Source organism: Pseudomonas sp. PS01303, from assembly GCF_029959385.1.
GTDB lineage: Bacteria > Pseudomonadota > Gammaproteobacteria > Pseudomonadales > Pseudomonadaceae > Aquipseudomonas > Aquipseudomonas rustica.
On record NZ_JASCPK010000021.1, the window covers coordinates 1 to 57,671 of the forward strand.

Genomic DNA, 57,671 nt, shown 5'->3' on the forward strand with positions numbered 1-57,671 from the left:
GGCTTGCTCGCGAATGCGTTGTGCCAGTCAATGATTTAGCGCCTGACACGCCGCATTCGCGAGCAAGCCCGCTCCCACAATTGATCTGCGCTCAGCCTTCTTTTTGTGTTGATAGAGATCCCCCCGCGTGCCCGACGCCATTCTGCGCCTCGCTTTGCCTTCGCCCCTGCGCCGCCTGTTCGATTATCGAGCGCCGGCCGGCGTGCTGCGCGAGCAATTGCAGCCGGGCATGCGTTTGCGCGTACCGTTTGGCCGACGCGAGATAATCGGCATTCTGGTCGAAGTCACCGACACCAGCGAAGTGCCGGTGGAGAAACTCAAACCGGCGCTGGCCCTGCTCGACACGACGCCGCCGCTACCGCCAGCGCTGTTCAAGCTGTGCCTGTGGACGTCGCAGTATTATCAGCACAGCCTCGGCGACACCTTGAGCTGGGCGCTGCCGGTGCTGTTGCGTCAGGGCGAACTGGCCGAGGCGCGTCAGGAACGTTTCTGGTCAGCCGCCCCCGGTGCCAGCCTTGATGATCCGCGTATCGCCCGCGCGCCGCGTCAGCGTGAAGCGCTCGCCACATTGGCCCAGCACCCGCACGGCGTCGCCCATCAGTTGCTGAGCAAACTGATGTTGAGCAAGGACAGCCTCGACCTGCTGCTGGCCAAAGGTCTGGTGCAAGTCGAGATCCGCCGTCACGCACCGGGCTTGCGCCATGAACATTGGCTGGCGCAACCGGAGCTGCCGCTGAACAGCGAGCAACGCGCCGCGTATGAGGCGATCCGCGCCGGCTTCGACAGTTATCACGCGTTCCTGCTGGCCGGGGTTACCGGCAGCGGCAAGACTGAAGTTTATTTGCAGTTGATCCGCGAAACCCTCGAAGCCGGCAAGCAGGCACTGGTGCTGATCCCGGAGATCAACCTCGGCCCGCAGACCCTCGCGCGTTTCGAGCAACGTTTCAATGCGCGCATCGCCCTGCTGCACTCGGCGGTCAATGATCGCGAGCGTCTCGAAGCCTGGCTCGCCGCCCGTGATGGCGAGGCCGACATTATTATCGGCACCCGTTCGGCGCTGTTCACGCCGATGAAAAATCCCGGCCTGATCATCATCGACGAGGAGCACGACGGCTCTTATAAACAGCAGGAAGGTTTGCGCTACCACGCCCGCGATCTGGCGCTGGTGCGTGCGCGGCAGGAAAACATCCCGATCGTGCTCGGCTCCGCCACGCCTTCGCTGGAAAGTCTGCACAACGCCTACACCGGACGTTACGGCCTCCTACGCCTGAATGAGCGTGCCGGTGGCGCCAAGCAGCCACGTTTCCTACGCCTGGATGTAAAAAGCCGTCCACTCGACAGCGGGATTTCCGGGCCGATGCAACAAGCCATCGGCCAGACCCTCGCCAACGGCCAACAGGTGCTGGTGTTCCTCAACCGTCGCGGCTTTGCCCCAACATTGCTGTGCCACGATTGCGGCTGGATGTCCGAGTGTTCGCGTTGCGATGCGCGGATGACCGTGCATCAGCGTTATGGCGAGTTGCGCTGCCACCATTGCGGCTACGTCGAGCGCACACCGCGCCAGTGCCCCAAGTGCAACAAGGTCGATTTGCGTCCGGTGGGCGCCGGCACCGAGCGCGCCGAGGAACGGCTGGCGATTCTGTTTCCCGACTATCCGGTGCTGCGCGTTGACCGCGACAGCACCTCGCGCAAGGACGCGATGAATCAGCTGTTCGCGACGATTCAGAAGGGCCAGCCGTGCATTCTGGTCGGCACGCAGATGCTCGCCAAGGGTCACCACTTTCCACGGGTGACGCTGGTGTCGATCCTCGATGCCGACGGCGGGCTGTTCTCCGGCGACTTCCGCGCCAGCGAGCGCATGGCGCAGTTGATTGTGCAGGTGGCCGGGCGCGCCGGGCGAGCGGAAGAGCCGGGCAAGGTGATTATTCAAACGCATCTGGCCGACCATCCTTTATTGGTGCAACTCACCGAGCAGGGTTACTTCGCCTTTGCCGAACAGGCTTTGAGCGAACGGCGTGCGGCCGGGCTGCCGCCGTTTGCGCATTTGGCACTGTTGCGCGCTGAGGCGCACAAGCCGGGGCAGGCGGAAGGGTTTCTCGATGAGGCGTGCAGCGAGGCGGAGCGCTTGCTGGCGGAGCAGAATCTGAGCGGGATTGAATTGCTCGGACCAGTGCCGGCGCCGATGGAGCGACGGGCCGGGCGTTATCGTGCGCAGCTGTTGTTGCAGGCGTCGGCGCGGGCGCCATTGCACCGATTGTTGACCAGTTGGCTGTTGGCGCTGGAGCAGATGCCGAGCGGGCGGGCGGTGCGTTGGTCCTTGGATGTCGATCCCGTCGATTTATATTGATCACATAATCTGTAGGAGCAAGGCTTGCCCGCGATAGCGTCTTGAAGATCGCCTCGCGGGCAAGCCTTGCTCCTACAAGCGATAGCGTCTTGAAGATCGCCTTCGCGGGCAAGCCTTGCTCCTACAAGCGATAGCGTCCTGAAGATCGCCTTCGCGGGCAAGCCATGCTCCTACAGGCGATAGCGGTCGAATTGTCACCACATATCCATAACCTGCCTGCTAAGGTTGGCAAGCCCGTCTTCGCAACGGATAATGCCCAGTTTTTCCACCCGCGCATCGATGCGCCGCCGCGCTTGCGGTCGAAAGAGAAGACCATGAAAGACACCATTCGCCAGCTGATCCAACAAGCCCTCACCCAACTCGTCAACGAAGGTGTGTTGCCTGAAGGCCTGTCGCCGGCGATTCAGGTGGAGAACGCCCGTGACAAGACCCACGGCGATTTCGCCAGCAACATCGCGATGATGCTGGCCAAGCCTGCGGGCATGAAGCCGCGCGATCTGGCGGAAAAAATCATCGCCGCGCTGCCGGCTGACGAGAACGTCACCAAAGCCGAAATCGCTGGCCCGGGCTTCATCAACTTCTTCCAGAACACTCAGGCTTTGGCCTCGCGCCTCGACGCTGCCTTGGCTGATGCCCACGTTGGCGTACGCAAGGCCGGCCCGGCACAACGCACCGTGGTCGACCTGTCGGCACCGAACCTGGCCAAAGAGATGCACGTCGGCCACTTGCGTTCGACCATCATTGGCGACGGCGTGGCCCGCGTCCTCGAATTCCTCGGCGACGAAGTGATCCGTCAGAACCACGTCGGCGACTGGGGCACCCAGTTCGGCATGCTGATGGCGTATCTGCAGGAAAACCCGATCACCAGCGACGAGCTGTCGGATCTGGAAAACTTCTACCGCGCCGCCAAACAACGTTTCGATGAATCCGAAGAATTCGCCGACCGTGCCCGTGGTCTGGTGGTCAAGCTGCAGGCCGGCGATGCTGATTGCCTGGCGCTGTGGACGAAGTTCAAGGACATCTCGCTGTCGCACTGCCAGAAGATCTACGAACTGCTCAACGTCAAACTGACCATGGCCGACGTGATGGGCGAAAGCGCCTACAACGACGACCTGATCAACGTGGTCAACGACCTGAAAGCGGCCGGCATGCTGGTCGAGAGCAACGGCGCCCAGTGCGTGTTCCTCGACGAGTTCAAGAACGCCGATGGCGACCCGCTGCCGGTGATCATCGTCAAGGCTGACGGCGGTTACCTGTATGCCACCACTGACTTGGCGGCCGTGCGCTACCGCAGTGGCAAACTGAAAGCCGATCGCGCGCTGTATTTCGTCGATCAGCGTCAGGCCCTGCACTTCCAGCAAGTCTTCGCCGTGGCGCGCAAGGCCGGTTTTGTGACCCATCCGATGGAGATGGAACACATGGGCTTCGGCACCATGAACGGCGCCGATGGCCGTCCGTTCAAGACCCGTGACGGTGGCACCGTGAAGCTGATCGACCTGCTGACCGAAGCGCAGGAACGTGCCTACAACCTGGTTAAAGAGAAGAACCCGACACTGGCCGAGGACGAACTGCGCAACATCGCCAAAGTCGTCGGCATCGGCGCGGTGAAATACGCCGATTTGTCGAAGCACCGCACCAGCGACTACAGCTTCAATTTCGACCTGATGCTGAATTTCGAAGGCAATACCGCGCCATACCTGCTTTACGCTTACACCCGCGTCGCTGGTGTGTTCCGCAAGCTGGGCAAGGATTTCAGCGAAGTCGACGGTCAGATCGTTCTTGAAGCCGAGCACGAACAAGAGCTGGCGGCGAAACTGGCGCAGTTCGGCGAAGTGCTGAACAACGTGTCCGACAAAGGCACGCCGCACATTCTCTGCACTTATCTGTATGACGTTGCCGGTCTGTTCTCCAGCTTCTACGAGAACTGCCCGATCCTCGCCGCCGAAACGCCGGCCCAGATGCAGAGCCGTCTGCGTCTGGCCGCGCTGACCGGTCGCACCCTCAAGCAAGGCCTGGAGCTGTTGGGTCTGGAAACTCTGGAGCGTATGTAAGTTGGCTGCCAAGAAAAAACCTGCACCCAAGCGTGGCGCCAGCCGTTACCAAGCTCCTGCGAAGCAACCGATTCCGGGTTGGCTGTGGATGGCCATCGGCCTGACGGTCGGCGCGTTCATCGTGTTTCTGATGAAACTGGAGCCGGGCAAGGGCAGCGACACGGTCAAGCGTGAGAAAGTCGAGCAAGCGCAACAGCAGAAAGCGTCGAAGATCGCCGAGGCCAACAAGACCCCGCCGAGCCCGACCCAGCCTGTGAAGCCGAAGTACGACTTCTACACCCTGCTGCCGGAATCGGAAGTGATCGTGCCGCCCGACGCCGTGCCGGAGAAAACCCTGCCGACGCCACAAGTGCCGACCACTCCGGTGACCCCGGCGGAAGCGGCGAAAATCGACACCGCGCGTGCTCAGGCGGCGCTGGCCGGGATCACCCCGCCACCGGCACCACCGGTGAAAGCGGCGCCCGTGACCAAGTTCTTTCTCCAGGCCGGTTCGTTCCGCAAAGAGGCGGACGCGGACAAAGTGCGTGCGCAGATCATCCTGCTCGGCCAGGCGGTCGCGGTTGAATCGGGCACGGTGAAAGATGAAACCTGGTACCGCGTGCTGGTCGGCCCGTTCAGCAACCGCGAACAACTGACCACCGCACAGAAACAACTGGCGGGCAGCGGTTTTAGCAATCTGTTGTTACAACAACGCCAGAGCCGCTGACCCTCCGTAGAAAACCGCTCCCACAGGCGAGGCAAACCTCCTGTAGGAGCTGCCGAAGGCTGCGATCTTTTGATTTTGCTTTCAGATCAGGATCAAAAGATCGCAGCCTTCGGCAGCTCCTACAGTTAGTCACCGCTCGTCTCCTCTCCCGCGCTATGCTTGAAATCCTCTCCAGCACCCCCATATGAATGGGCATAAGGCACTTTCGCCCCGCTGTGTGGAGACTCTTCCCTTGACCACCATCGTTTCAGTCCGCCGTCACGGCAAAGTCGTCATGGGCGGCGACGGCCAGGTTTCTCTTGGCAACACCGTGATGAAAGGCAACGCGAAAAAAGTTCGTCGCCTGTACCACGGTCAGGTCATTGCCGGTTTTGCCGGTGCCACCGCCGACGCCTTTACCCTCTTCGAACGTTTCGAAGGCCAGCTTGAAAAACATCAGGGCCACCTGGTGCGCGCCGCGGTCGAACTCGCCAAAGAATGGCGCACCGACCGCTCCCTGAGCCGCCTCGAAGCGATGCTCGCGGTTGCCAACAAAGACGCTTCCCTGATCATCACCGGCAACGGTGACGTGGTCGAACCCGAAGACGGCCTGATCGCCATGGGTTCCGGCGGCGGCTACGCACAGGCTGCGGCCAGCGCCCTGCTGAAAAAGACCGACCTGTCGGCTCGCGAAATCGTCGAAACCGCCCTCGGTATCGCCGGCGACATCTGTGTATTCACCAACCACACTCAGACCATTGAGGAGCAGGATCTCGCTGAATAAGCCTGACGCGGCCCTGTGCCACGGCTTGTTTTTGCTTGAGGACCGTCAACTACTATGTCCATGACTCCCCGCGAAATCGTCCACGAACTTAACCGCCACATCATCGGCCAGGACGATGCCAAGCGCGCCGTCGCGATTGCCCTGCGCAACCGCTGGCGCCGCATGCAGCTGCCTGAAGAGCTGCGCGTTGAAGTGACCCCGAAGAACATCCTGATGATCGGCCCGACCGGTGTCGGTAAAACCGAGATCGCCCGTCGTCTGGCGAAACTCGCCAACGCGCCGTTCATCAAAGTCGAAGCGACCAAATTCACCGAAGTCGGCTACGTCGGCCGTGACGTCGAATCGATCATCCGTGATCTGGCCGACGCGGCGCTCAAGTTGCTCCGCGAGCAGGAAATGACCCGCGTTCGCCACCGCGCCGAAGACGCTGCCGAGGATCGTATCCTCGACGCGCTGCTGCCGCCGGCACGCATGGGCTTCAGCAATGAAGAAGCGCCAAGTTCCGATTCCAACACCCGTCAACTGTTCCGCAAGCGCCTGCGCGAAGGTCAGCTGGATGACAAAGAGATCGAAATTGAAGTCGCCGAAGTGGCCGGCGTCGATATCTCCGCGCCACCGGGCATGGAAGAAATGACCAACCAGTTGCAGTCGTTGTTCGCCAATATGGGCAAGGGCAAGAAGAAGTCGCGCAAGCTCAAGGTCAAAGAAGCGCTGAAGCTGGTGCGTGACGAAGAAGCCGGGCGTCTGGTCAACGAAGAAGAGCTGAAAGCCAAAGCGCTGGAAGCGGTTGAGCAGCACGGCATCGTGTTCATCGACGAAATCGACAAAGTCGCCAAGCGTGGCAATGTCGGCGGCGCCGACGTCTCCCGTGAAGGCGTGCAGCGCGACTTGCTGCCGCTGATCGAAGGCTGCACCGTCAACACCAAACTGGGCATGGTCAAAACCGACCACATCCTGTTCATCGCGTCCGGTGCGTTCCACCTGAGCAAGCCGAGCGATCTGGTGCCTGAGCTGCAAGGTCGTCTGCCGATCCGCGTTGAACTGAAAGCGCTGAGCCCATCGGACTTCGAACGCATCCTCAGCGAACCTCACGCTTCGCTCACCGAGCAATACTGCGCACTGCTGAAAACCGAAGGTTTGAACATTCAGTTCCAGCCAGAAGGCATCAAGCGCATCGCCGAGATCGCCTGGCAGGTCAACGAGAAAACCGAGAACATCGGTGCCCGTCGCCTGCACACCCTGCTTGAGCGTCTGCTCGAAGAGGTGTCGTTCAGCGCCGGCGACATGGCCAGCACCCACGATGAGAAGCCGATTCTGATCGACGCCGAATACGTCAACAGCCACCTCGGCGAATTGGCGGAGAACGAAGACCTGTCCCGTTATATTCTGTAAAGCGGCAAGCTCCGAGCTACAAGCGGCAAGCTGAGTTAAGCTTGCCGCTTGTTGCTTGCAGCTCAAGGCTGTTTTTATGATTCCTACCGACATCAAACTGCACAAAGCCTCGAAAACCCTGACGCTCAAATACGCGTCCGGCGAGGAATACACCCTGCCCGCCGAATTTCTGCGCGTGCATTCTCCCTCCGCCGAGGTTCAAGGCCACGGCAATCCGATCCTGCAATTCGGCAAGATTCACGTCGGTCTGAGCAAAGTAGAACCGGCCGGTCAGTACGCACTGAAACTGACCTTCGACGACGGTCACGACAGCGGTCTGTTCACCTGGGAATACCTCTACGAGCTGGGGCGACGATTTGACGCACTCTGGGCCGATTATCTCGCCGAGCTCAAAGCTGCCGGAAAAACCCGCGATCCCGACGAGTCGATCGTCAAGCTGATGCTCTAGTCCGAGCCTCGCGCTCTTTAGAGGGCATTTTCTAACTTCATCTGTTTGAATGCTCCGCTGTGAGGCCGAGGATCGGCCCGCTTGCGAAAAAAATTAAACTCGGGTAACCAATGGAGCTGGCAAGTTCCCTGCAGTGCACTACGACTGTAAAACAGCTATGCAGAATTAACGGTCACCCGAGCAGTAGTACCTGGCATTGGCTGTGGAACTGCACAGCAGAAAACCGGGTACTCGTCTCAGGACAATGGAGCGTCGTAGATGAGTAACAAGAATAACGATGACTTGAAGTACCAAGCCTCGGAAAACACCTTGGGGCTTAATCCTGTCGTTGGGCTACGTGGAAAGGATCTGCTCGCCTCTGCTCGTATGGTGCTGAAACAGGCCATCAAACAACCGATCCATAGCGTCAAGCACGTCACCCATTTCGGCCTTGAGCTGAAGAACGTGTTGTTCGGCAAATCCGAACTGCAACCGGCCGGCGATGACCGTCGCTTCGCCGATCCTGCGTGGAGCCAGAACCCGCTCTACAAACGTTATCTGCAAACCTATCTGGCGTGGCGCAAGGAACTCCACTCCTGGATTGATGACAGCAACCTCTCACCGAAAGACATCGCGCGCGGCCACTTCGTGATCAACTTGATGACCGAAGCCATGGCCCCGACCAACTCGGCGGCCAACCCTGCAGCGGTCAAACGTTTCTTCGAAACCGGTGGCAAGAGCCTGCTCGACGGCCTCTCGCATCTGGCCAAGGATCTGGTGCACAACGGCGGCATGCCGAGCCAGGTCAACATGGGCGCATTTGAGGTCGGCAAGAGCCTCGGCGTGACCGAAGGCGCAGTGGTGTTTCGCAACGATGTGCTGGAGCTGATCCAGTACAAGCCGATCACCGAGCAAGTCCACGAGCGTCCATTGCTGGTGGTGCCGCCACAGATCAACAAGTTCTACGTATTCGACCTCAGCCCGGACAAGAGTCTGGCGCGGTTCTGCCTGCGCAATAACGTGCAGACGTTTATCGTCAGCTGGCGCAACCCGACCAAGGCGCAGCGCGAGTGGGGCCTGTCGACGTACATCGATGCGCTGAAAGAAGCGGTCGACGTGGTCACCGCGATTACCGGCAGCAAAGACATCAACATGCTTGGCGCCTGCTCCGGCGGCATCACCTGCACCGCCCTGCTCGGCCACTACGCGGCGATCGGCGAGAAGAAGGTCAACTCCCTCACGCTACTGGTGAGCGTGCTCGACACGACGCTGGACAGCGACGTCGCCCTGTTTGTCGACGAGCAGACCCTGGAGACCGCCAAGCGTCATTCGTATCAGGCCGGCGTGCTCGAAGGCAAAGACATGACCAAGGTCTTCGCCTGGATGCGCCCGAACGACCTGATCTGGAACTACTGGGTCAATAATTACCTGCTCGGCAACGAGCCGCCAGTGTTCGACATCCTGTTCTGGAACAACGACACCACCCGGTTGCCGGCGGCGTTCCACGGCGACCTGATCGAGATGTTCAAAAACAACCCACTGATCCGCCCGAATGCACTGGAAGTGTGCGGCACGCCGATCGACCTCAAGCAGGTCACCGCCGATATCTTCTCGCTGGCCGGCACCAACGACCACATCACACCGTGGAAGTCCTGCTACAAGTCGGCGCAGTTGTTCGGTGGCAAGGTGGAGTTCGTGTTGTCGAGCAGCGGGCATATCCAGAGCATTCTGAACCCGCCGGGTAACCCGAAATCGCGCTACATGACCGGCGAAGAAATGGCCGCGAATGCCGACGACTGGCAAGAGAACTCGACCAAGCACACCGACTCCTGGTGGCTGCACTGGCAGGCCTGGCAGGCCGAACGCTCGGGCAACCTGAAAAAGGCCCCACTGAAACTGGGCAACAAGGCACATCCGGCGGGCGAAGCCTCGCCGGGTACATACGTACATGAAAGATAGCGGCAAGCCACAAGTTACAAGCCGCAAGCTGAGCAGGTTCTGCTTGAAGCTTGCGGCTTGTGGCTGCTCCACTCTAATTCCAAGGGCCTGACGCATGCCGCAACCGTTCATATTCCGTACCGTCGATCTGGATGGCCAGACCCTCCGCACGGCGGTACGCCCCGGCAAGCCTCACTTGACGCCCTTGCTGATTTTCAACGGCATCGGCGCCAACCTGGAGCTGGTGTTTCCGTTTGTCGCGGCGCTGGATCCGGATCTGGAAGTGATCGCTTTCGACGTCCCCGGTGTCGGCGGCTCCTCGACGCCTAATCGGCCGTACCGTTTTCCCGGTCTGGCCAAACTGACGGCACGGATGCTCGATTACCTCGACTACGGGCAGGTCAACGTCATCGGCGTGTCGTGGGGCGGTGCGCTCGCGCAGCAATTCGCCTACGACTACCCCGAGCGCTGCAAGAAACTGGTGCTGGCGGCGACCGCTGCCGGTGCGGTGATGGTGCCGGGCAAACCGAAAGTGTTGTGGATGATGGCCAGCCCACGGCGCTACATTCAGCCCTCGCACGTGATCCGCATCGCACCGCTGATCTATGGCGGCTCGTTCCGCCGCGACCCTACCCTGGCCGCCAGCCACGCAGCGAAAGTGCGTTCGGCGGGCAAGCTCGGTTACTACTGGCAACTGTTCGCCGGCCTCGGCTGGACGAGCATTCACTGGCTGCACAAGATCCATCAGCCGACGCTGGTGCTGGCCGGCGACGACGATCCGCTGATCCCGCTGATCAACATGCGCATGCTCGCCTGGCGCATTCCCAACGCGCAGTTGCACATCATCGATGACGGCCACCTGTTCCTGATCACCCGCGCCGAAGCCGTGGCGCCGATCATCATGAAATTCCTCCAGGAGGAGCGTCAGCGCGCGGTGATGCACCCGCACCCGACACCGCTCGGCGGCTAAGGTCAGCGGCAGGCTTTATGCAGGGCTTTACCCGCAATTCGTGGCAGGACGCCACGCAAGCAGCAACCCGTAACAGCGTCTATGGTGTTCTGGTTCGGTGAGTGTGTTTTTTGCCTGAAGACGAAGGAGTGTTGAGTCATGCGCGACAAACCAGCGACGGGCGTGGTGCCCAGCCCCGCCGTGTTCATCAACGCACAGAGTGCGATCACCGGATTGCGCGGTCGCGACTTGCTCTCGACCCTGCGCAGCGTGGCCGCCCACGGTTTGCGTAACCCGGTGCACAGCGCGAAACACGCCTTGAAGCTCGGCGGCCAGTTGGGCCGCGTCCTGCTCGGTGAAACCCTGCACCCGACCAATCCGAACGACAGCCGTTTCGCTGACCCTGCGTGGAGCCTCAACCCGTTTTACCGGCGTAGTCTGCAGGCGTATCTGGCCTGGCAGAAACAGGTCAAAAGCTGGATCGACGAAAGCGACATGAACCCGGAAGACCGCGCCCGCGCGCACTTCGCCTTCACCCTGCTCAACGACGCGGTGGCGCCATCGAACACCTTGCTCAATCCGCTGGCGGTCAAAGAGCTGTTCAACTCCGGCGGCCACAGTCTGGTGCGCGGTCTCAGTCATTTGTTCGATGACTTATTGCACAACGACGGCTTGCCACGGCAGGTGACCAAGCAGGCTTTTGAAGTCGGCAAAACCGTCGCGACCACTACCGGCTCGGTGGTGTTTCGCAACGAGATGCTTGAGCTGATCCAGTACAAACCGATGAGCGAAAAGCAGTACGCCAAGCCGCTATTGGTGGTGCCGCCGCAGATCAACAAGTACTACATTTTCGACCTCAGCCCGCACAACAGTTTCGTCCAGTACGCGCTGAAAAACGGATTGCAGACCTTCATGATCAGTTGGCGCAACCCTGACGTGCGCCATCGCGAATGGGGCCTGTCGACCTACGTCGAAGCCGTGGAAGAGGCGATGAATATTTGCCGGGCGATTACCGGCGCCCGCGAGGTCAATCTGATGGGCGCTTGCGCTGGCGGACTGACCATCGCCGCCCTGCAAGGACATTTGCAGGCCAAGCGGCAGCTGCGCCGGGTCTCCAGTGCGACCTATCTGGTCAGCCTGCTCGACAGTGAAATCGAGACCTCGGCCACGCTGTTCGCCGATGAGCAAACCCTCGAAGCGGCCAAGCGTCGTTCCTATCAGAAAGGCGTGCTTGATGGCCGCGACATGGCCAAGGTCTTCGCGTGGATGCGGCCCAACGATTTGATCTGGAGCTACTTCGTCAACAACTACCTGTTGGGCAAAGAGCCGCCGGCCTTCGACATTCTCTACTGGAACAACGACAACACGCGCCTGCCCGCCGCGTTTCACGGTGACTTGCTGGACTTCTTCAAGCACAACCCGTTGACCCACCCGGGTGGACTTGAGGTGTGCGGCACGCCGATCGACTTACAGAAAGTCACCGTCGACAGCTTCAGCGTCGCCGGCATGAACGACCACATCACGCCGTGGGATGCGGTGTATCGCTCGACCTTGCTGCTCGGTGGTGACCGACGCTTTGTGCTGTCCAACAGCGGCCATGTGCAGAGCATTCTCAACCCGCCGAGCAACCCGAAAGCCGCATACGTCGAGAACAGCAAGATGAGCAGCGACCCGCGCGCCTGGTACTACGACGCCAAACACGTCGACGGCAGCTGGTGGCCGCAGTGGCTGGAATGGATACAGCAACGCTCCGGCGCCCAGCACGAAACCTCGTTCACCCTCGGCAACCCGAACTATCCACCGATGGAGGCAGCGCCCGGTACCTACGTGCGCGTGCGCTGACGCTTAACCGAACTTTTCTAAGAAGACTGGATGAAAACCCGCGACCGGATTCTCGAATGTGCTTTGCAACTGTTCAACGAAAAGGGCGAGCCGAACGTCTCCACCATGGAAGTTGCCAACGAAATGGGCATCAGCCCGGGCAACCTCTACTACCACTTCCACGGCAAGGAACCGCTGATTCTCGGGCTGTTCGAACGCTTCCAGAATGAACTGGCGCCGCTGCTCGATCCGCCCTCGGATGTGGAACTGGCACCGGAGGATTACTGGCTGTTTTTGCATTTGATTGTGGAGCGGCTGGCGCAGTATCGGTTCCTGTTTCAGGACTTGTCGAACCTGGCCGGACGGTTGCCGAAACTGGCCAAGGGGATACGTCATCTGCTCAACGCACTTAAGCGCACGCTGGCGTCGTTGCTCGCTAGGTTGAAGGCGGCGGGGCAGTTGGTCAGTGATACCCAGGCGTTGGGGCAGTTGGTGGAACAGATCACCATGACGCTGCTGTTTTCGCTCGATTATCAGCGGATTCTGGATCGTGAGGGCGAAGTTCGTTTGGTCGTGTACCAGATCATGATGTTGGTGGCACCGCACCTGCTGCCGCCGGTGAAGGTCGCCACCGAACGGATGGCCCTGCAATACCTTGAAGATCATGACTGACATGTAGGAGCTGAGCTTGCTCGCGAAGGCGGTGTGTCAGGCGATCCAAATGTTATCTGACACACCGCCTTCGCGAGCAAGCTCAGCTCCTACAAGGTAAATCTTCAAACAAAAACGCCCGACCTTCACAGGCCGGGCGTTTTGTTTTGCCCTGAAAAAATCAGGACTGACTGGTTGGCGTCGACGGGGTCGATGCGGCAGTCGGGGTTGCCACTGGAGTCGGTGCGGCGGCGGAGTTCGACGCGCTTACCGGAGCTGCCGGGGTGGCAGGTTTGGCTGCAGCAGGTGCTGCTGGCTTCGGCGCTGCGGCTTTCGGCGCGGCCGGTTTTTTCACTGCGGTTTTTTTCGCTGCGGCCGGTTTGGCCGCAGGCTTGGCAGCCGGTTTAGCGGCAGCGGTTTTCGCTGCTGGCTTGGCGGCCGGTTTGGCTGCTGCTTTTGTCGCAGGTTTAGCGGCTGGTTTCGCAGCGGCCTTAGCGGCAACCGGTTTGGCAGCTGCTTTAGCGGCAGGCTTGGCGGCGGCAGTTTTTGCAGCCGGTTTAACGGCGGCTTTGGCTTTCGCTGCCGGCTTGGCCGCTGCTTTTGCTGCAGGTTTAGCCGCAGCTTTTACCAGTGGCTTGGCCGCGGTTTTAGCAGCAGGTTTGGCCGCTGCCGTTTTAGCAGCAGGTTTTGCCGCAGCCGTTTTCGCCGCCACAGGCTGAGCTTTCAGACCGGTGAGTTTTTCGATCTGCTTGGTCAGCGTGTCGACCTTGCTGTTGAGCGCTTTGACTTCATTGCGGCTCGGTACGCCCAGGCGCGAAATCGCGCTGTTCAGGCGCTTGTCGAAAGCCCCTTCCAGCTCGTCCCACTTGCCCAGTGCGCGATCTTTCACGCCGCTGATGCGCGACTTGGCCGACGAAGCGGAATCCTTGGCGGCATCGACTTTTTTGCCGACTGCAGACTTGGTGAGCTTCTCGGCTTTCTCGCCGTCTTTGACCAATGTATCGAAGAGCTTGCTGCCGTCAGTGTCGATCTTCGAGTACACGCCTAAACCAGCCAGCCAGATTTTGCGGGAGTAGTCTTCGACTTTCCCGATCCACGAGCTGCCTTCTTTATCGGTGTTCTTTTTACCAGCCATCCCGTTCTCCTTAAGATTTACGCGCGACGCGTTCGAGCAATGCCGTCAGCTCATCGAGCTTAGCAGAGAGTGTCTCAACGTCATGTTTAGACGGAATGCCGATACGATTCAAGGCGCTTGCGACACGGGAGTCGAACGCCTTCTCGACCTTGTCGAGCTGAACTTCGACGCGACCTTTGAAAGAACTCACTTCGCCCTTCGCTTCATCGATCTCGGCGTTGGCCGCTTCGAGTTTTTCGGTGACGGCTTTTTTGCCTTTCTTTTCAACAGTTTGACCAGCTTTGATCAGCTCTTGAAAGTAGTCGCTGCCCTCTTGGCCGACCTTGGCATAGGCACCCAGGCCTGCCAGCCAGATCTTGCGGGCATAGGATTTAACGTCGCTCAGAGCGGTTGTCGAAGCGTCGATTTTTTTCTTCAAAATAACTTTGGCCATGGTGCACCTCACGCGCAGAAGGTTTGAGGAACTGCCCGCGAAAGTGTCGGGCTCAGGCACAAAGTAGGTAGAAAAATTAGAAACGGCACCCTAACAACTGACATAAATCGGTGTTGCCTGAACGAAAAGATCGCAGCCTTCGGCAGCTCCTACAGGGGTACACATTCCCCTGTAGGAGCTGCCGAAGGCTGCGATCTTTTGATGTTCAGACCAGGGCTTTGTCGAGGGCTTTTTCGATTTCGGCTTTGATCATGCCGCTCATGGCCGACATCATCAGGCCCAGCTCGACGTCGACCTTGATCGAATCGTCCGCCACATGCACCGCGCCTTTCACGCCCGAGCGTTTGAGGTTCAGGGTGTCGCCCGACCATTGCGGCTCCAGGCCATATTGATCGGAGAGTTTTTGCGCCAGCTTGTCGGCCTTCTCGCGGGCGGCTTCCTTACCCAGGTTGTGGGCACGCTCAACAGTGATTTTGGCCATTGATTGACTCCTGCTTTTTGAATGGGGCGAAAAAGATGTGTCGGTAAATCTTGACCGCCGCTGCGGCAAATCGTCCCGAAGGTTACCCATCTTACCTTTAGCCATTCCAAGACAAAGCATGGCTTGGGGATTAGAATGTCGCGCATTCTCTTTTGGTGACAGCGATATGACTGATCAGCGCAAAGGCAGCGATGCCGAACCCACCACTCACTTCGGCTTCAAAAACGTTCCGGAAAGCCAGAAAGCGGAAAAAGTCGCTGAGGTTTTCCACTCGGTAGCCGCCAAGTACGACCTGATGAACGACCTTCTGTCGGGCGGCATGCACCGTTTGTGGAAGCGTTTCGCGATCGAACTGTCGGGCGTGCGCAGCGGTAACCGCGTGCTGGACATCGCCGGCGGTACTGGCGACCTGACCAAAAAATTCTCGCATCTGGTCGGCCCGACCGGTCAGGTGGTTTTGGCCGACATCAACGAATCCATGCTCAAGGTCGGTCGTGACCGCCTGCTGGATCTGGGTGTCGCCGGCAACGTCGAATTTGTTCAGGCGGATGCCGAAAAGCTGCCGTTCCCGGACAACCATTTCGACTGCGTGACCATCGCCTTCGGCCTGCGCAACGTCACGCACAAAGAAGACGCTCTGCGTTCGATGCTGCGTGTGCTCAAGCCCGGCGGTCGTTTGCTGGTGCTGGAATTCTCCAAGCCGACCAACGCGCTGATGTCGAAAGCCTACGACGCCTACTCGTTCGCCTTCATGCCGCTGATGGGCAAGCTGATCACCAACGACTCGGAAAGCTATCGTTACCTGGCCGAATCGATCCGCATGCACCCGAATCAGGAAACCCTGAAGTCGATGATGGTCGATGCCGGTTTCGACCGCGTGACCTATCACAACATGACCGCAGGCATCGTCGCCCTGCACCGTGGCATCAAGCCCTGATGTTACTCACCGGGCTGCTCGCCAGCGTTGAACTCGGCCTCAACCGGGTGCTGCGTCTCGACAGCACGGCGCTGCCGCGGCTGGCGCATTTGACCGGTAAAGTGATTGCCGTCGACTGCCGCACCCCGGCGCTGCAACTGTTCATTTTGCCGAGCGACGAAGGCCTGATGCTGGCCTCGCACTGGGAAACCGGTGTCGACTGCACCCTGCGTGCGCCGGCTTCGAGCCTGATCAAACTGGCCGTGAGCAAAGACAAAACCGCGGTGCTGCACGCCCCGGAAGTCGAGCTCGATGGCGACAGCGGCGTGCTGCTGGAGCTGGCCGGCGTGCTGCAAGACCTTGAGCTGGACTGGGAGTACGAACTCTCGCGCTGGCTCGGCCCGGTCGCCACGCAACTGATTGGCGGTCACTTGCGCAGCCGCGCGCGCTGGTATCAACAAGGATTTGCCAGCCTCAACCAGAACCTCGCCGAATACCTCGCTGAAGAATCGCGCACCCTCGTCGGGCAGCGCGAAGCCGAAGCGCGATTCAGTGAACTGGACCGGATCAAACTTGATCTGGAACGTCTCGAGGCGCGCTTCGAGCGCCTTTCCCGATCCCTCGACCCAAGCGATAACGCATGAAGCTGCTTGCCGTCCGCCGTCTGTTGCGCATCCAGCGCGTCGTGATCCGCTACCGTCTCGATGACCTGCTGTTCGATCTGCCGCTGCCCTGGTTCCTCCTGGCGCTGCGCTATGTGCTGCCGTGGCGCTGGTTCCCGCGCAAGCCGCTGGATCTGAGCCGGGGCGCGCGTTTGCGTCTGGCGTTGCAGGATCTCGGGCCGATTTTCATCAAGTTCGGGCAGATTCTCTCGACCCGCCGCGACCTGCTGCCGGAAGACATCGCCGATGAACTGATGCGCTTGCAGGATCGCGTGCCGCCGTTCGATTCGCAGCTGTCGATCAAGCTGATCGAAGAACAGCTCGGCAAGAAAATCAGCGACGTGTTCAGCCGTTTCGACGTCGAACCGCTGGCCTCGGCCTCGGTGGCGCAGGTGCATGCCGCGCAGTTGAAAACCGGCGAAGAAGTGGTGGTCAAGGTTATCCGTCCGGGCCTGAGACCGATCATCGCGCAGGATCTGGCGTGGCTGTTCATCCTCGCCCGCGCCGCTGAAAAGCTCTCGGCCGACGCGCGTCTGCTGCACCCGGTCGACGTGGTGCAGGACTACGAAAAAACCATCTACGACGAACTCGATCTGCTGCGGGAGGCGGCCAACGCCAGCCAGTTGAAGCGCAATTTCGAAGGTTCGCCGCTGTTGTATGTGCCGCAAGTCTATTGGGACTGGTGCCGGCCGAAAGTGCTGGTGATGGAGCGCATCTACGGCATTCAGGTGACGGATCTGGCGACCCTCGCCGATCAGCGCACCGACATGAAAATGCTCGCCGAGCGTGGCGTGGAGATCTTCTTCACCCAAGTGTTCCGCGACAGCTTTTTCCACGCCGACATGCACCCGGGCAACATTTTTGTCAGCACCGTCAATCCGTGGAGCCCGCAGTACATCGCGATCGACTGCGGCATCGTCGGCAGCCTGACCCCGGAAGACCAGGATTATCTGGCGCGCAACCTGTTCGCTTTCTTCAAGCGTGACTACCGGCGTGTGGCGCAATTGCACATCGATTCGGGCTGGGTGCCGGCGGAGACCAAACTCAACGAATTCGAAGCGGCAATCCGTACCGTGTGCGAACCGATCTTCGAAAAACCGTTAAAAGATATTTCATTTGGCCAGGTGCTGATGCGCCTGTTCCAGACCGCACGCCGTTTCAATATGGAAGTGCAGCCGCAACTGGTACTGCTGCAAAAGACCCTGCTGAACATCGAAGGCCTCGGCCGTCAGCTGTATCCGGATCTGGATCTGTGGAATACCGCGCAGCCATTCCTCGAGCGCTGGATGCGCGAGCGCGTCAGCCCGAAAGCCTTGCTCGGTAACGTGCAGAGCCAGTTTGAGCAGTTGCCGCATCTGGCGAATATGGCCCGCGATCTGCTCGAGCGCATGTCCCAGCCGCACGCCTACGACCCGCCGCCACCGTGGCATAAACGCAAGGACGACTGGTTCCTGCGCCTGCTCGGTTGCGCGCATCTGGCCGGCGGGGTGATTCTCGCCATCGGTGGCCCGCTAAACGAATTGGGGCATTGGCCGGCGGGAATCATGGTGGCAGTCGGCTTGTATCTGGTCGTTCGCCGATAGCACGAATCAGCTGCAAGTTATAAGCTGCGAGCTGCAAGCTTGAAGCTACAAGCACACCGCAACTGCTTTTACTTGCAGCGTGAAGCTCGCAACTCGAAGCTGCTTCTGTCAGGAATTGAAGATGAAAAACTGGCTGGACGAGATCAAATGGGACGCTGATGGCCTGGTGCCGGCGATTGCCCAGGATCACAAGACCGGACGTGTATTGATGATGGCCTGGATGAACCGCGAAGCGCTCGAACTGACCGCCGCGGAAAACCGTGCCATCTACTGGTCACGCTCCCGTGGCAAGCTGTGGCGCAAGGGCGAAGAGTCCGGCCATGTGCAGACCCTGCATGAAATGCGTCTGGACTGTGACGCCGACGTGATCATCCTGATGGTTGAACAGATCGGCGACATCGCTTGCCATACCGGCCGTCAAAGCTGTTTTTATCGTGTCTTCGAAAACGGCGACTGGAAAACCGTCGATCCGGTTCTCAAAGACCCGCACGCCATCTATTCCGCAGGACACAAACATGAGTGACACCCTGACCCGCCTGGCCGAAGTGCTCGAAGAGCGCAAAGGCGCAGCCGCCGACAGCTCATATGTAGCTAGTCTGTACCACAAGGGTTTGAACAAAATTCTGGAGAAAGTCGGCGAAGAGTCGGTCGAAACCATTATTGCCGCCAAAGACGCCGCCATCAGCGGCGACTGCAGCGATGTGATCTACGAGACCGCCGACCTGTGGTTCCACAGCATGGTCATGCTCGCCCAACTGGGGCAGCATCCGCAGGCTGTGCTCGATGAACTGGATCGTCGCTTCGGTCTGTCCGGACACGTCGAGAAAGCCTCGCGTCCGTCCGCCTGAACAATTTTTAGAGAGGAACAGCAACATGGGCATTTTTGACTGGAAACACTGGATCGTCATTCTGGTAGTCGTGGTGTTGGTGTTCGGCACCAAGAAACTGAAAAACCTCGGCACCGACGTTGGCGAGTCGATCAAGGGCTTCCGCAAAGCCATGAACGACGATGAAAAACCGGCCGCTGATCCAACCGTGACACCTGCGCAACCGGTACCACCGGTGCAGCCGCAAGCCACCGCTCAGGCCAACCCGCCGCACACCATCGACGTGCAGGCGCAGAAAGTCGAAGAGCCGATCCGCAAAGACGTGTGAGCACTGACTAATGTTTGGTATCAGCTTCTCTGAACTGCTGCTCGTCGGCCTCGTCGCCCTGCTGGTGCTGGGCCCCGAGCGTCTGCCGGGCGCTGCGCGCACCGCTGGCCTGTGGGTCGGACGGCTGAAGCGCAGCTTCAACGCGATCAAACAGGAAGTTGAACGTGAAATCGGTGCCGACGAGATCCGTCGGCAACTGCACAACGAGCATATTCTGTCGCTGGAGCAAGAGGCGCGGAAGATTTTCAACCCGGTTCAGCAAGAGCCAACGTCGGTTGAGCATGTGGGTCAGCAGACAATTCATGCGCCGACGGCACCCGCTGCTGCTGCACCTGCTCCGACACCTGCACCTGCACCTGCTGCCGTCGTAGCGCCGACAGAACCGCTGCCCGCGCCTGCAGAAACCTCGGTTGAACATGTATCCCCAACCGCCGCGCCGATCACACCAGCGCCTCACGACCCTACTCTGCCGCCGCGAGCCCCATGAGCGATCTCCCCGAAAACGACCAGCACATGCCGCTGGTTTCGCACCTCACCGAGTTGCGCACCCGCCTGCTGCGTTGTGTGGCGGCGATCTTCATCATCTTCGCCGGGCTGTTCGCCTTCACCCAGCAGATCTACACCTTCGTCTCGACGCCGCTGCGCCAGTACCTGCCGGTCGGCGCGACGATGATCGCCACCGACGTGTCGTCGCCGTTCCTGACGCCGCTGAAACTGACGATGATGGTCTCGCTGTTCCTCGCGATCCCGGTGATCCTGCATCAGATCTGGGGCTTTATCGCGCCGGGCCTGTACAAGCACGAGAAGCGCATCGCGGTGCCGCTGCTGGTCTCCAGCATCCTGCTGTTCTACACCGGCATGGCGTTTGCCTATTACTTCGTGTTCCCGCTGATCTTCAAGTTCTTCGCTGCCGCCACCCCGGCCGGCGTGGAAATGATGACCGACATCGCCAGTTACCTCGATTTCGTCATGACGCTGTTCTTCGCCTTCGGCGTGGCGTTCGAGATTCCAGTGGCCGTGGTGCTGCTGGTGTGGATCGGCGTGGTCGACGTCAAATACCTGAAGAAAATCCGCCCGTACGTGATCATCGGCTGCTTCGTGGTCGGCATGATCCTGACACCGCCGGACATCTTCTCGCAGACCCTGCTGGCCGTGCCGATGTGGATGCTGTTTGAAATCGGCATTCTGTTCGGTGGTTTGATCAGCAAGCGCGAACGCCCGGAAGAAACCCCGGCCGACGACCACAACGACCAGCCGCCAGCGACCCAGGCATGAACCTGCTTTTGCTCGAAGAGGCCGATTTTATTGCGGCCGACCGTGTGGTGCTGCGTGATCGACGCCTGACGCACATGCAGGAAGTTCACCGTTCGGAAGTCGGTGACAGCCTGCGCGTCGGGCGTATTGACGGGTTGATGGGCTCGGCTGAATTGCTGCGGCTGGACGCAGGTGAAGCTGAGTTGCGCGTCACCCTCGATCAGCCGCCACCGGCGAAATTGCCGCTAACCCTCGTGCTTGCGCTGCCGCGTCCGAAAATGCTCCGTCGGGTGTTTCAGACCGTAGCGACCATGGGCGTGGCGAAGGTGATTCTGGTCAACAGCTATAGGGTCGAGAAGAGCTTCTGGCAGACGCCGTTTCTTGAGCCGGCGGCTATCCGTGAACAACTGATCCTCGGCCTCGAACAAGCGCGCGATACGGTATTGCCGGAGATCGTCATCGAGAAACGCTTCAAGCCGTTCGTTGAAGATCGCCTGCCTGCGATTACCGAAGGTACGCTCGGTCTGGTCGGTCATCCCGGCAACTATCCGCCGTGCCCGCGCGCCCTCAGCGAGCCAGTCACCCTCGCCATCGGGCCTGAAGGCGGCTGGATTCCCTACGAGATCGACCTGCTGGCCAAGTCCGGCCTGCAACCGGTGCAACTGGGCGAGCGCATCCTGCGCGTAGAAACCGCCGTCACCGCCCTCCTCGCCCGCCTGTTCTAAACGAACACCGCGCCCCGTGTAGGAGCTGCCGAAGGCTGCGATCTTTTGATGTTGTTTTTTTATAAGCAAGATCAAAAGATCGCAGCCTCGTTTCACTCGACAGCTCCTACAGATCAGCGGGATCAGCGGATCAGCGGATCAGCAGGTCGGCAATCGGCAGGTCAGCAGATCCAGAGCGCAGGGCCTTCCCGGACAAATGGTGTTACAGATTGCCATCACCCGGCCGATACGCTCCCCATAAGTCCAATTGTGGGTCGGGGGAGTTGTCGCATGTACCGTTGGTTAGCCGAGAATCTTGGGAATGTCAGCGTCAAACGCAAGCTGGGTATCGGCTTCGGTCTGGTGCTTTTGCTGACGCTGTTGATCACCTTCACCGGCTGGTCCGGCATGAGCGGCATCATCAGCCGGGGCGACAAGCTCGGGTTTATTTCCAGCCTCAATGAGTACAGCAAGGATCTGCGTCTGGCCCGCGTCGACTACGATTCACGCCGTGGCGAACAAGGCCCGGGCGCGGTCAACGACATGCTCGGCAAACTCGACAGCGGCCTGCAAACCGCGCGTACGCTGATCGAACAACCGGCCGACATCGCCATGGTCGACCAGCAACTGGCTGCCGTCGCCGAGTACAAACGTGCTTTCGCCGACATGATCCAGGCGACCACGCACCGCGAAGACGCGCGCAGCAAACTCGGCGCGAATGCCGACAACGCCGTGGCCAAAGTCTCGGAAGTTGAAAAGGGCCTGCTGCAAAGTGAAAGCATCGCGCAATTCAACAGCGTGGTAGACCTGAGCAAGCTGCTGCAACAGGCGCGCTATCAAGTCCGCGGTTACACCTACAGCGGCAAGGCCGATGCCGAGCAACCCGCGCTCGACGCCATCGAAAATGCTTTGAAATCCCTTGAGAGCCTGCCGTCGAAACTGCCGGAACAGTTCGCTGCCAACCTGCAGCAAGCCGCCGAGTCGATGAAGGCCTATCGCGCCGCCGTCGGCCAGTTCCGCGACGCGCAAACCGCCAGCGGTAACGCCGTTGCTCGCATGGCAGCCCAGGGCGATATCCTCCTCGATGCCAGTAAAAAACTGACCATTTCCCAGACCGTGGTGCGTGACACCGACGCCGCACACGCGAAAAACATGCTGATCATCGCCACCCTGCTCGCCATCGCTTTCGGCTTGCTGGCCGCGTGGGCGATCACCCGCCAGATCATCATCCCGCTGAACCAGACCCTGAAAGTCGCCGAGCGCGTGGCCGCGGGCGACCTGACCCACAATCTGGTCTCGCAGCGCCGCGACGAACTCGGCCAACTGCAACGCTCGATGCAGAGCATGACCCAAGGCCTGCGCGAGCTGATCGGCGGGATCAGCGACGGCGTCACCCAGATCGCCAGCGCCGCTGAAGAACTGTCGGCCGTGACTGAGCAAACCAGCGCCGGGGTCAACAATCAGAAGATCGAGACCGACCAGGTCGCCACCGCCATGAACGAAATGGCCGCCACCGTGCAGGAAGTCGCGCGCAACGCCGAGGAAGCCTCCGAAGCCGCCGTCGCCGCTGACCAACAGGCCCGCGAAGGCGACAAAGTCGTTGGCGAAGCCATCGCACAGATCGAGCGTCTGGCGGTTGAAGTCGGTCACTCCACCGAAGCCATGGGCGAGCTCAAGCGCGAAAGCGACAAGATTGGCAGCGTCCTCGACGTGATCAAATCCGTGGCCCAGCAAACCAACCTGCTGGCCCTTAACGCGGCCATCGAAGCAGCGCGTGCCGGTGAAGCCGGACGTGGTTTTGCCGTGGTTGCCGATGAAGTGCGCAGCCTGGCGCAGCGCACGCAGAAGTCCACCGAAGAGATCGAAGAGCTGATCGTCGGCCTGCAAAACGGCACTCAGCAAGTGGCGACGATCATGGACAACAGCCGCACCCTGACCGACAGCAGCGTCGAGCTGACCCGTCGTGCCGGTGGTTCGCTGGAAAGCATTACGCGCACGGTGTCGGCGATTCAGGCGATGAACCAGCAGATTGCGGCGGCGGCCGAGCAGCAGAGCGCGGTGGCGGAGGAGATCAACCGTAGCGTGCTGAATGTGCGGGACGTGTCGGATCAGACGTCGGCGGCGAGTGAAGAAACCGCGGCGTCCAGCGTTGAGCTGGCGCGGTTGGGGACACATCTGCAGATGCTGGTCGGGCGCTTCAAGGTATAAGCCCCACAGATCGTTCCCACGCTCTGCGTGGGAATGCATCCTGTGACGCTCCGCGTCATGCATGAAAGGGACGCGGAGCGTCCCGGGCGGCATTCCCACGCGGAGCGTGGGAACGATCAGTTACTACAAGACCTGACGCAGAAAGGCCTGGGCGCGCGGATCCTTCGGCGCATCAAAGAACTCCGCTGGCGCGGCATCTTCCAGCAGTTTGCCGTGATCGAAGAACAACACGCGATCCGCCACTTCCCGAGCAAAACCCATCTCGTGGGTCACGCAGACCATGGTCATGCCTTCCACGGCCAGGTTCTTCATCACATCCAGCACTTCGCCAACCATTTCCGGATCAAGCGCCGAAGTCGGTTCATCGAACAACATCACCTTCGGCTCCATCGCCAGCGCCCGGGCAATTGCCACGCGCTGTTGCTGACCGCCGGACAGGCGCGACGGAAACTCGTTGGCCTTCTGTGCAATTCCGACCTTTTGCAGCAACTCCATCGCCTTGGCTTCGCGCTCTTTCTTGCCGCGCTTGCGCACGACTTTCTGCGCCAGACAGAGGTTTTCCAGCACGGTCATGTGCGGGAACAGGTTGAAATGCTGAAAGACCATGCCGACTTCGCGGCGGTAGGCGTTGACGTCGGTTTTCGGGTCGGCCAGTTGCAGGCCGTCGATGCTCACCGAGCCCGAGTCAAATTCCTCCAGGCCATTGAGGCAACGCAGGAAGGTCGACTTGCCGGAACCCGACGGGCCGATCACCACCAGCACTTCGCCCTTGGCGACCGTGGTGCTGACGTTATCCACCGCGCGCACCACTTGCCCACGGGTGTCGAAGACTTTTACCAGTTCGCGGACTTCAATCACTTTGCGCGAGCCTCCGCTCAAGCCGGCTGGCGATTTTCGACAGCGGCAGGTTGATCAACAGATACAGGCCGGCGACGCAGAACAGAATTTCGAACGGCGAGAACGAGGTGGTGATGACTTCACGGCCGCTTTTCAGCAGCTCGGTGATGGCGATCACCGACACCAGCGAGGTGTCTTTGACCAGACTGATGAATTGCCCGGCCAGCGGTGGCAGTACGCGTTTCAGCGCTTGCGGCAACACCACATGGCGCATCGACTGACCGGCACTCAGACCAAGCGAGCGTGCCGCTTCGTTCTGGCCACGGGCGATCGATTGCACACCGGAACGAATGATCTCGGCCACATAGGCGCCGGTGAACAGCGACAGCGCAGCGATCCCGGCGAACTCGCGGGAGAGGTTCATCACCGTGCCGATGAAGAAGTAGAAAATGAAGATCTGCACCAACAGCGGCGTGCCGCGTACCAGTTCGACGTAGATGGTCGAGAGGTCGCGCAAGGTCGGGTTGTTCGACAGACGGCACAGGCCGGTGACCAGACCAATGAGCAACCCGAGAATCCCGGACACTACCGACAGCCAAAGCGTCGTCCACAGCCCCCACAACAGCGGCCCTGCCGCCCAATGGCGAGTGACACCCACGACGTCACCTTCGGCCACATCGTCGCCCTGAGCGAATTGCAGGCTGTTCTCGTCGACAGTCAGGTGTTGCTCGTCACCAGCGTCGTTGCGCAGGGTGACCTGCGCGCTGCTGCCCTTGCGCACGAGTTCGGTGACCGTGGAAATGTCAGCGGCGCGCTGGGTTTCTTCGGCCTGATAGGCGAAGTACTGCGGCACACGGTTCCAGCGCCATTCGTAGGACATCAGCGACGTCGCGTAATACAACGCGCCGGCCAGGCCGACCAGCACCAGCACGGTGAGGACGTGCCAGGGCCATTGGGCTTTTTTCTGTTTCATTGCAGGTTCTCGGATGATCGTTCCCACGCTCTGCGTGGGAATGCCGCTCGGGACGCTCTGCGTCCCTGACTGATCGTGACGCGGAGCGTCACAGGATGCGTTCCCACGCAGAGCGTGGGAACGATCAGCGGATGCGCGTTATTCCATGTCCTTGAGCCACTCGGTGCTCTTGAACCACTTGTCATGGATGCGATCGTAGGTGCCGTCTTCGTGGATCTGGTGCAGGAAGTTATTGATGAAGTTGAGGCTGTCGTGATCGCCCTTCTTCAGACCAAACGCCAAAGGCTCGTAGGTGAACGGCTTGTCGAGGAACACCAGTTTGCCGGCGCCGACCTTGGTCACCGCGACCACGTTGTACGGGGCGTCGTAGATGAAGGCGTCAGCCTTGCCGTTGACCACGTCGAGCACGGCTTCTTGCTCGTTGTCATAGCCGTGGTACTTGGCTTTGGAGATCAGCTTCTTGGCAACCATCTCGCCGGTGGTGCCGAGCTTGGAGGTGATGCGGTAGTCAGCGGTGTTCAGGTCTTTATAGGACTTGATGGTGCCTTCCAGCTCTTTGCGGATCAGCAGGGTCTGGCCGACCACGATGAACGGTTCGCTGAAGTTCAGGCGCAGGTTGCGTTCCTGGGTCAGGGTCATGCCGCTGCCGATCATGTCGAACTTGTCGGTCATCAGCGCCGGGATGATGCCGTCGTAGCCGGTGGAAACCAGCTCCAGCTTGACGCCCATGGCTTTGGACATGGCTTTGAGAATGTCGACTTCGAAGCCGATGATTTCGCCGCGCTTGTTGGTCATTTCGAACGGCATGTAGGTCGGATCCATACCGACTTTCAACGTGCCACGCTTGACCGCGTCATCGATTGCGCCAGCCTGCGCCGCATTGGCTGCAACCAGTGCCGTGACGCCGACCAGCAGCATCGACAGATACTTCTTCATCTTCAAGTCCCCAAAACCATTGCGTGTGCGGCGCGAAAAACCGACAGAAACAGGCAAAAAAGCCCGGGCGCGCCAATTCGGGGACGGATGCTAACGCACTCGTCCGTTTGCACAAGGCTTTTTGCCGGGAATTGTTGTTACGGGGAGGGATTAAAAAGCAAAAGATCGCAGCCTCCGGCAGCTCCTACAGGTGTTCACATAATCCTGTAGGAGCTGCCGAAGGCTGCGATCTTTTTATCAGGCCGGTTGCGCTTGCAGGCTCACCGGTTGCAATGGCAACAACGGCGCATGCGGATCGGCTTTCACCGAAGCGCGCCATGCGTCCAGCCACTCAGCGTGACCTTCCGCCCAGACCTGCTCATGCAAACGCGCCAGGGCAACAGGATCGCTCAGCAATTGCAGACGATCATGGTTGTTCAACCCGGCAGGGCCAACCTTCAGCGCGTGACGCACACGTTCCTGACGCAGCCATTCGATCGGTTCGGCCTGACCGTGACGGGAAGTCGCCAGCGAGCACGCCAAAGCGTTCTGCTGCGGATCGACCACCGCGCGGACGAAGCCGTCGTTGAGCGCGTGGTAACGGTTTTCGTGGGTGTACTGATCAGTCGCCAGCAGCGCCTGTGGCGGATTGTATTCCTCAGGGATGAGGAACAGGCTCTCGTCACGGGACTTCAGGCCCAGACCGACACGGCTGGAAATCACCGACACCGGGATCGACAGCATCAGCGAACCGACGATCGGCACCAGCCACCAGAGGAAGCTCGGGTTCAGCCAGATCACCAGCAGCGCCCAGCAGAAACCCAGCAGGGTCTGCGGGCCGTGGCGTTTGACCGCCTCGCTCCAAGGCGTCGAGTCGTCGTCACGTTGCGGCGAGTTCCAGGTCGCGGCCCAGCCGAGGAACGCGGCCAGAACGAAACGCGTGTGGAAAATCATCCGCACCGGCGCCAGCAGCATGGAGAACAACATCTCCAGCAGCATCGACAGGGTCACCTTGAACTTGCCGCCGAACTCTTTCGCGCCTTTGGCCCAGATCAGGATGATGCTCAACAGTTTCGGCAGGAACAGCAGCACGATGGTCGTCGAGAACAGCGCAATCGCCTTGTCCGGGTGCCATTGTGGCCACAGCGGATAGAGCTGACGCGGTTCGAGGAAGTACTGCGGTTCCATCAGCGTGTTCACCGCCAACAGCGCGGTCGACAACACCAGGAAGAAGAACCACAACGGCGCCGACAGGTACGACATCACGCCCGTCAGGAACACCGCGCGGTGCACCGGGTGCATGCCTTTGACCAGGAACAGACGGAAGTTCATCAGGTTGCCGTGGCACCAGCGACGGTCACGCTTGAGTTCGTCGAGCAGGTTCGGTGGCAGTTCTTCGTAGCTGCCCGGCAAGTCGTAGGCAATCCACACGCCCCAACCGGCACGGCGCATCAGCGCGGCTTCAACGAAGTCGTGAGACAGAATCGCACCGGAGAACGCCCCTTTACCTGGCAACGGCGCCAAGGCGCAGTGGTCGATAAACGGCTTCATGCGGATGATCGCGTTGTGACCCCAATAGTGGGATTCACCCAACTGCCAGAAGTGCAGACCGGCGGTAAACAGCGGGCCATATACGCGGGTCGCAAACTGCTGCATGCGCGCATACAGGGTGTCCATGCCCGACGCACGCGGCGCGGTCTGGATGATCCCGGCGTCCGGCGTGGCTTCCATCAAGCGCACCAGACTGGTCAGGCACTCGCCGCTCATCACCGAGTCGGCGTCGAGCACGACCATGTACTTGTAGTCACCGCCCCAACGACGGCAGAAGTCGTCGAGGTTGCCGCTCTTGCGCTTCACCCGACGGCGACGGCGGCGATAGAAGATCTTGCCGAAGCCTTTGGCTTCGCGACAGACGTCCAGCCAGGCCTGTTGCTCGGCGACACAGATATCGGTGTCGTTACTGTCGCTGAGGACGAAGAAGTCGAAGCGATCGAGATCACCGGTAGCCGCGACCGATTCGAACGTAGCACGCAGACCGGCGAATACGCGCGGTACGTCTTCGTTGCAGATCGGCATTACCAACGCGGTACGAGCATCTTTGGCAATCGGCTCGTTGCCGGCGCTTTTGCCGGAGATACGGTATTTATCGTGACCGGTGAGCAACTCGAGGAAGCCCATCAGCGCCGTCCAGAAACCGGCCGACACCCAGCAGAACAGAATCCCGAAGAGAATCAGGATGCTGGTTTGCAGCGCATACGGCAGCACTTGCGTGGCGGTTTGCAGCAGCGGCTGGTGCAGGACTTCGTCGAGATCGACGAACGACCAGCCCTGGTACGGCATGATGCCTTTCATGTACCAGCCAGCGACGATGGTCTGGCCGAGCATCAGCACCAGCAGAATATAGCGACGGATCGAACCAACGGTGCGCCAGCGCGCCGCCGGCAGAACGTTTTCGTCCTTCGGCGGCTGTGGCGGGTTGGTGCGACCGGTCAGACGGCGCCAGCCACGCACCAGAATATTGGTGCGCCACGGCTCCGGAACCACCTTGGTGCGGCGGATCGGCGGGGTGGCCTTGAGGCTGACCCGACCGCTGGCGTCGAGCACCAGCATTTCCGCTTCTTCCAGCTCTTCAGCCGTGCTCAGCGTCAGGCGCTTGCCCACCGAAGCCTGGGCGGCTTCGGCAGGGGCGTCGAACGTCGAAGACGACAGGCGTTCATGCAACTCGCTGAAAGACTGGCAGCCCGCGAGTTCCGCGCGCTGCTCGTCGGTCATCGGCAGATGCGCCAGATACTCGGACAGAGTCTCTGGCTGTACTTGAGAGTTACTCATCGGCAGGCAACTGATAGCTCCAGGTCTCGGTGATGACTTCTTCAGTCGGCGCCGATTCCGGTGTGGCTGGGGCCGCGTCCGCAGCTACAGGCTGCTTGGCGTCTTTGTTGGCCTTGTCCTTGGCATCTGCAGCGGGCTTGGCATCGGCCTGTTGAGCCTGTTTGGCCTCGGCTGCCTTGGCTTCCTTGTCTTCTTTCTCTTGTTGCTTGGCGGCAACCTTGTCGGCCTTGGCCACGGACGAGTTGGACGCCGGTACCGACGACTTGGCCAGATCAGCCGTTACCACCGGCTGAACCAGTGCGGCACGCATCTCGGTCGACTTGCCTGCGTCTTTGATTTTCATCCGCAGGGTCAAGCGCCAGCCCTTGGTTTCCGGGTTGTAGCGGACGCTGTTCTCGACCAGTTCGGCGTTGTCGCCGACGCTGACCTGACTGCGAACGTCAGCGTCCGGGGCCAGGGCCGCCAGCGATGGACCTTCGAAATCGACCAGGTAAGCAACGCTGCCATCCGGCTGACGGATCAGGTTCGATTGCTTGACGTCACCGGTCGAACGCAGAGTCTGCGAGACCCAGGCGCTGTCCGGCGCGTGAATCGCCGCTTCGTCCATCGTCCAGTGCATGCGGTAAGCGAAGTCCAGCGGCTGGCCCGGCTCCGGCATTTTTTCCGGGCTCCAGAACGCAACGATGTTGTCGTTGGTTTCGTCAGCGGTCGGAATCTCTACCAGATCAACGGTACCTTTGCCCCAGTCACCCTTCGGCTCGATCCAGGCGCTTGGACGCTTGTCGTAGCGATCGTCGAGGTCTTCGTAGTGGCTGAAGTCGCGACCACGCTGCAGCAGACCGAAACCACGCAGGTTTTCGACGCTGAAGTTGCTCACGGCCAGGTGTTTAGGGTTGTTCAGCGGACGCCAGATCCACTCGCCGTTGCCGGCATGGATCGACAGACCGCTGGAGTCGTGCAGTTCACGACGATAGTTGAGGACTTTCGACGGCTGGTTGGCGCCGAACAGGAACATGCTGGTCAGCGGTGCGATGCCCAGTTTGCCGACCTTGTCACGCAGGAACATCTGCGCTTTGACGTCGACAATGGTGTCGCTGCCCGGACGCAGGATCAGACGATAGGCACCGGTGGCGCGCGGCGAGTCGAGCAAGGCGAAGATCACCAGATGCTTGTCGCCCGGCTTCGGCTGCTGAATCCAGAACTCGCGGAAACGCGGGAATTCTTCACCAGACGGCAATGCGGTATCGATCGCCAGACCACGGGCCGACAGACCGTAGGTGTGACCCTTGCCGACGACGCGGAAGTAGCTCGCGCCAAGCATGGTCATGATTTCGTCTTGCTTGTCGGCCTTGTTGATCGGGTACAGCACACGGAAACCGGCATAACCCAGTTGTTCAGTGGCCTTAGGATCGAATTTCAGGTCGCCGAAATCGAAGCGGGTCGGATCGTATTTGATCTCTTCGACGGTGTTCGCCGTGATTTCGTTGATTTTGACCGGCGTGTCGAAGTGCATGCCCTGGTGATAGAAGGACAACTTGAACGGGGTCTTCTGATCAGCCCACTCAGCCTTTTCGGTGAGGAAGCGAATTTTTTGATAGTCCGCGAACTTCATGTCGCGGAACTCGTTCGGCAGGTTGCTGCGCGGGGCTTCGAACTTCTGCCCGGCCAGCTCTTTTGCCTTGGCCGATACATCGTCAAGATTGAACGCCCAAAGCTGACCGGCGCTGAGCAGGCACAGGAGCGCCGAGCCCGCTACCAGAGCACTTCGCATGCGTTTGGCAGACAATTTTGCTGCATTACAGGGACTAACAATCACGAGCAACCCTCGCCGAAAACAGATCAATAAACCAACGGCCAGATGAAGTGCCTGTAGGGTTTTCGGCAGTGAAAAACCGACCTTCCAGAACACTCTTGCCAAGTTGGCGAGCATTGTTCCGACTCCGCTGGGGCAAAATGATTCCCCAATCGGCTCCGGACAAGTCTCTACCTAAGTCAAAACGGACCAACGAACGCTGATCCCCGTAGCGCGCGATTATCTAGTAGCCCGCATGACAAAGCATCGGGGGTAACCAAGTATTTATCGCGAAAAATGCCTGTTTTCAGTCGAAACGCCCTTAAAAAGATGTTTCAAGCGCTTTCAGGTCTGTAACAGGAAGGTTACCGGGCCATCATTGACCAGGTGCACCTGCATATCCGCGCCGAATCTACCTGATGCCACAGTGCCATGCATCTGTTTCGCTTTGCCTAATAGATAGTCGAACAATTCCTCGCCCAGGGCCGGAGGTGCTGCGCTGGAAAAACCCGGGCGCAACCCGCTCTTGGTGTCGGCTGCGAGGGTGAACTGAGAGACCAGCAGCAACCCGCCGCCAACATCCGCCAGGGACAAGTTCATCTTGCCCTCGGCGTCGCTGAATACCCGATAGTTAAGCAGCTTATGCAGAAGTTTGTCGGCGCTGGCACGCGTGTCGTCGGGTTCGACCGCCACCAGCACCAGCAAACCTTGATCGACCGCGCCTACCACCTCGCCCGCCACTTCCACCCGCGCGCGACTGACGCGCTGCAAAAGGCCCTTCATGCTTCTTCGGGCGGCAGGTCGAGCAGGCGTCGCGCCATGTTGCCGGCCGCGCGCACCAGTGCATCGGTGATGCCCGGTTCGGAGGCGGCGTGGCCGGCGTCGCGGATCACCTGCAATTCGCTGTTCGGCCAGGCTTGATGCAGTTCCCAGGCATTGTCGAGCGGGCAAATCACGTCATAACGACCGTGAATGATCACGCCCGGCAAATGCGCGATCTTGCCCATGTCGCGAATCAACTGATTCGGCTCAAGGAACGCGTTGTTGGTGAAGTAGTGGCATTCGATCCGTGCAATCGACAGCGCGCGCTGCGGCTCGGAGAAACGATCGACCACCAGCGGGTTCGGCCGCAGGGTCGCGGTGCGCCCTTCCCACGTCGACCAGGCTTTGGCCGCGTGCATCTGCGCAATCTGGTCGTTGCCGATCAGGCGTTTGTGGAAAGCGCTGAGCAGGTCGTCGCGCTCGTCCAGCGGGATCGGCGCGATGTAGTCCTGCCAGTAATCGGGGAACAGACGGCTGGCACCGGCCTGATAGAACCACTCGATTTCCTGCGGACGGCAGAGAAAGATCCCACGCAGGATCAGACCATGAACACGTTCCGGGTGAGTTTGCGCGTAGGCCAGTGCCAGCGTCGAACCCCACGAGCCACCGAACAGCACCCATTTTTCGATGCCCAGATGTTTACGGATGCGCTCAAGGTCGGCGACCAGATCCCAGGTGGTGTTGTTTTCCAGACTGGCGTGCGGCGTGGAGCGACCGCAACCGCGCTGATCGAAAGTGACAATGCGATACAGATTCGGATCGAAATAGCGCCGGCTCTGCGCGTCGCAACCGGCGCCGGGGCCACCGTGAATGAACACAACCGGCAAACCCTCGGGTGAACCGCTTTCGTCGACGTACAGCGTGTGGGTGTCATCGACAGCCAGATCGTGCCGGGCGTGAGGTTTGATCTGCGGAAACAAAGTCTGCATTGCGCGCTCCGTAAGGGGTCGAGGTCATCCCTTGGGGGGACTTCTATTATTCTGCCGTTGGGCATCATAAACCCGATTTACGTCAATGAGCATGCTCCGGAGCCTGATCGTTGATCGTTCCCACGCTCTGCGTGGGAATGCAGCCCGTGACGCTCCGCGTCACTGGACGCGGAGCGTCCCGAGAGGCATTCCCACGCAGAGCGTGGGAACGATCAAAAGATCGCAGCCTTCGGCAGCTCCTACAAGGATGGATCAGCCGGTGTAGTGAGACTTTGCCCAGGCCAGATAGCCCTGCAGCAGTTTCTTGAGCACGACTTGCGTCGGCTCGGCCAGGTCGGCGCGATAGCGGAACGGTTCGAACTCTTCCATGTACGTGCTCTGGCACAACTCCAGTTGCACGGCGTGGATGTTCTCGGCCGGGTTGCCGTAATGCCGGGTGATGTGACCGCCCTTGAAGCGGCCGTTGAGCACATGGCTGTAGTGGCTGTGGCCGGCGCAGATTGCTTCGAGCTGACTGGCCAGTTGCGGATCACAACTGGCGCCGTTGAAGGTGCCGAGGTTGAAGTCCGGCAGCTTGCCGTCGAACAGGTGCGGGATGATCGAACGGATCGAGTGCGCATCGAACAGCAACGCGTAGCCGAACTCGGCCTTCAATCGCGCCAGCTCTTCTTGCAGGGTGCGGTGATACGGCGTCCAGATCTGCTCCAGATACGTCGCGCGTTCTTCCTTCGACGGTTCGTGCCCTTCGCGGAACAACGCAATGCCATCGAACAACGTCGCCGGATACAGCCCGGTGGTCGCCCCGGCGTATAGCGGCTTATCGTCGGACGGTCGATTCAGATCGATGACGAATCGTGAATACTCAGCCGCCAACGTGCTCGCGCCCAGTTCCTCGGCAAAGTCGTACAGCTGCGGAATGTGCCAGTCAGTGTCCGGCAGGCTTTTCGCGTCAGAGATCAACCCGGCTTCCACCGCAGGCGTCAGGCGCACGCCAGCGTGCGGCATGCTGATCAGCAGCGGCACGCGACCTTGTTTGAAGTTCAGAACCTTATCCACAACCGCTCTCCTACAGACTTGATTCGACGCCGTGACGGACGACGCGTTTGTCCAGATCACCACCGAGCCAATAGGCCAGATCCGCCGGACGATCGATGTGCCAGGCGACGAAATCCGCAACCTTGCCGACTTCCAGCGAACCGTGAGTGTCGGCCATGCCCAGTGCTTGCGCGGCATGAATCGTCGCACCGGCCAGGGCTTCTTCCGGGGTCATGCGGAAACAGGTGCAGGCCATGTTCAGCATCAGCCGCAACGACAGCGCCGGCGAAGTGCCGGGGTTGAGGTCGCTGGCAATGGCGATTTTCACCTTGTGCTTGCGCAGGGCGTCCATTGGCGGCAACTGGGTTTCGCGCAGAAAGTAGAACGCGCCCGGCAGCAGCACGGCGACGGTATCGGCTTCGGCCATGGCGATGGCGTCGGCCTCGTCCATGAACTCCAAGTGATCGGCAGACAACGCCTTGTAGCGCGCGGCGAGGCTGGAGCCGTGCAGCGAGGACAATTGTTCGGCGTGCAGCTTTACCGGCAGACCGAGTTGTTGCGCGGCGATAAACACGCGCTCGACCTGCTCCGGCGAGAAGGCCAGGTATTCGCAGAACGCATCCACGGCATCGACCAGACCTTCGGCGGCGAGCGCGGGGAGCATTTCGTTGCAGACCAGATCGATGTAATCGTCCGCGCGATCTTTGTATTCCGGCGGCAGCGCGTGGGCGGCCAGACAGGTGCTGCGCACGCTGATCGGCAGCTGTTTTTCGAGGCGACGGATGACCCGGAGGATTTTGCGTTCGTTGACCAGATCGAGGCCGTAGCCGGATTTCATTTCGACCGTGGTCACGCCGTCGCGCATCAGGCTTTTCAGGCGTTTGGCGGCGCTGGCGAACAGCTCGTCTTCCGTCGCTTCACGCGTCGCGCGCACGGTGCTGGCGATGCCGCCGCCGGACGCAGCGATTTCGGCGTAGCTGACGCCTTGCAGACGCTTTTCAAATTCGCCGCTGCGGTTGCCGCCGAACACCGTGTGCGTGTGGCAGTCGATCAGGCCGGGGGTGACCCACGCGCCTTGCAGATCATTGACCGCCGGGTATTCGCCGGACGGCAGTTGATTGCGCGGGCCGATCCACTCGATGTGCGCACCGGACGTCACGATGGCCGCATCCTCGATGATCGAGTAGACGCCATGCGCCATGGTTGCGACGTGGCAGTGTTGCCAGAGGGTTTTCACTGTTGGCCTCCGTTGGGGTTGGTGATCGTTCCCACGCTCTGCGTGGGAATGCCTCAAGGGACGCTCTGCGTCCAGTGACGCGGAGCGTCACGGGCTGCATTCCCACGCGGAGCGTGGGAACGATCAGTGGGTGGATTACAAACTAGGCAAAAGCTTCGCCGGAACCAGCTCGGTCAGGCAGCGCGAAGCCAACAACTCAGTCGCCGCATTGATATCTGGCGCAAAGAACCGGTCTTTCTCATAAAACGGCACTTCCTTACGCAGAATCGCTCGCGCCTGTTCCAGCTTCGCCGAGGTCTTCAGACCGTTACGCAGATCCAGCCCCTGCACCGCCGCCAGCCATTCCACCGCGAGAATCCCGCGGGTGTTTTCGGCCATTTCCCACAGACGCTTGCCCGCCGCCGGTGCCATGGAAACGTGGTCTTCTTGGTTAGCCGAGGTCGGCAGACTGTCCACCGAATGCGGATGCGACAACGCTTTGTTCTCGCTGGCCAGCGCCGCAGCGGTCACCTGCGCAATCATGAAGCCGGAATTCACGCCGCCATTGGCCACCAGGAACGGCGGCAGTTGCGACATGTGCTTGTCCATCATCAGCGAGATGCGGCGTTCGCTCAGCGAGCCGATTTCGGCAATGGCCAACGCCATGTTGTCAGCGGCCATGGCCACCGGTTCGGCGTGGAAGTTACCGCCAGAGATCACGTCACCTTCAGCGGCAAACACCAACGGGTTATCGGAAACCGCGTTGGCTTCAACCGCCAGCACTTCAGCGGCCTGACGGAACTGGGTCAGGCAGGCGCCCATGACTTGCGGCTGGCAGCGCAGCGAGTACGGATCCTGAACCTTCTCGCAATTCTGATGCGAGTCGGAGACTTCACTGCGCTCACCGAGCAGATCACGATAAGCCGCAGCCGCATCGATCTGACCTTTCTGGCCACGCGCCGCATGAATGCGGGCATCGAACGGCGAACGCGAACCCAATACCGCTTCAACCGTCAGACCGCCGAGCGCCAACGCGCCGGCAAACAAATCTTCACCTTCAAACAACCCACGCAGCGCGAACGCGGTGGAAACCTGAGTACCGTTGAGCAGCGCCAGGCCTTCTTTTGCTGCCAGCGTCAGCGGCGTCAGACCCGCGACTTTCAGCGCTTCAACCGCTTCCATCCACTCGCCTTTGTAGCGCGCCTTGCCCTCGCCCAGCAGCACCAGCGACATGTGCGCCAACGGCGCCAGATCGCCCGACGCACCCACCGAACCTTTCAATGGAATGTGCGGATAAACCTCGGCGTTGATCAACGCGATCAGCGCATCGATCACCACGCGGCGAATGCCGGAGAAACCACGGCTGAGGCTGTTGACCTTGAGCACCATGACCAAACGCACCAACTCATCGCTGATCGGCACGCCAACACCGGCGGCGTGGGACAACACCAGCGAGCGCTGCAGGTTTTCCAGGTCTTCGCTGGCGATGCGCGTCGAGGCCAGCAGGCCGAAACCGGTGTTGATGCCGTAGGCAGTGCGGTTCTCGGCGAGGATCTGCTCGACGCAAGCGACGCTGGCTTCGATCTGCGCCGAGGCGCTGTTGTCGAGCGTCAGCTTGACCGGGTTCTGGTAGACGTCACGCAGTTGGGCCAGGCTCAGTTGGCCGGGAATCAGGTTCAGCGCAGTCATTTAAATGCTCCTTTTGAGAGTTTGTTATTAACTTGCCATTCGCTCCGGAGCATTCCGTTATCCGTCGCTTTCAGCCTTGTGGGCATCCGGCGCCTTGGCACGCTGGCAGGGTAGTTTTTCAATGCAAATTCGATAGAACGTTGTGCAGCAGATTCGGGTTTTTCAACACGCTCGCGGCGGCGGCAATATCCGGGGCGAGCCAGCGATCCTGATCGTAGGCCGGGACGGTTTCACGCAGCAGTCGCCAGGCGACATCGGTGCCGGTGCCGAAGCGTTGTTCCTTGAGGAATTCAAACGCCTGCGCCGCCAGCAGATATTCGATGGCGAGGATCTGCGTGCAGTTTTCCAGCGCGCGATGCAGCTTCAGCGCGGCGTTGGTGCCCATGCTCAAGTGGTCTTCCTGCAGGCCGGAAGTGATGTAGTTGTCGAGCACCGCCGGTTGCGCCAATTGACGGTTTTCCGCGCATAACGACGCAGCGACGTACTGGACGATCATCATCCCGGAGTTCACCCCCGGATTGGCCACCAGAAATGCCGGCAGACCACTGACATGCGGGTTGACCAGACGATCGAGGCGACGCTCGGCGATCGAGCCGATTTCAGCCATGGCAATCGCCAGCAAATCCGCCGCCATCGCCACCGATTGGCCGTGCGGATTGGCTTGCGACATCACCCGGAAATTATCCGGCGTGCCGAGCAGCAACGGGTTGTCGGTGCAGCCGTTGAGTTCGGCTTCGACCTGTTTGATCGCATGGTCGAGTTGATCACGCGCCGCGCCGTGTACTTGCGGGATCGAACGAATGCTCAGCGCATCCTGCGTACGAATGCCTTTGCTCGACGCAATCACTTCACTGCCGTCGAGCAACGCGCGCAAATTGATGCCGACCTGCTGCATACCCGGGTGCGGTTTCAACGCGATGATCTCGGCATCGAAGGCGTCGATCTGACCGCGCTGCGCTTCGAAACTCATCGCACCGATGACGTCGGCCCACTGCACCAGCCGCCTGGCATCGGCAATCGCCAGACAGCTGAGGCCGGTCATGCACGGCGTGCCGTTGACCAGGCACAAACCGTCTTTCGCGCCGAGTTGCACCGGTTGCAGACCTTCTTCGGCCAATGCTTGTTGTGCGGAAATAATCTGCCCGCGATAGCTGACGTTGCCGACGCCGAGCAGCGTGATGCCGATGTGCGCCATGTGCGTCAGATAGCCGACTGACCCTTGCGACGGCACTTGCGGGGTGATGCCACGATTGAGCAGCGCCAGCAGCCCTTCGACGACCCGGCGATGCAGCCCGGATTTGCCGTGGCTGTAGTTGTGAATCGCGGCGCAGATGATCGCGCGGGTCTGCTCGTCGGCGAGTACCGGGCCGACGCCGCAGGCATGGCTGAGCAAAGTGTTGCGCGAGAGCTGGCTGAGTTGTTGGTCTTGCAGGGAAACGTTGGACAAACCGCCCAGACCGGTGTTGACGCCATAGGCGCGCTCGCCACTTTCGACGATGCGCTGAACGATGGCCTGGGCATTTTCGATGCGCGTCCAGGTGTCGCTCGACAGCTCGAGTTGAGCGCCGTGACGGGCGACAGCAACCACGTCCTGCCAACGCAGAGGACTGCCGGTGATAACGATTTTTTCAGCCTGGGACATCTAAAACCTCATACCAATTCTGTTGATGCAGATAACCCTGTGGCGAGGGGATTTATCCCCGTTGGGCTGCGCAGCAGCCCCAAAACCTGCAGCCAGGATGTTTCAGGCACACCGCATGCAGTGTTTGGGGCGGCTTCGCCACCCAACGGGGATAAATCCCCTCGCCACAAGGGCAATCCATTTCAGACTACTGCCGCACGCCGCTGAACGAATCGGTCAACGTACTCATCCGCCGGCGAATGCAGAATCTCGCGTGGCGTGCCGACCTGAATCAACCGCCCATCCTTGAGAATCGCAATGCGGTTACCAATGCGCACCGCCTCATCAAGGTCGTGGGTGATAAACACGATGGTCTTGTGCAACGTCTTTTGCAGCTCGAGCAACTGATCCTGCATCTCCGCGCGGATCAGCGGATCCAGCGCACTGAACGCTTCGTCCATCAGGATGATGTCGGTGTCTGCCGCCAAGGCCCGAGCCAGACCAACACGCTGGCGCATGCCGCCGGAGAGCTGGTGCGGGTATTTGTTTTCGTAGCCCTTCAGGCCCACGGTGTTGATCCAGTGCAGCGCGCGTTCTGCGCACATTTGCTTGCTCTCGCCGCGCACTTTCAAGCCGTAGGCGACGTTGTCGAGTACGGTTTTGTGCGGCAGCAGGCCGAAGCTCTGAAACACCATGCTGATCTTGTGCCGACGAAATTCACGCAGGGCTTCCATGTCGTATTGCAGGATGTCGACGCCGTCGACAAGGATCGCGCCGCTGGTTGGGTCAATCAGCCGGTTGAAGTGACGCACTAACGTCGACTTGCCGGAGCCGGACAGGCCCATGATCACGAAGATCTCGCCAGTACCGATGCTCAACGACAGGTCGTTTACCCCGACCACGCAACCGGTTTCGCTCAGCACCTGATCCTTGGTCTTGCCCTGGCCGACCATGGCCAGCGCATCCTTGGCGCGGTTGCCGAAAATCTTGAAGACGTTTTTGACTTCGATCTTGCTCACGGTTGCGTTGCTCATTTGCTCACCTCATGCCGTGGCCGACCGTACGCCTGAGTAATGCGGTCGATGACCACTGCGAGAATCACGATCGCCAGACCGGCCTCGAGACCACGTCCGACGTTGAGGGTCTGAATCCCCACCAGCACATCTTCACCCAGACCACGGGCGCCGATCATCGAAGCGATCACCACCATCGACAGGGCCATCATGGTGGTCTGGTTGATCCCGGCCATGATGCTCGGCAGGGCCAGCGGCAGTTGCACGCCGAACAGTTGCTGCCAGCGGTTGGCGCCGAACGCGTTGATCGCTTCCATCACTTCGCCGTCAACCTGGCGGATGCCCAGATCAGTCAGGCGAATCAGCGGTGGCGCAGCATAGATAACGGTAGCGAAAATCGCCGGCACCTTGCCCAGGCCGAACAGCATCAGCACCGGAATCAGGTACACGAAACTTGGCATGGTTTGCATGATGTCGAGCAGCGGCATCAGCACCGAACGCAGGCGATTGCTGCGCGCAGAAAGGATCCCCAGCGGGATGCCGATCAGCACCGAAATGATCGTCGCGACCATCATCAGCGCCAGCGTTTGCATGAGTTTGTCCCACAGGCCGACCGCGCCAACGAGGAACAACAAACCGACGATGACCGCAGTGGTCACCACTTTGCGCGTGGCGTGCCAGGCGATCACACCGACGATCGCCAGCATCAGCCACCACGGCGCTGCGCGCAGCATGCCTTCGAGGTTGACGATGGCCCACAGCAGGGTGTCGGAGATATGGCGGAACACATCACCGTAATTGGTGACCAGCGAATCGACCCAACCGTTGACCCAGTCGGCGATGGAAAAGGTAAAGCTCTCGGGAAACATAAGCGGCTCTCAATCAGAAATCTCAATCAAGCGTTTACGGCATATCTCCCGGCCTGCCTCGCGGTTGGCCGGGAGGTATCGACCTACAGCGCCGCGTCGATTTTCTTGGCTGCGTCGTCACTGACCCACGCATGCCAGACTTCAGGATGTTCCTTGAGGAAGATTTTCGCCAGTTTTGGCGACTCCATGCGTTCCTTGGCCATGCGACCCAGGTTCTGGTTCAGCAGGTCGATCGGCAGGTTGACCTTTTCCAGCACGGCGACCAGTTCCGGGGCTTCGTCGTGGAAAGTTTTCGACAGACCGACCTTGATGCTCACGGACTTGTCGACGCCGGGTTTTTCTTCGAGTTTGACCAGGTCAACCTGGCCCATCAGCGGGGTTGGCGACCAGTAGTAGAACAGGATCGGCTCGCCACGCTTGTAGCTCGACAGCACTGCCGCATCCAGCGCCGGGCCGGTGCCTGGGCGGAAGTTGGTGTAGCTGTTTTCGAGGCCGTAGCTTTTCAGCATTTCGCTGTTGTCGAGTTCACAAGTCCAGCCCGCCGGGCAGTTGTAGAAACGGCCCTTGGACGGCTCTTCCTGATCCTTGAACACGGCGGCGTATTTGCCCAGATCGGCGATGTTTTTCAGGTCCGGTGCTTTCGGTTCCAGCTTGCGTTTGGCGTCGCCTTCGATCACGTAGCGCGGCACGTACCAGCCTTCCACAGCGCCCACCACAGGTGCGCCGACACCGACGACCTTGCCGGCCTTCTCGGCCTTGTTCCAGACCTCGCTGCGGCCGACCCACTCTTCGGCGAACACTTGAATATCGTTGCTGCTCAGGGCGTTTTCCATGGTGATGGAATTGCCCGGCAGGCTGTCGACCTTGCAGTCGTAACCTTTCTCCAGCACCACTTGCAGCACGTCGGTCAGCAGCATGCCGCTTTCCCAGTTCAGGCCGGCAAACTTCACCGGTTTGCCCGACTCGCACCAGCCCGCAGCCTGGGTGGCACCGGCACTGGCCAGCAGGCCCATGGACAGCAATGTGGTCAGCAGGGTCTTGTTCGATTTCATTGTTGTGACGCTCCTAATCATGAATTGGCTTTCGGCAGTCAAGAGGCATCCAGCCCTGTCCACGTCCAAATCAGGCCTGCGCCGCAGCGCGTCCGGCCCCGCTTGTTTTAGGTTGTACAACGCTGTTCTGCTCGACCGGCAGAATCAGTTGATCGGGTACTGCGCTGTGCCATTTTTTCGCGCACACGTAGTAGACGACGGCCGGCAGCACCAGACCGATGATCCAGGAAATATCCACATCACCGAGGGCCGCCACCAGCGGGCCGGTGTAGAACTTGGTGGAGATGAACGGCAGCTGCACCAGCACACCGAACACGTAGACGCTGATGCCGAGCAGGTTCCAGCGACCGTAACGGCCATTCGGATCGGCCAGCGCCGGCACGTCGTAGCGCTCACGGGTGATGCAGTAGTAGTCGACCAGGTTGATCGCGCTCCAAGGGGTGAAGAACGCGAGCAGGAACAGGATGAAAGACTTGAAGGCACCGAGGAACGAGTGCTGACCGAGCAAGGCGATCAAGGTCGCCGCACCAACGATCACCAGCACGAACACCAGACGCTGCATCCGCGTAACGGTCAGGTGGCCTTTGAAACCACTGATGATGGTCGCGATGCACATGAAGCTGCCGTAGGAGTTCAGCGTCGAGATGGTCACCTTGCCGAATGCGATGCTGAAGTACAGCAGCGCAGCGGTGGCTCCGGTGCCGCCCAGGCCGACGATGTAGGCAACTTCGTGACCGGCGAACTGGCCGTTGGCCGAAGCCGCCGCGAACACGCCGAGGATCATCGCCACTTGCGCGCCGACCACTGAACCGGCACCGGCGGCAAAGAAGGTTTTCACCGCCGAGGTGTTGCTCGGCAGGTAACGGGAATAGTCGGCCACGTAAGGGCCGAACGCGATCTGCCAAGAGGCCGCGAGCGACACCGCGAGCAGGAAGCTGCTCCAGCTGAAATGACGGATTTGCAGGAGTGCGCCGACGTCGGTCTGGCTCATCAGACGCCAGAACAGGAACACGAAAGCGATCACGCCAATCACACTGGCAACGCGGCCGATCCAGTGGATCACCCGATAACCGAGCACCGTGACCACCACGATCACGCTGGCGAAAATCAGGATGCCGACGCTGTCGCTGACGTTAAATAACTGGCCCAGCGCCTGACCGGAAAGCACGGTGCCGGTCGCGGTGAAACCCAGGTACATCAGGCACACCAGCACGATCGGGATCGCCGCACCATACACGCCAAACTGCACGCGGCTGGAGATCATCTGCGGCAGACCGAGTTTCGGCCCTTGCGCGGCATGCAGCGCCATCACGCCACCGCCGAGCAATTGACCGATCAACAGACCGATCAGCGACCAGAACACATCACCGCCCAACACCACGGCCAAAGCCCCGGTGACGATTGCGGTGATTTGCAGGTTGGCACCCATCCACAGAGTGAATTGGCTGAACAGACGACCGTGTCTTTCCGCTTCCGGGATGTAGTCGATCGAACGCCTTTCGATCAACGGTTTGTTGCTTGCACGATCGGTGTTGACAGCCATGATTCAACCTCTGTGGATTGTTAGATTCTCTGTAGGAGCTGCCGCAGGCTGCGATTTTTTGATCTTGAAAAACCAACATCAAAAGATCGCAGCTTGCGGCAGCTCCTACAGGGCTTTTGCATTTATTTACCGGTGATCATCGGCAAGTTCAGACCCTGTTCCTTGGCGCAGTCGACGGCGATCTGGTAACCGGCATCGGCGTGGCGCATAACGCCAGTGGCCGGGTCGTTGTGCAGCACGCGCGCAATGCGCTCGGCCGCTTCGTCAGTGCCGTCACAGACAATCACCATGCCCGAGTGCTGCGAGAAGCCCATGCCGACGCCGCCGCCGTGGTGCAGGGAAACCCAGGTCGCGCCGCTCGCGGTATTCAGCAGAGCGTTGAGCAGTGGCCAGTCGGACACAGCGTCGGAACCGTCCTGCATCGATTCGGTTTCACGGTTCGGGCTAGCCACCGAGCCAGAGTCGAGGTGGTCGCGACCGATCACGATCGGCGCCGACAGCTCACCGCTGCGCACCATCTCGTTGAAGGCCAGACCGAGCTTGGCACGCAGGCCCAGGCCGACCCAGCAGATACGTGCCGGCAGACCCTGGAAGCTGATGCGCTCGCGGGCCATGTCCAGCCAGTTGTGCAGGTGCGCGTCGTCGGGGATCAGCTCTTTGACCTTGGCATCGGTTTTGTAGATGTCTTGCGGATCGCCGGACAGTGCCGCCCAACGGAACGGGCCGATGCCACGGCAGAACAGCGGACGGATGTAAGCCGGTACGAAGCCCGGGAAGTCGAACGCGTTTTCGACGCCTTCTTCCTGGGCCATCTGACGGATGTTGTTGCCGTAGTCGAAGGTCGGAATGCCTTGCTTCTGGAATTCCAGCATCGCTTTAACGTGCACGGCCATCGACTGCTTGGCGGCTTTGATCACAGCGGCGGGCTCGGTCTTGGCGCGGGCGCGGTATTCGTCCCAGGTCCAGCCGGCAGGCAGGTAACCGTTGAGCGGGTCGTGGGCGCTGGTCTGGTCGGTGACCATGTCCGGGCGCACGCCGCGCTTGACCAGTTCCGGCAGGATTTCTGCAGCGTTACCCAGCAGCGCGATGGAGATCGCTTTGCCTTCTTTGGTGTATTTGTCGATGCGTGCCAGCGCGTCGTCGAGGTCTTTGGCTTGCTCGTCGACGTAGCGGCTTTTCAGGCGGAAATCGATGCTCACTTGTTGGCATTCGATGTTCAGCGAGCAAGCGCCGGCCAGGGTTGCCGCCAGCGGTTGTGCGCCGCCCATGCCGCCTAAACCGGCGGTCAACACCCACTTGCCGGTGAGGTTGTCGTTGTAGTGCTGGCGACCGGCTTCAACGAAGGTTTCGTAGGTGCCTTGAACGATGCCCTGGCTGCCGATGTAGATCCAGCTGCCGGCGGTCATCTGGCCATACATGGCCAAGCCTTTGGCGTCGAGTTCGTTGAAGTGCTCCCAGCTCGCCCAGTGCGGGACGAGGTTGGAGTTGGCGATCAGTACGCGCGGGGCGTTGCTGTGGGTCTTGAACACGCCGACCGGCTTGCCGGATTGCACCAGCAGGGTCTCGTCGTCATTCAGGTTGGTCAGGCTCTCGACGATTTTGTCGTAGCACTCCCAGTTACGCGCAGCGCGACCGATACCACCGTAAACCACCAGCTCTTTCGGGTTCTCGGCGACTTCCGGGTCGAGGTTGTTCATCAGCATGCGCAGCGGCGCTTCGGTCAGCCAGCTCTTGGCGGTGAGCTTGTTGCCGCGGGCGGCACGGATTTCGACATCGCGAAACTTAGTCATTTTGTTATCAGTCACGAAAGAGACTCCTCAGCGATCAATTCAAACCAACCCTGGCAGTGGGCAAGCAGCCTGTGCGCTTCGCTGCGCGACAAGCGAATCAGTGGACGCTGCGGAGAGTCTCGAACGACTCATACGCATACGTCTTTACTTGTACATACAAGCATATGCAATCAAGCGGCCAACTTGCTGGAGGGCTGTTCAAGAAAAAACGCGGGGAGGGCTGGAGAGCGCCTGAATCAAGGGTTCTGGCGTGGATGAAATATTTCGAGGGTATTGATGGAGGGGGTTGGAGATTGTTACGAAAGCGAGGTTTTGCGCCACGCTGGGGCGTTCGGTAACAAGTTGGTGCGTGGGTTGGGAACATCCCAAAAGCAAAAGATCGCAGCCTTCGGCAGCTCCTACAGTGGGATTGAGGTACACCCTGTAGGAGCTGCCGAAGGCTGCGATCTTTAAGATTTTTGAATCAGCGCGCCGTCAGCTCAATGACACAGCAAGCGGCATTGGTGGTGACTTCAACCAGTCCGGCGTTACCGTCCAGTTGCAGGCAATCATGGCGACCGAGTTGCGATGCGGAATGACCAACCTGCACTTCCAGCAACTCACTGACACTGAACACCAGCACCGTCCCCGCCGAGCTGAAAAACCGCTGTTCACCGTCCAGCCACTGCAACCGCGCGCTGTAACGCTGCGGTGCGTAGATCAGGTTGAAGTCGCGAATCGCACCGCCGAGCAGCGTGCAGGAAACCTGGCTTTCACCGCTGAAGGCAAAGGGGTCGAGCGGTAACAGCGGCCGCGTATCGTCACCGTCAACACACAAGGTCATGCCGTCACCTTGCAACACGGTGATCACTCGTTGGTAACCGGCGAAGGTGGAAAAACCACCGGACTCGGCGATGTCGGCAATCGACAGGCGCCAGCCGAAACCATCCAGCCCGGCACCGGCATCACGGGTTATTTCCTCAGTGCTGCCGCCGCCGTTTTTCCACGGCATGCGCGGGTAGCCTTCCGCGCGTAAAACCTTCACTTCACTCATTTATGAAAGCGTCCTTCCAGACGATGACGAGAACCCGGGTGAATCAATCGTGCAGCGGTCACCGGCTGACGCCCCGACCACGTGCGGCGACGGATCAACAGGCAAGGCTCACCCTTCTCAATCTGCAGCAATTTGCATTCGGACGGTTCAGCCAGAATCGCTTCAACCACATGCTCGCCTTCGGTCAGCGGAGCCACTTGGTTCAGGTAGGCGTAAGGCGTTTGCAGGGTGAAGTCCTGCTTGAGGTATTCCGGGGCGACCAGCGCGTTGACGAAACGGTCTTCGATTTGCACCGGAATGTCGTTTTCGTAATGCACGATCAGCGAGTGGAACACCTTCTGCCCTTCACGCATGTCCAGCGCCAGTGCGCGCTCGGAACCGGCGGCCTCCTCTTCGAGGGTGATCACCTGGCAGGTGTGGCGATGGCCACGGGAGGCGATTTCGTCGGCGATGTTATGCACTTCGAACAGCGCGGACTGGCTCTTCGGTTCGGCGACAAACGTGCCGACGCCTTGCATGCGCACCAACAGACCGTCGGCGGTCATCTCGCGCAATGCGCGGTTGATGGTCATGCGGCTGAAACCCAGTTGATTGACCAGCTCGCTTTCGGACGGCACGCGGTAGTGCGGCGGCCAGTTTCCGCTGTCGATCTGCTGGGTGATCATCTGTTTGACGCGGGCGTACAAGGGCGCCGGACTGTCGCCCATGTTCGCGGCCAACGGGGAGACTGGAGGCGGAGTCGGCACGGTTGATCCCTGTTCATTGGATGAGAGTGGCTAGCTTGCCGGAGTTTACCGGGCAGGCAAACGTCTGTATATGTATATACAAATAACACACGATGGGGTGCTGAACCATGTCCGCCTTCTTTGCCGAACGCGCGCTGCTGCCTAACGGATGGGCCAACAATGTACGTCTTGAGGTCAGCGCCGAGGGCTTGCTGACCCAAATCCAGGCCGACTCCACCGCAGATGGCGCCGAACGACTGAGCGGGCCGTTGCTGCCGGGGATGCCCAATCTGCACTCCCACGCCTTCCAGCGTGCGATGGCCGGACTGGCCGAAGTGGCCGGCAACCCGAACGACAGTTTCTGGACGTGGCGAGATCTGATGTATCGCCTCGTCGGAAAAATCAGCCCGGATCAGCTCGGTGTGATCGCCCGTCAGCTGTACATCGAAATGCTCAAGGCCGGTTACACCTCGGTCGCCGAATTCCACTATGTGCACCACGACAGCAATGGTCAGCCGTACGCCGATCCGGCTGAACTGGCGTTGCGTATCAGTCAGGCGGCGAGTGAAAGCGGCATCGGTCTGACCTTGCTGCCGGTGCTCTACAGCCACTCCGGTTTTGGCGGCCAGACGCCGAATGATGGTCAGCGTCGGTTTATCAACAGCACCGAAAATTACCTGAATCTGCAGTCGCGTTTGCAGCCGTTACTGGCGCAGCAAAAATCGCAATCGCTGGGGCTGTGCTTCCACTCGTTGCGCGCGGTGACGCCGCAGCAGATCAGCGAAGTGTTGGCGGCCAGCGACAAGCAATGCCCGATTCACATTCACATCGCCGAACAGCAGAAAGAAGTCGATGACTGCCTGAGCTGGAGCGGTCGGCGTCCGCTGCAATGGCTGTACGAGAATGCCGAAGTCGATCAGCGCTGGTGTCTGGTGCATGCCACTCACGCCAATCCGGAAGAGGTCACGCTGATGGCCAAGAGTCGCGCCATCGCCGGGCTGTGCCTGACCACTGAAGCCAACCTGGGCGACGGAATTTTCCCGGCGGTGGATTTCCTCGCGCAGGGCGGGCGCATGGGCATCGGTTCCGACAGCCATGTCTCGCTGAGTGTGGTGGAAGAATTGCGTTGGCTGGAATACGGCCAGCGTCTGCGTGATCAGCGGCGTAACCGTTTGTATGGCGCGGATCAGCCGATGGTCGGGCGCACGCTGTATGACGCGGCGCTGGATGGCGGCGCGCAGGCTTTGGGGCAGGCGATTGGTGCGCTGGAGGTTGGCAAACGGGCGGACTGGATTGTGCTCGATGGCAATGATCCGTATCTGGCAACGGCGAGCGGTGACGGGATTTTGAATCGCTGGTTGTTTGCCGGAGGAGATCGTCAGGTGCGTGATGTGTTGGTCAATGGCCAGTGGGTTGTGCGCGATGGCCGGCATGCCGGGGAAGAGGACAGCGCCCGCGCGTTCACCCAAGTCCTGCGCGACCTTCTCGGCTAGAAAAGCAAAAGATCGCAGCCTTCGGCAGCTCCTACAGGGTGAACACTTTCCCATGTAGGAGCTGCCGAAGGCTGCGATCTTTTCGCTCTTAATTAGAAGTCTTGGCCATCTGCCGTTCCGACGCTCGCCAGATCAATCGCGTGGTGTCATAGCCTTGCTGACGCGCCTTGCTCAGCAGTTCTTCACGCACCACACCGTTAACGGTCGGCGTGCGCGACAGCAGCCACATGTACTTGCGACTCGGGTCGCCGACGATGGCGGTCTTGTAGTCATCGCTGACGTACAGCACCCAGTATTCGCCTTTCGCCACACCCGGTATCAGACGCGAGAACCAGGTATCGAACTCGACCCACAATTTGTCGGTCTTGCCCGGCACCTGTGGATAAGCCGTGCCCTTCACTTCTTCCCACTGCCATTGCGGGGTCAGGCAGCGATTGAGCACCGCGACATTGCCGTCAGGCTTGAGGGTGTAATGCGCTTCGGATTGCGCGCAGTCGCGCTGGAAGTACATCGGCAAACGCGCCAGCTCATACCAGGTCCCTTGGTAACGCTTGAGATTGACGCTGTTGACGGTCTTCGGCGCCAACGGATCTACGCCGGAAGTGGCGCAGCCGGCCAGTACCAGGCCGGCAAAAAGGACAAGCAATAACCGCTTCATTTTTCTTCTCCGTGGGCGCGAGGCCCCGGTTTACTTCAGGCCTTGGCCGGAAAACATCAGCACTTTGTCACCGGCGTACTGCACGCTGATAAAGCTGTTTTTGTCGCCCCAGGTGCAACTGGACATGCCGAGCGCGCCCGAGCAATCAGTCGGTTTGCCCAACAAGGTCTCAACTTCGGTCTTGGCCATGCCGGCCGAGAGCTTCGAGTAGTTTTCCTGATTGATCTTGCCGCAGGCGGCCAACAGCACGCAGAACGACAAAAGGGCGATAGATCGCAGCGACATGGTGTAACTCCTGGAACGGAAGGGGGATGGCATGGGGCCAACCAGAAGCTTAGAAGAGAAAAGTGGTGTCTGGTTCCCTCCCGAGGCGCCTATTTATTGCTCCGCTCGTCTGGCTTTTGCCGATAAATCAGACACTTTGTCGCGCTTTTGAGCATTTCGTCGCAATTCGCAAAAAAGGCCTAATCTTTGGCGCGGCCCGGTCGAAACAAGAGCAGCGCAAAGCCTCCCTGTGTGGCAAATTGCCGCCCTTTCTTGATCAGCCCCTTCGCGGTAGCTCATTCGATGACCAGAAACATGAAATTCAGCCACAAGATTTTGTTGGCTGCCGCCCTCGTGGTGGCCGTTGCGTTCGCCTGTTTCATTTTCTTCAACGACTATCGACAGCGCGAAGCGCTGAGCAGCAGCACCGAAGCGTCGATGCAGGAACTGGGCAGCCTGACCACCAGCAATATCCAGACCTGGCTGGAAAGCCGCATTCAATTGCTGCAATCGATGTCCCAGCAAGTGGTAGTCGACGGCAACGCCCCGGCCAGCCTCAAACGCATCATCGACCTGCCCGCCTACACCGGCAATTTCCAGCTCAGCTACTTCGGTGGTGCCGACGGCGTGATGTTCTCCGTGCCGGCCGGCAACCGCGCGCCGGATTACGACCCGCGCGCACGCGGCTGGTATAAAGCGGCGAACAGCGCGCAGCAGACCATCGTCACCGAACCGTACATCGCCGCCTCCTCGGGCAAACTGGTGATCACCGTCGCCACCCCGGTGCAGCGCCAAGGGCAGATGCTCGGCGTCGCCGGTGCCGACATCGACCTGACCAGCGTCAGCGCGATCATCAACTCGCTGAACTTCGGCGGCCATGGCCACGCGTTCATCGTCAGTGCCGACGGCAAGATCCTGATTCACCCGGACAGCAAACTGGTGCTCAAGACCCTCGCCGAGGCCTACCCGAACGGTGCGCCGAAAGTCACTCCGGGCCTGAAGGAAGTCGAGTTCGACGGCAAGACGCAGTTGATCTCTTTCACCCACGTCAACGGTGTGCCATCCGCCGACTGGTACGTGGCGCTGGTGCTCGATAAAGACACCGCGTTCGCCATGCTCAGCGAATTCCGCACCTCGGCACTGATCGCCATGGTCATCGCCGTAGTGATCATCATCGCCCTGCTCGGCATGCTCATCCGCGTGTTGATGCAGCCGCTGCTGACCATGGGCCGCGCCATGCATGACATTGCCGAAGGTGAAGGCGATCTGACCAAACGTCTGGTGATCCACGGCAACGATGAATTCGGCGCGCTGGGCACTTCGTTCAACCGTTTTGTTGAGCGCATCCACACCTCGATCCGCGAAGTGTCCTCGGCCACCGGCCAGGTCAACGAAGTCGCCCTGCGCGTGGTCGCGGCGTCGAACTCGTCGATGTACAACTCGGATCAGCAAGCCACCCGCACCAACAGCGTCGCCGCCGCGATCAATCAGCTCGGCGCCGCCGCGCAGGAAATCGCCCAGAACGCCGCCCTCGCCTCGCAGCATTCGAGCGATGCGCGCAGCCTCGCGGTGGATGGTCAGCAGGTTGTGGATAAAACCATTTCTGCCATGCAACAGCTGTCGGCGAAGATCAGCGACTCCTGCGGCAACATCGAAACCCTGAACGCCAACACGGTGAACATCGGCCAGATTCTCGAAGTGATCACCAGCATCTCGCAGCAAACCAACCTGCTCGCACTCAACGCCGCGATCGAAGCAGCGCGTGCCGGTGAGGCCGGTCGTGGTTTCGCCGTGGTTGCGGATGAAGTACGCAACCTCGCGCATCGCACGCAGGATTCGGCGCAGCAAGTGCAGAAGATGATCGAAGAACTGCAGGTCGGCGCACGTCAGGCGGTGAGCATCATGACCGAGAGCCAGCGCGAGAGCGAAAGCAGCGTCGGCATCGCCAACCAGGCCGGCGAGCGCTTGGGCAGCGTTACTCAGCGTATCGGCGAGATCGACGGGATGAACCAGTCGGTGGCGACCGCGACTGAAGAGCAGACGGCGGTGGTCGAGTCGATCAATGTCGATATCAACGAGATCAACACGCTGAATCAGGAAGGTGTGGAGAACTTGCAGGCGACGTTGCGGGCTTGCTCGGATCTGGAGCAGCAAGCGGCGCGTCTCAAGCAGTTGGTGGGTAGTTTCAGGATCTGAAGATCAAGGGCTTACCCCCCTCACCCCAGCCCTCTCCCCCAGGGGGGCGAGGGGGAAAGGGAGCAGATCTTCGCGCTGTTCAAACCTGAGTTCGACTCGATATCTCAGGTCGATGTATCAAGCCCAGACACCTCGGTCAGTCCCCTCTCCCTCCGGGAGAGGGCTAGGGTGAGGGCAAGCCCTTAGAACCTTGACCCAGGTTCGGAAAGAAACACCAACTCCTCCGCCGTAGACTCCCGCCCCAACACCGCATTGCGATGCGGAAACCGGCCAAACCGCGCGATCACTTTCTGATGCCGTTCGGCATAATCCAGGTTATCGGCAAACACCGCGCGCTGCGCTTCCGGCTGTTCAGCCACCAGTTCGATAAACTTGGAGACCGCCTCGTTTTGCACCGCGAGGTTTTCGCAGTGTTCGAACACCAGATAAATAAACACACGCTGGATCGGTTTCAACTGCCGATCAAAATCCGCGGCAATGCCTTGGGCGACGAGTTTCTGCGCGCGCAGATCACCGGAAAACGCTTTGGGGGTGTCGCGAAAAATCATTCGCGGCAATTGATCGAGCAGTAACACCAGCGCCAGCCAACCTTCGGGACGTTGCGTCCACTCGGCCAATTCGCCGGCCAGGGCCTGATCGACAAAGACCCCGAAACGCGTCTGCGCTTCGAGGTCTTGGCTGTCTCGCTTACCGAACCATAACTTGCCCTTGTCAGCCGAAATGTCGTCTGGGGATTCGGCATGTCCGAACCACCAATCGAGCAACGGCTGCCAGGGCGCGGTCATGGTTTATTCCTTGTGGTAAGCCGTAGCGCGTGCGACTTCTTCTTTCGAGCCGAGGAACACCGCTACGCGCTGGTGCAGGCCTTCAGGCTGGATGTCGAGGATGCGCTGGTGACCGTCGGTGGACGCGCCGCCCGCTTGTTCGACGAGGAACGACATCGGGTTGGCTTCGTACATCAGACGCAGTTTGCCTGGCTTGGATGGCTCACGGCTGTCGCGCGGGTACATGAACAGACCGCCACGGGTCAGGATGCGGTGTACGTCGGCAACCATCGCCGCGACCCAACGCATGTTGTAGTTCTTTTTCAGCGGACCTTCTTCACCGGCCAGCAACTCGCCAACGTAACGTTGTACCGGGGCTTCCCAGTGACGCTGGTTGGACATGTTGATGGCGAATTCCTGGGTCGATTCAGGAATGGTGATGTCTTCGTGAGTGAGCACGAAGCTGCCCATTTCGCGATCCAGGGTGAAGCCTTTAACGCCGTCGCCGAGGGTCAGCACCAGCATGGTTTGCGGGCCGTAGATCGCGTAACCGGCGGCAACTTGCTGAGTGCCTGGCTGCAGGAACGCTTTCTCGTTCAGCGGCTCGTTCTGGCTCAGGTATTCGTTCGGGCAACGCAGTACCGAGAAGATGGTGCCGACCGGGGCGTTGATGTCGATGTTCGACGAGCCGTCCAGTGGGTCGAATACCAGCAGGTACGCGCCTTTCGGGTATTTACCCGGGATCTGGTAGGCATTGTCCATTTCTTCGGACGCCATGCCGGCCAGGTGACCGCCCCATTCGTTGGCTTCGAGCAGGATCTCGTTGGAGATCACGTCGAGTTTCTTCTGCACTTCGCCTTGGACGTTTTCAGTGCCCATGCTGCCCAGAACACCACCCAGGGCGCCTTTGGACACGGCGTGGCTGATTTCTTTGCAAGCACGCGCGACCACTTCGATCAGGAAACGCAGATCGGCAGGAGTGTTATTGCTGCGGGTCTGCTCAATCAAATAGCGACTCAGGGTAACGCGGGACATGGACGGCTCCGGTGGAATGGGGGGCTAAAAACCCGCGCAGTTTACAGGGAGTCTGAAACCGTAGCGAGCGAAGACGCCCGGTAACGTGCGTTGGGGTGTAATTGCCTGCATGAGACGTGATTGTCGGTGGAGAGTTCAGGTAGCGGATTTAGCGTAGTCCGAAATCCGACGAAGGTGATCGGCTTCGGTTATGTATTGATTGAGAAACCGCCTTCGCGAGCAAGCTCGCTCCCACACTGGATTTTTGAACGACGCAGATCCACTGTGGGAGCGAGCTTGCTCGCGAATGGCGCGCAGCGCCAGCCATTCTCAGGAATTGGCAGGAGGCTTGCGCAGTAAGCTAATCGCCATCGCCCCAAGGAACACCACACTCAGCAACAAAACCGCCCACAAACCAATCTTCTTCCAATTGGTCTCAGCCACCGCCGCCGTGGTCGCCGTCGAAGTCTGCGTCGCCACCACTTCCCCCCCAACCACAGCCTTACCCAACCCCGCCAACTTCTCCGGTTTGAAACCCGGAATCAGCGTCGCCAACGGCAGATTCGCCGTTTTCACCGTCGCATTGCCCACCGCCAGACTGTACGGCCCCTCGCCCCGCGCAAGGAAAATCACCTGGGTCGCGCGCACCGCATATTTCAGGCTCGGCGCCTGCTCACCCAGACCACCGCCGCGCTCATCCACCGTCAACTTCAACTGCTGCACGGTTTGCCCGTAGAGCTGCAATTCGTTCTGCACCACATCCTGGCCATTCTGCGTCAGGCGATACAGCAAACCGTTGCTCAGTTCCTGCCACGGCAAGCTGCTTTCGCGGCGCCCGGCCAGTGTCACCGGCGCCAGACTGTTCGGTTGTTTCAGCTCGACCTGCACGCGCTCGACGTTCAGCCCCATGGGCAACTGCCAGCTGTACTCGCCAGCCTTGGTGCTGCTGCCAGCCAACGCTTGCGACCAGACCAACGGCAGCGGAACGTTGCGCGGATCGCTGCTTTTCAACTGTGCCGAGGTGATGGTCGGCGCCGAACTCGGCGAATCCCACAACAGGCGCAAATAGCGCGCGGATTGCCCCGGCAACATCACTTCATGCTGCTCGATGCGCTCATCGGAAAACGTCAGGCGCGCGACCTGGCCTTCGCCCCACGGCTGCCAGTGCTGCAAGTCATCACTGGCTTCGATGCTGAAACGCTGAAAGCCATCGCGCTCGCTGGTCCAGTCGAGGATCAACTGCTGCAACGGCGCCTTGATCGCGCTGGCATCGAGCAGCCAACCGCGCAGCACTTCCTCGCCCGCCTCCAGTTGACTCGACGGCTGCACTTCGACCAGTGTGCCGTTGGTGGTCGACTGCACGCGCACGTTCGGCACGTGTTCATTCGAATCGGCGGCGTTGTACAGCGGGAACCACTTCACCTCGTGCAACTGACCGTCATCGCGGGTCTGTGCCGATTCGCGCGCCAAGGCGTACGCCTGCGCTTCGCCGGCGGCGTTGAACACGCGCAGGTCACTGAGATCGGTCTGGCGCGCCTGCAATTGCACATTCAGCGGCAGTTCGAGGCGATACCACGGCCCGTCGCCGCTGACCGACAGCGGCACTTGCGTGGCGAAGTCCGCCGGTTTTTCCTGGGCGCCGGCAGCCATCACCACGCCCAACGCCAACCAACCCAGATTCAGCATGCGACTCAAGATGAAACTCCTTCGGTGTCCGGGGCCGGTTTGTCCGCCGCCGGGTCAGCGTCGACGCGTTTGGGCGGCAGCGGCGCGAAATAGCCGACCACCAGCAGCAACACGCCCACGCCGATAAACGAGACGATCCGGGCGAGGCCGCCACGGTTGCTCAATTCGACAAAAATCAGTTTGGCCACGACCAGCGCAATCAGCGCCGCGCCGATCAGCCACACTTCGCGACGATGACGCAGATGTCCGCCGATCATCAGCCCCAGCGCCATCAGCGTCCAGACGATGGACAAGCCTGCCTGCACCAGCATCGAAGCGAGCAGCGTATCCAGCTCAAACGGAATTCCCGCCCAATGGTGCGCGGCGCGGGTGACCAACGCCGTGCAGAAGGCGAACAACGAAACCCCGGCGATCAATTGCGTCGCGTATTCGGCGTAGTCCTGACGAATCGACAACTGCGAAACCGCACTGCGCGACCACACATAAACGCCGAACAGCGCGAACAGCAAACCCAACTCCAACGGGTTGAGCAGCGGCACGTACGGCAACGGTTCGGCATTGCCATCGCTGACGCCATTCGCCAGCCAGAACCACGCGAGCATCAGCACCGCCAACGGCGCAGCGGCGTACAAGCGGTACTCGCGGGCAAACGCTGCGACCGGCCACGGCCAATTGCGCGGTGCCGCCGCCATCAACAGATACAGGCTTGGCAGAATCGCCCAGCCCAACCAGCGCCAGGCGTTGTATTGCTCGGACAACAACAGCAGGCCGTAGCGCAATTCCAGCGCCAGCACGCCGATCAATAGCCAGCAGCCGAGCACATGCGCGGTGCTCAAAGCGCGCGCCGGCAACATCGGCGCCAAGCGGCGCAGACTGAAGAAATGCACGGCGAACACTGCCGCCCACGCCAGCCAACCGAAATCGGCCGCCGGGTGATAACGCGAATGCCAGGCAGCGAGCAACACCAGCCCCGCCGCCGGAATCAGCAAGGTGCAAAGCAAACCCAGTGCCGGCCATTTCAGGCGCAGCGACAACACCGTCCACAACGCCACGCTCACCGCTGCAACCAACAGCAGCAACGTGCCTTGCAGATTCGGCGTAGTAAAACGCAGCACTTCACTGACCCACGCCAGCGCCCACCAACCCGCGCCCCACACCAGCAAAACTTCGGACAAACGCTGCAAACTCAACGCATCGAACGCGGAAGCGTGATTGCCCAGTTGCAGGCGCCACGCACCGATCATCGCGGCCAGCCCCAGCACCAGCGGCGTCCAGAATCCGCCGTGGGCCAGCGGTTTCAGTCCTTCGCTGGACAGCGGCCCGAGCAGTTCCGGGCCTGCGAACAGAAACGCCGCGCCACCAATCAACTGCAATAAAAGACCGAAGACAAAACTCACGCGCTGCTTGAGGTACAGGCTCAGCCAGATGATCAACAAACCACTCGCGGCCCACACCGCGCTCGCGGTTTGCCACGGCAGCACGAACAGCACCGCCAGATTGATCAGCACCAGACCGGCCAACAACACCACCGACAAACCACGCAGCAGGCGCACATCGCTGCGCACCATTTCATCGCGAGCCGCCAACAGCATGCCGGCGATCAACGCCAGACCAATCAGCGAAGCACTGAGCAAACCGCTCCAACCGGCGCTGAACACCGCCGCTGAATCCTCGCCCGCGCCTTGCAGACGCAAGAGGAACAACGCGCCGCCGAGCAATTGCACGGCGAACGCGGTGAACAGGAACGTGCGCGACTGAATCCGCAGGCCGACGAACAACGTCACCAACCCGGCCAGCGCCCAACTGATCGCCGTGCCCTGCGTGAAGAAAAACAGCGGCGCCAGCAGGTAGAGGAAGGTCAGGCCCAGACAGGCCAACACTGGCAGGCCTTGGCGTTCCCATGGCGAAATCTGCTCCGCCGAGGCCTTGCGCAGTTGATAAAAGCTGAACAGCAAAGCGCTGCCGAGCATCAACGCGCCGAGCGGTGCACCGTCGAGCAGGCTGCTTTCGCCAACCCGCAATTGACTGAGAAACGCCAACGCCGAGCCCAGTTGCAGCAGCAACGCGAACGCCCGCGCGAACGGTCGATGCTGACGCAGACCGAGCCAGAAAATCCCCGCACCTTCCACGGCCCACGCCGCCGAAGTCCAGCGCGCATCCAGCCCCAGCGGAATCGCCAGACTGGCGAAAATCACCCCGAGCGCCAGACAGGTTTCGCCCAGCAACGCCGCGCGGCCACCCATCAACACCTTGGCCAGCGCCATGTAAATCACGCCGAGTGCCAGCGCGCTGAACGCGGCGGCGAACTCCAGATGCTGCACCAACGCAAACTGCAAACCGAAACCAATGATCGGCGGGCCGAACAGCATCGTCCCATCGACGTAATCACCCTTGCGCGCCGACCAGTGCAGCAAGGCATCACGGTCGACGTCCGCAGGGGCATCGGGCATGTCGAGCAATTTGCGTCGGGCAAACAACAGGCCGATGCCGAGGTACATCAGGAAGAACAGAATCAGAAACGGCTCGGTGCTCCACAACAGCTCCGGCGCATACGAACGCAGGCCCCAGGCGAAACCGATGCCGAAGGTGCCGACGAAGCCGATCAGGTTGAGCAGCCGCCAGGCCTTGAACCAGGCGATGGCGAGAATACCGGCGTTGAGCAACGCGAAATAACTGAACAGCGCGACATGGTTACCGGCCCCGGTCGAGGTCAGGATCGGCGCGGCGAAACCGCCCAACGCGGCTGCGGCTGCTAGCCCCAGCGCATCCTGGGTGATCGCCAGAATCGCCGAGAACACCGTGACCGCGACCAGCAATCCAAGCGCGGCAGAAGGATCGAGCAGCGGATGCAGACGCATCGCCGCAAACACCGTCAGGTACAACACCGCGATCCCGGTGCCTTGCAGCATCAATGCGTAATTACTGTTGCGATTGCGTAGCCACCAGCCCAGCGCGAGCAAGCCCAGCGCGGCGGCTGCGACACCGGCGTAACGCAACTCGATCGGCACGACCATGCCTTCGGTGGCGTAACGCAGCAGGAACGCCAGACCGAAAAACAACAACACCACGCCGACGCGCAGCACGGTGTTACCGCCGAACAGCCAATTGCGCGCAGCACTGATGCCGCGCTCGATGAGGTTCGGGCCACGGGGTTCGGCGGGTTTTTGTGGTTCCGGAGTAACGGCGTCGAGATTCCAGACATCGGCAGGCAGCGGTTGGCTGGTTTCGCTGGCGACGGCGGAAATCGGTTCGAGTTCGGGTGGCAACTCCCAGACCAGTTCCGGTGCGGGGGCTTCTTCGACGGTTTTGATGGGGTCTGCGACGGGTTCGGGAACTG

At 60.4% G+C, this 57,671-nt stretch carries 49 protein-coding genes (1 of these 49 running past the window's edge); 22 read left to right on the forward strand and 27 right to left on the reverse strand.

Annotated features, from left to right (window positions below; all coding sequences use genetic code 11):
* The first annotated feature begins 127 nt into the window (after positions 1-127).
* From QMX93_RS09135 to QMX93_RS09180, 10 genes are all read left to right on the forward strand, one after another.
* Positions 128-2,347, forward strand: a complete 2,220-nt coding sequence (locus QMX93_RS09135) for a primosomal protein N' (protein WP_282354869.1) — start codon at positions 128-130, stop codon at positions 2,345-2,347.
* 314 nt (positions 2,348-2,661) lie between these two features.
* Positions 2,662-4,398, forward strand: coding sequence for an arginine--tRNA ligase (gene argS / locus QMX93_RS09140; RefSeq protein ID WP_212544818.1), 1,737 nt, complete (start codon positions 2,662-2,664; stop codon positions 4,396-4,398).
* Position 4,399: 1 nt separating this feature from the next.
* Positions 4,400-5,104: an SPOR domain-containing protein gene (locus QMX93_RS09145; RefSeq protein ID WP_159811618.1), complete on the forward strand. Its 705-nt coding sequence runs from the start codon at positions 4,400-4,402 to the stop codon at positions 5,102-5,104.
* A gap of 232 nt (positions 5,105-5,336) precedes the next feature.
* Positions 5,337-5,867: an ATP-dependent protease subunit HslV gene (gene hslV / locus QMX93_RS09150; protein ID WP_016984593.1), complete on the forward strand. Its 531-nt coding sequence runs from the start codon at positions 5,337-5,339 to the stop codon at positions 5,865-5,867.
* Between the two features lie 54 nt (positions 5,868-5,921).
* Positions 5,922-7,259 (forward strand): HslU--HslV peptidase ATPase subunit, encoded by a 1,338-nt coding sequence (gene hslU / locus QMX93_RS09155; protein WP_053116639.1) that lies wholly within the window; start codon positions 5,922-5,924, stop codon positions 7,257-7,259.
* 76 nt (positions 7,260-7,335) lie between these two features.
* The gene (locus QMX93_RS09160) at positions 7,336-7,707 is read left to right on the forward strand and encodes a DUF971 domain-containing protein (protein ID WP_282354893.1); all 372 of its coding nucleotides are present in this window, start codon (positions 7,336-7,338) and stop codon (positions 7,705-7,707) included.
* 258 nt (positions 7,708-7,965) lie between these two features.
* A complete protein-coding gene (gene phaC, locus QMX93_RS09165) occupies positions 7,966-9,645 on the forward strand; it encodes a class II poly(R)-hydroxyalkanoic acid synthase (protein ID WP_282354896.1) in 1,680 nt (559 codons plus the stop codon).
* A gap of 94 nt (positions 9,646-9,739) precedes the next feature.
* The gene (gene phaZ, locus QMX93_RS09170; protein WP_007909378.1) at positions 9,740-10,594 is read left to right on the forward strand and encodes a poly(3-hydroxyalkanoate) depolymerase; all 855 of its coding nucleotides are present in this window, start codon (positions 9,740-9,742) and stop codon (positions 10,592-10,594) included.
* A gap of 138 nt (positions 10,595-10,732) precedes the next feature.
* Positions 10,733-12,415 (forward strand): class II poly(R)-hydroxyalkanoic acid synthase, encoded by a 1,683-nt coding sequence (gene phaC / locus QMX93_RS09175; RefSeq protein ID WP_282354900.1) that lies wholly within the window; start codon positions 10,733-10,735, stop codon positions 12,413-12,415.
* A 30-nt stretch (positions 12,416-12,445) separates the two neighbouring features.
* Positions 12,446-13,066, forward strand: a complete 621-nt coding sequence (locus tag QMX93_RS09180) for a TetR/AcrR family transcriptional regulator (protein ID WP_038360043.1) — start codon at positions 12,446-12,448, stop codon at positions 13,064-13,066.
* Between the two features lie 160 nt (positions 13,067-13,226).
* Here the strand turns inward: QMX93_RS09180 and QMX93_RS09185 are convergent, their stop codons facing one another.
* From QMX93_RS09185 to QMX93_RS09195, 3 genes are all read right to left on the reverse strand, one after another.
* A complete protein-coding gene (locus QMX93_RS09185; RefSeq protein ID WP_282354910.1) occupies positions 13,227-14,180 on the reverse strand; it encodes a phasin family protein in 954 nt (317 codons plus the stop codon).
* A 10-nt stretch (positions 14,181-14,190) separates the two neighbouring features.
* Entirely contained in the window at positions 14,191-14,613 is a 423-nt protein-coding gene (locus tag QMX93_RS09190) for a phasin family protein (protein ID WP_008080629.1), read from the reverse strand.
* Positions 14,614-14,818: 205 nt separating this feature from the next.
* Positions 14,819-15,094, reverse strand: coding sequence for a polyhydroxyalkanoic acid system family protein (locus QMX93_RS09195; RefSeq protein WP_038360037.1), 276 nt, complete (start codon positions 15,092-15,094; stop codon positions 14,819-14,821).
* A gap of 166 nt (positions 15,095-15,260) precedes the next feature.
* Here QMX93_RS09195 and ubiE point away from each other — a divergent pair, with 166 nt between their 5' ends.
* The 10 genes from ubiE (at position 15,261) to QMX93_RS09245 (ending at position 23,576) form a co-directional block, all read left to right on the forward strand.
* Positions 15,261-16,031, forward strand: a complete 771-nt coding sequence (ubiE, locus tag QMX93_RS09200) for a bifunctional demethylmenaquinone methyltransferase/2-methoxy-6-polyprenyl-1,4-benzoquinol methylase UbiE (RefSeq protein WP_008080626.1) — start codon at positions 15,261-15,263, stop codon at positions 16,029-16,031.
* Positions 16,031-16,654, forward strand: coding sequence for an SCP2 domain-containing protein (locus QMX93_RS09205; protein WP_053116632.1), 624 nt, complete (start codon positions 16,031-16,033; stop codon positions 16,652-16,654). The genes ubiE and QMX93_RS09205 overlap by 1 nt, the downstream gene beginning before the upstream one ends.
* Positions 16,651-18,255 (forward strand): ubiquinone biosynthesis regulatory protein kinase UbiB, encoded by a 1,605-nt coding sequence (ubiB, locus tag QMX93_RS09210; RefSeq protein WP_159811612.1) that lies wholly within the window; start codon positions 16,651-16,653, stop codon positions 18,253-18,255. Before QMX93_RS09205 ends, ubiB begins: the two co-directional genes overlap by 4 nt.
* 121 nt (positions 18,256-18,376) lie before the next feature.
* A complete protein-coding gene (gene hisI, locus QMX93_RS09215; RefSeq protein ID WP_007909357.1) occupies positions 18,377-18,778 on the forward strand; it encodes a phosphoribosyl-AMP cyclohydrolase in 402 nt (133 codons plus the stop codon).
* Positions 18,771-19,103, forward strand: coding sequence for a phosphoribosyl-ATP diphosphatase (locus QMX93_RS09220; protein ID WP_007909355.1), 333 nt, complete (start codon positions 18,771-18,773; stop codon positions 19,101-19,103). Before hisI ends, QMX93_RS09220 begins: the two co-directional genes overlap by 8 nt.
* A gap of 25 nt (positions 19,104-19,128) precedes the next feature.
* Positions 19,129-19,410: a twin-arginine translocase TatA/TatE family subunit gene (locus tag QMX93_RS09225; RefSeq protein ID WP_003220847.1), complete on the forward strand. Its 282-nt coding sequence runs from the start codon at positions 19,129-19,131 to the stop codon at positions 19,408-19,410.
* A gap of 10 nt (positions 19,411-19,420) precedes the next feature.
* On the forward strand, positions 19,421-19,897 hold the full coding sequence (gene tatB / locus QMX93_RS09230) for a Sec-independent protein translocase protein TatB (RefSeq protein WP_212549932.1): 477 nt from the start codon (positions 19,421-19,423) through the stop codon (positions 19,895-19,897).
* Positions 19,894-20,685, forward strand: a complete 792-nt coding sequence (tatC, locus tag QMX93_RS09235; RefSeq protein WP_008080622.1) for a twin-arginine translocase subunit TatC — start codon at positions 19,894-19,896, stop codon at positions 20,683-20,685. The genes tatB and tatC overlap by 4 nt, the downstream gene beginning before the upstream one ends.
* The gene (locus tag QMX93_RS09240) at positions 20,682-21,389 is read left to right on the forward strand and encodes a 16S rRNA (uracil(1498)-N(3))-methyltransferase (protein WP_212549933.1); all 708 of its coding nucleotides are present in this window, start codon (positions 20,682-20,684) and stop codon (positions 21,387-21,389) included. The genes tatC and QMX93_RS09240 overlap by 4 nt, the downstream gene beginning before the upstream one ends.
* A 270-nt stretch (positions 21,390-21,659) precedes the next feature.
* Entirely contained in the window at positions 21,660-23,576 is a 1,917-nt protein-coding gene (locus tag QMX93_RS09245; RefSeq protein WP_282354934.1) for a methyl-accepting chemotaxis protein, read from the forward strand.
* A 123-nt stretch (positions 23,577-23,699) separates the two neighbouring features.
* Here the strand turns inward: QMX93_RS09245 and QMX93_RS09250 are convergent, their stop codons facing one another.
* The 18 genes from QMX93_RS09250 to hutC form a co-directional block, all read right to left on the reverse strand.
* Positions 23,700-24,434, reverse strand: a complete 735-nt coding sequence (locus QMX93_RS09250; protein ID WP_064117071.1) for an amino acid ABC transporter ATP-binding protein — start codon at positions 24,432-24,434, stop codon at positions 23,700-23,702.
* Entirely contained in the window at positions 24,427-25,386 is a 960-nt protein-coding gene (locus QMX93_RS09255) for an amino acid ABC transporter permease (RefSeq protein WP_053116625.1), read from the reverse strand. The genes QMX93_RS09250 and QMX93_RS09255 overlap by 8 nt, the downstream gene beginning before the upstream one ends.
* Before the next feature lie 138 nt (positions 25,387-25,524).
* The gene (locus tag QMX93_RS09260; protein ID WP_282354947.1) at positions 25,525-26,322 is read right to left on the reverse strand and encodes a transporter substrate-binding domain-containing protein; all 798 of its coding nucleotides are present in this window, start codon (positions 26,320-26,322) and stop codon (positions 25,525-25,527) included.
* Between the two features lie 237 nt (positions 26,323-26,559).
* The gene (gene mdoH, locus QMX93_RS09265) at positions 26,560-29,130 is read right to left on the reverse strand and encodes a glucans biosynthesis glucosyltransferase MdoH (RefSeq protein WP_053116624.1); all 2,571 of its coding nucleotides are present in this window, start codon (positions 29,128-29,130) and stop codon (positions 26,560-26,562) included.
* Positions 29,123-30,901 (reverse strand): glucan biosynthesis protein G, encoded by a 1,779-nt coding sequence (locus QMX93_RS09270; protein WP_178124148.1) that lies wholly within the window; start codon positions 30,899-30,901, stop codon positions 29,123-29,125. Before QMX93_RS09270 ends, mdoH begins: the two co-directional genes overlap by 8 nt.
* 366 nt (positions 30,902-31,267) lie before the next feature.
* Complete coding sequence (dtd, locus tag QMX93_RS09275) at positions 31,268-31,705, reverse strand: D-aminoacyl-tRNA deacylase (protein WP_159811605.1); 438 nt, start codon at positions 31,703-31,705, stop codon at positions 31,268-31,270.
* Positions 31,702-32,673 (reverse strand): prolyl aminopeptidase, encoded by a 972-nt coding sequence (gene pip / locus QMX93_RS09280; RefSeq protein ID WP_053116622.1) that lies wholly within the window; start codon positions 32,671-32,673, stop codon positions 31,702-31,704. The genes dtd and pip overlap by 4 nt, the downstream gene beginning before the upstream one ends.
* Positions 32,674-32,925: 252 nt before the next feature.
* Positions 32,926-33,729, reverse strand: a complete 804-nt coding sequence (gene hutG, locus QMX93_RS09285) for an N-formylglutamate deformylase (protein ID WP_282354961.1) — start codon at positions 33,727-33,729, stop codon at positions 32,926-32,928.
* 10 nt (positions 33,730-33,739) lie between these two features.
* Positions 33,740-34,945 carry an imidazolonepropionase gene (hutI, locus tag QMX93_RS09290; protein WP_282354963.1) on the reverse strand — a complete coding sequence of 402 codons (1,206 nt, stop codon included), beginning with the start codon at positions 34,943-34,945 and terminating at the stop codon, positions 33,740-33,742.
* Between the two features lie 135 nt (positions 34,946-35,080).
* Complete coding sequence (gene hutH / locus QMX93_RS09295; RefSeq protein ID WP_053116619.1) at positions 35,081-36,613, reverse strand: histidine ammonia-lyase; 1,533 nt, start codon at positions 36,611-36,613, stop codon at positions 35,081-35,083.
* 118 nt (positions 36,614-36,731) lie between these two features.
* Positions 36,732-38,255 (reverse strand): histidine ammonia-lyase, encoded by a 1,524-nt coding sequence (gene hutH / locus QMX93_RS09300; RefSeq protein WP_282354965.1) that lies wholly within the window; start codon positions 38,253-38,255, stop codon positions 36,732-36,734.
* Between the two features lie 182 nt (positions 38,256-38,437).
* Positions 38,438-39,268, reverse strand: coding sequence for a glycine betaine/L-proline ABC transporter ATP-binding protein (locus QMX93_RS09305; protein WP_053116617.1), 831 nt, complete (start codon positions 39,266-39,268; stop codon positions 38,438-38,440).
* Positions 39,265-40,116, reverse strand: coding sequence for a proline/glycine betaine ABC transporter permease (locus tag QMX93_RS09310; RefSeq protein ID WP_008080600.1), 852 nt, complete (start codon positions 40,114-40,116; stop codon positions 39,265-39,267). The genes QMX93_RS09305 and QMX93_RS09310 overlap by 4 nt, the downstream gene beginning before the upstream one ends.
* Positions 40,117-40,199: 83 nt before the next feature.
* Positions 40,200-41,168 (reverse strand): ABC transporter substrate-binding protein, encoded by a 969-nt coding sequence (locus QMX93_RS09315; protein ID WP_282354967.1) that lies wholly within the window; start codon positions 41,166-41,168, stop codon positions 40,200-40,202.
* 70 nt (positions 41,169-41,238) lie between these two features.
* A complete protein-coding gene (locus QMX93_RS09320) occupies positions 41,239-42,711 on the reverse strand; it encodes a cytosine permease (protein ID WP_159811600.1) in 1,473 nt (490 codons plus the stop codon).
* Positions 42,712-42,833: 122 nt separating this feature from the next.
* Positions 42,834-44,501: a urocanate hydratase gene (hutU, locus tag QMX93_RS09325; protein ID WP_282354997.1), complete on the reverse strand. Its 1,668-nt coding sequence runs from the start codon at positions 44,499-44,501 to the stop codon at positions 42,834-42,836.
* Between the two features lie 463 nt (positions 44,502-44,964).
* Positions 44,965-45,534 (reverse strand): HutD family protein, encoded by a 570-nt coding sequence (locus QMX93_RS09330; RefSeq protein WP_282354970.1) that lies wholly within the window; start codon positions 45,532-45,534, stop codon positions 44,965-44,967.
* Positions 45,531-46,241: a histidine utilization repressor gene (gene hutC / locus QMX93_RS09335; protein WP_163013658.1), complete on the reverse strand. Its 711-nt coding sequence runs from the start codon at positions 46,239-46,241 to the stop codon at positions 45,531-45,533. Before hutC ends, QMX93_RS09330 begins: the two co-directional genes overlap by 4 nt.
* Positions 46,242-46,387: 146 nt before the next feature.
* Between hutC and QMX93_RS09340 the strand changes: the two genes are divergently transcribed.
* Positions 46,388-47,752 carry a formimidoylglutamate deiminase gene (locus QMX93_RS09340; protein WP_282354973.1) on the forward strand — a complete coding sequence of 455 codons (1,365 nt, stop codon included), beginning with the start codon at positions 46,388-46,390 and terminating at the stop codon, positions 47,750-47,752.
* 88 nt (positions 47,753-47,840) lie between these two features.
* Here the strand turns inward: QMX93_RS09340 and QMX93_RS09345 are convergent, their stop codons facing one another.
* Positions 47,841-48,410 carry a lipocalin family protein gene (locus QMX93_RS09345; RefSeq protein ID WP_053116611.1) on the reverse strand — a complete coding sequence of 190 codons (570 nt, stop codon included), beginning with the start codon at positions 48,408-48,410 and terminating at the stop codon, positions 47,841-47,843.
* Positions 48,411-48,440: 30 nt separating this feature from the next.
* Positions 48,441-48,695 (reverse strand): hypothetical protein, encoded by a 255-nt coding sequence (locus tag QMX93_RS09350; RefSeq protein WP_053116610.1) that lies wholly within the window; start codon positions 48,693-48,695, stop codon positions 48,441-48,443.
* A gap of 282 nt (positions 48,696-48,977) precedes the next feature.
* On the opposite strand from QMX93_RS09350, the gene QMX93_RS09355 reads away from it, so the two are divergent.
* Complete coding sequence (locus QMX93_RS09355) at positions 48,978-50,870, forward strand: methyl-accepting chemotaxis protein (protein ID WP_282354980.1); 1,893 nt, start codon at positions 48,978-48,980, stop codon at positions 50,868-50,870.
* 182 nt (positions 50,871-51,052) lie between these two features.
* Here the strand turns inward: QMX93_RS09355 and QMX93_RS09360 are convergent, their stop codons facing one another.
* The 4 genes from QMX93_RS09360 to QMX93_RS09375 form a co-directional block, all read right to left on the reverse strand.
* Positions 51,053-51,655 carry a DUF924 family protein gene (locus QMX93_RS09360; protein ID WP_282354983.1) on the reverse strand — a complete coding sequence of 201 codons (603 nt, stop codon included), beginning with the start codon at positions 51,653-51,655 and terminating at the stop codon, positions 51,053-51,055.
* Positions 51,656-51,658: 3 nt separating this feature from the next.
* Complete coding sequence (locus QMX93_RS09365) at positions 51,659-52,669, reverse strand: class 1 fructose-bisphosphatase (protein ID WP_007909265.1); 1,011 nt, start codon at positions 52,667-52,669, stop codon at positions 51,659-51,661.
* Between the two features lie 309 nt (positions 52,670-52,978).
* Positions 52,979-54,343 carry a DUF3999 domain-containing protein gene (locus QMX93_RS09370; protein ID WP_282354990.1) on the reverse strand — a complete coding sequence of 455 codons (1,365 nt, stop codon included), beginning with the start codon at positions 54,341-54,343 and terminating at the stop codon, positions 52,979-52,981.
* Positions 54,340-57,671, reverse strand: partial view of a DUF2339 domain-containing protein gene (locus tag QMX93_RS09375; protein WP_282354991.1) — the 3' portion only. It continues 253 nt past the right edge of the window; the window shows 3,332 of its 3,585 coding nt (coding positions 254-3,585); the start codon falls outside the window, past its right edge — the gene reads right to left on this strand; it ends in the stop codon at positions 54,340-54,342. The genes QMX93_RS09370 and QMX93_RS09375 overlap by 4 nt, the downstream gene beginning before the upstream one ends.

Coding starts and splice junctions, on each gene's coding strand:
- argS (WP_212544818.1), top strand. CDS start 2,662: ATGAAAGACACCATTCGCCAGCTGATCCAACAAGCCCTCACCCAACTC.
- hslU (WP_053116639.1), top strand. CDS start 5,922: ATGTCCATGACTCCCCGCGAAATCGTCCACGAACTTAACCGCCACATC.
- QMX93_RS09160 (WP_282354893.1), top strand. CDS start 7,336: ATGATTCCTACCGACATCAAACTGCACAAAGCCTCGAAAACCCTGACG.
- phaC (WP_282354896.1), top strand. CDS start 7,966: ATGAGTAACAAGAATAACGATGACTTGAAGTACCAAGCCTCGGAAAAC.
- phaZ (WP_007909378.1), top strand. CDS start 9,740: ATGCCGCAACCGTTCATATTCCGTACCGTCGATCTGGATGGCCAGACC.
- phaC (WP_282354900.1), top strand. CDS start 10,733: ATGCGCGACAAACCAGCGACGGGCGTGGTGCCCAGCCCCGCCGTGTTC.
- QMX93_RS09180 (WP_038360043.1), top strand. CDS start 12,446: ATGAAAACCCGCGACCGGATTCTCGAATGTGCTTTGCAACTGTTCAAC.
- QMX93_RS09185 (WP_282354910.1), bottom strand. CDS start 14,180: ATGGCTGGTAAAAAGAACACCGATAAAGAAGGCAGCTCGTGGATCGGG.
- QMX93_RS09190 (WP_008080629.1), bottom strand. CDS start 14,613: ATGGCCAAAGTTATTTTGAAGAAAAAAATCGACGCTTCGACAACCGCT.
- QMX93_RS09195 (WP_038360037.1), bottom strand. CDS start 15,094: ATGGCCAAAATCACTGTTGAGCGTGCCCACAACCTGGGTAAGGAAGCC.
- ubiE (WP_008080626.1), top strand. CDS start 15,261: ATGACTGATCAGCGCAAAGGCAGCGATGCCGAACCCACCACTCACTTC.
- QMX93_RS09205 (WP_053116632.1), top strand. CDS start 16,031: ATGTTACTCACCGGGCTGCTCGCCAGCGTTGAACTCGGCCTCAACCGG.
- ubiB (WP_159811612.1), top strand. CDS start 16,651: ATGAAGCTGCTTGCCGTCCGCCGTCTGTTGCGCATCCAGCGCGTCGTG.
- hisI (WP_007909357.1), top strand. CDS start 18,377: ATGAAAAACTGGCTGGACGAGATCAAATGGGACGCTGATGGCCTGGTG.
- QMX93_RS09220 (WP_007909355.1), top strand. CDS start 18,771: ATGAGTGACACCCTGACCCGCCTGGCCGAAGTGCTCGAAGAGCGCAAA.
- QMX93_RS09225 (WP_003220847.1), top strand. CDS start 19,129: ATGGGCATTTTTGACTGGAAACACTGGATCGTCATTCTGGTAGTCGTG.
- tatB (WP_212549932.1), top strand. CDS start 19,421: ATGTTTGGTATCAGCTTCTCTGAACTGCTGCTCGTCGGCCTCGTCGCC.
- tatC (WP_008080622.1), top strand. CDS start 19,894: ATGAGCGATCTCCCCGAAAACGACCAGCACATGCCGCTGGTTTCGCAC.
- QMX93_RS09240 (WP_212549933.1), top strand. CDS start 20,682: ATGAACCTGCTTTTGCTCGAAGAGGCCGATTTTATTGCGGCCGACCGT.
- QMX93_RS09245 (WP_282354934.1), top strand. CDS start 21,660: ATGTACCGTTGGTTAGCCGAGAATCTTGGGAATGTCAGCGTCAAACGC.
- QMX93_RS09255 (WP_053116625.1), bottom strand. CDS start 25,386: ATGAAACAGAAAAAAGCCCAATGGCCCTGGCACGTCCTCACCGTGCTG.
- QMX93_RS09260 (WP_282354947.1), bottom strand. CDS start 26,322: ATGAAGAAGTATCTGTCGATGCTGCTGGTCGGCGTCACGGCACTGGTT.
- mdoH (WP_053116624.1), bottom strand. CDS start 29,130: ATGAGTAACTCTCAAGTACAGCCAGAGACTCTGTCCGAGTATCTGGCG.
- QMX93_RS09270 (WP_178124148.1), bottom strand. CDS start 30,901: ATGCGAAGTGCTCTGGTAGCGGGCTCGGCGCTCCTGTGCCTGCTCAGC.
- dtd (WP_159811605.1), bottom strand. CDS start 31,705: ATGAAGGGCCTTTTGCAGCGCGTCAGTCGCGCGCGGGTGGAAGTGGCG.
- pip (WP_053116622.1), bottom strand. CDS start 32,673: ATGCAGACTTTGTTTCCGCAGATCAAACCTCACGCCCGGCACGATCTG.
- hutH (WP_053116619.1), bottom strand. CDS start 36,613: ATGACTGCGCTGAACCTGATTCCCGGCCAACTGAGCCTGGCCCAACTG.
- hutH (WP_282354965.1), bottom strand. CDS start 38,255: ATGTCCCAGGCTGAAAAAATCGTTATCACCGGCAGTCCTCTGCGTTGG.
- QMX93_RS09305 (WP_053116617.1), bottom strand. CDS start 39,268: ATGAGCAACGCAACCGTGAGCAAGATCGAAGTCAAAAACGTCTTCAAG.
- QMX93_RS09310 (WP_008080600.1), bottom strand. CDS start 40,116: ATGTTTCCCGAGAGCTTTACCTTTTCCATCGCCGACTGGGTCAACGGT.
- QMX93_RS09315 (WP_282354967.1), bottom strand. CDS start 41,168: ATGAAATCGAACAAGACCCTGCTGACCACATTGCTGTCCATGGGCCTG.
- QMX93_RS09320 (WP_159811600.1), bottom strand. CDS start 42,711: ATGGCTGTCAACACCGATCGTGCAAGCAACAAACCGTTGATCGAAAGG.
- hutU (WP_282354997.1), bottom strand. CDS start 44,501: ATGACTAAGTTTCGCGATGTCGAAATCCGTGCCGCCCGCGGCAACAAG.
- QMX93_RS09330 (WP_282354970.1), bottom strand. CDS start 45,534: ATGAGTGAAGTGAAGGTTTTACGCGCGGAAGGCTACCCGCGCATGCCG.
- hutC (WP_163013658.1), bottom strand. CDS start 46,241: ATGGGCGACAGTCCGGCGCCCTTGTACGCCCGCGTCAAACAGATGATC.
- QMX93_RS09340 (WP_282354973.1), top strand. CDS start 46,388: ATGTCCGCCTTCTTTGCCGAACGCGCGCTGCTGCCTAACGGATGGGCC.
- QMX93_RS09345 (WP_053116611.1), bottom strand. CDS start 48,410: ATGAAGCGGTTATTGCTTGTCCTTTTTGCCGGCCTGGTACTGGCCGGC.
- QMX93_RS09350 (WP_053116610.1), bottom strand. CDS start 48,695: ATGTCGCTGCGATCTATCGCCCTTTTGTCGTTCTGCGTGCTGTTGGCC.
- QMX93_RS09355 (WP_282354980.1), top strand. CDS start 48,978: ATGACCAGAAACATGAAATTCAGCCACAAGATTTTGTTGGCTGCCGCC.
- QMX93_RS09360 (WP_282354983.1), bottom strand. CDS start 51,655: ATGACCGCGCCCTGGCAGCCGTTGCTCGATTGGTGGTTCGGACATGCC.
- QMX93_RS09365 (WP_007909265.1), bottom strand. CDS start 52,669: ATGTCCCGCGTTACCCTGAGTCGCTATTTGATTGAGCAGACCCGCAGC.